Here is a 56,986-nt window from a genome sequence, read left to right as displayed (position 1 = left end):
CCGATCGCATCTCCCGGGAGATCTGATTGATCTCATGGACGATCTCGGCCGCGATCATGACCGCGTTGACGCCGCTATCGGGTTGGGAGGAATGCGCCGGCTTGCCGGTGACATAGGTCCAGCCGATAGTGCCGCCCTTGTGGGCGGTGACGAGATCCATCTGCGTCGCTTCGCCGATGACGGCGAGGGACGGCGTGGCGTTTGCGCCGAGCCACTCGGCCATCGGGCCGACACCCGTGCAGCCGACTTCCTCGTCATAGGAGAAGGCAAGGTGGATCGGCCGTGTCAGGTTCATTCTGGCAAAGTGGGGGAGGGCCGCCAGACAGCAGGCGAGAAAGCCCTTCATGTCCGTCGCGCCGCGCCCGACGAGGCGATCGTCGATGCTGCGGAGCGTCCACGGGTCACCGGTCCAGCTCTGGCCGGTGACCGGCACCACGTCGGTATGGCCGCTGAGGACCAGGCCACCCGGCGCCTCGGGTCCGATGGTGACGAGAAGGTTCGCCTTCGCACCATCCGGATCGAGAAAGCGGCGGCAGGACGCGCCGTGCGTGCCAGCGAGCGCCTCGATGTGAGCGACGAGCTCGAGGTTCGAAACGTCGCTGACCGTCGGAAAGGCGATCAGTTCACCGAGATGCCGGGTGAAATCGGCGTCGAAGCTCATTTCGAGACCGTGAACCAGGCCAGCGGGTAGGAGAGATCGGCCTGCTGCACCACATCGACGCCGTCACGCACGCCCCACAGGATCTGCAGCTGGTGGATCGGGATGGAGGTGTTGCTCTTCTTCAGGATGGTCAAAGCCTCTTCCAGAAGCTTGGAGCGCTTCTGCTGATCTCTTTCGGCGCCGATCTCTGTCGTCAGCCGATCCAGTTCCGGATCCGAGTAGCCGCCGATATTGAAGGCGCCCCGTCCGCTTTTGGGATCGCGGGTGGTGGCGATGGTCGCCAGGAACTGATGCGCGTCGTAGGTGTAGGGCGAATAGCTCAGCATCGCGAAGGACGTGTCGTAGCCCGGAGGGTTGATCTGCTGAGCCCAGCGGGCCGTCGCCTGCGCCCGGGGCGTGACGCGGATGCCGATCTGCGAGAGGAACGAGCCGACCGCCAGGCACGTGGCCTCGTCGTTCATGAAACGGTCGTTGGTGCAGTCGAGCGTCACGTCGAAGCCGCTGTCGTAGCCGGCTTCTTTCATGAGCTCTTTGGCCTTGGCGAGATCGGGCTTGTTGGGGGCGTTGAGTTCGGGCGTCGAGCCCTCGACCTCGTTGGCGATCGGCAGCCCCACGGGGGTCGAATAGCCGCGCATGACCCTCTTCTGGATCGCCTTGGTATCGATCGCGAGTTTCATCGCCTCGCGAACCTTGGGGTTCTTGAACGGATTGCCCTCGACGCCGCCGCCATGGATCAGCGTGTCACGGGCGACATCGGGCTGAAGATAGACCGTGCGAAGGTCGGATGTCGCCTCGATGCGCAGGCCGTCGGCCTTTTCGATCCGGCTGGCGTCCTGCGGAGGGACACCGTCGATCATGTCGACCTCGCCCGTCAGCAGCGCCGAGACCCGGGTCGAGGGGTTGGCGATGACGTAGAACGTCGCCTTGTCGACGTTTCCGTCCATCTTGCCCCACCAATCCTTGTTGGCGGTGAAGACCGTCTTCACGCCGGGATCGCGCGCGGAGATGACATAGGGGCCCGTGCCGACGGCGTTGCGATTGGCATAGCTTTCCGTCGAATTGTCGGCCTGGCCCGGCTCGACCGCGCCATTTTCCTTGGCCCAGTCGCTATCCATCATGAACCAGTTGACGATCTGCTTCGGCAGGATCGGATCGATGGACTTGGTCTTGAGACGGACGGTGTAGTCGTCGACCTTCTCGATCGCTGTGACTTCGGACAGGTGCGACTTCATCCCGCCCTTCTTCGCCCGCTCGAAGGAGAAAACCACGTCGTCGGCGTTGAAGGCGTTGCCGTTCGAGTACTTGACGCCCTTTCGCAGCTTGAATTCCCAGGTCGTGTCGTCGACCTGCTTCCACTCCGTCGCCAGCACCGGCTGAATGGACAGGTCCTTTCCCCGGGTCACGAGCGGCTCGTAGACATTGCGCAGAACGGCAAAGACCAGGGTGTTGGAGATTGCGTGCGGGTCCAGCGTATAGGCGTCGAGCGGGCCGGCGAACTTGAACTCCGCCGCCTGCGCAGCTGGCGTCATGGCCAAGAGCGCGGCAAGGGCAGGGGCCATCAAAACGGAGGTGTGCCTGAGTTTCATTCCTGTCCCACTCCATGTCGCCGACGCGAATTTGCCAGCTCTGTTTGGATGCCTTCGATCGGGCCTGCCTCCGCCGCGCTTGTCTGCGCTGACGCCGGCTTCTGATCGTTTGATCAAATGAGAAGACCATCGACTTAGGCAAAGATCAAGACGGCTGCTGGATTTTCATCGCGTTGATCTGCATGAACTTTGTGCAGTCTGCGTGCCGAATTGGCGGAGCGGGTATGGGTGCCCGAGACGCGCGGGCAGGACCGGCGAATTGCACGCAGCAACCCGCCTGTTGGTCGTTTCCGAGCGGCCGCCGCACATCCGGTGCGGTGACTGCTTTTCACTGATGGTCGAATGGTCAGGACGAACGCAGGTCGGCGCGACCGAGAGCCAGCTCGTATTCGCCAAGCGGCAGGGGCGACGTCGCCCTGTCAGTCTTCGCCGGGGAAGTTTGCCTTCAGCCGAAGCGCTCAATCCGGAAGGATTGCCGTCGCCTCGATCTCGACCAGCGCCTCGGGTTCGACGAGGTCGGATACCTGGACGAGGGCCATCGCCGGATAGTGGCGCCCGAAGGTGCGGGAGTAGACGGTGCCGAGTTCGGAGAGCGAGGCCCGGTAGGTCGGGATGCTTTTGACGTACCAGGTCAGCCGGGCGATGTGTTCGGGGCGACCGCCAGCCTCGGCGACGACGGCGAGGACGTTCTTCAGGGTCTGCTCGACCTGCGGGATGAAGCCCTCGGCGAAAGTCTCGGTCTCGTCCCAGCCGATCAGTCCGCCGGTCAGAACAAGGCGGCCACGACCCATCATGCCGTTGGCATAGCCACGCGGCCGCTTCCACCCGGACGGCTGCAGGACGGTCAGTCCTCCCTCAACGGCTTTGGTGTCTCCGGGGGTGCCATCCATTGCGTCGGCAGGCTTGGTCACAGTCACGCGGTCTCTCCTTGGATTTCGTGTTCGAGCTCGGCCTGCTGGCGCAGGGCAAAGCGCTGCAGCTTCCCGGATTCGGTTTTCGGAAGGGCGTCCACGAAGACGATCGAACGGGGATATTTATAGGGCGCAAGCTCACGCTTCACATGATCCTGCAGGTCCTTGGCCAGCTCGTCAGACGCTTCGAAGCCGCCTGCAAGCACGACATAGGCCTTGACGATCCGCCCGCGCTCGGCGTCCGGCGCGCCGACGACGCCGGTCTCCAGGACGGCGGGATGGGCGAACAGGGCCGCCTCCACCTCCGGGCCGGCGATGTTGTAGCCGGAGGAGACGATCATGTCGTCATTGCGGGCCTGAAACCAGAAATAGCCGTCCTCGTCCTCGACATAGGTGTCGCCGGTGACGTTCCAGCCCTTCTCGACATAGGCGCTCTGGCGCTCGTCGGAGAGATAGCGGCAGCCGATCGGGCCGCGCACGGCGAGCCTGCCGGGCGTGCCGCGCGGCACTTCCCGGCCTTCGCCATCAATGACCTTCGCCTCGTAGCCGGGCACGGGCCTGCCGGTCGCGCCGGGGCGGATCTCGTCTTCGCTGGCGGCGATGAAGATATGCAGCATCTCGGTCGCGCCGATGCCGTCCATCAGCTTAATGCCGGTCGCCTCCAGCCAGGCGTCGAAGGTGGGTTTGGGCAGGGTCTCGCCAGCCGAGACGCACTTCTTCAGGGACGAAAGGTCGTAGTCCTCGGCCTTCGCCAGAATCGCGCGATAGGCCGTCGGGGCCGTGAAGGAGATCGTCGCGCCATAATCGCCGATCGCCTTGGCGAGATCCGGCGGGCCGGCCTTTTCGAGGAGCACGGCCGAGGCTCCGACCCTGAACGGGAACAGAACGAGCCCGCCAAGGCCGAAGGTGAAGGCGAGCGGCGGCGAGCCGATGAAGACGTCGTCGGCATCCGCCTTGAGCACGTCCCTGGCATAGCAGTCGCAGATGATCAGAAGATCGCGGTGATAGTGGATCGTCGCCTTGGGCAGGCCGGTCGTGCCGGAGGTGAAGCCGAGGAGACAGGGATCGTCCGCCCGTGTCGGGACGGCCGCGAACCGATCGGTCACGCCGTCCAGCAAGGCGCCGAGCTCGCCTCCGGCGGTGCCCGCCCAGGTCACGACCTGCGGCTTTTCGGCGGCGCCGGCCGCGGCCTTTTCCATCTCGGCGGCGAGCGTCGCGTCGCAGAGCGCCAGAGAGATCTTCGCCTTGTCGAGGATCTGCACCAGTTCGCGCGATCTCAGCAGCGGCATGGTGGCGACGACGATGCCGCCCGCCTTGATGACCGCCATGTAGAGCGCGACCTTCGTCGGGTTGTTGGCCGAGCGCAGCAGGACCCGGTTGCCCGAGACGAGGCCGAGCTTCCCGGTGAGGACGTTGGCCATCCGATCGATCATCCGGGCGAGATCGGCATAGGTCCATCGGACGCCGCCGGGGGCGAGCAGGGCCGGCCTGTCGCCGCGGCCCTCGGCGACGTGCCGGTCGACCAGCTCGACCGTGGCGTTCAGATGCTCGGGATAGGCCAGCCGGTCGAGATTGACGAAGTCCGGCAGGAGATGCGCCGGCGGCAGATTGTCGAGAACGAAGGTGTCGACATGGGACGTGCCGGGCATGGGCGCGCTCCTTAAGCGGGCTGCGAGAGGAGTTGGCGGGCGATGATGAGCTTCTGGACTTCGCTCGCGCCCTCGTAGATGCGAAGGGCGCGGATCTCGCGGTAGAGGGTTTCGGGCACCGAACCCGAGCGCACGCCTTCGCCGCCATGCAGCTGAACGGCGGCATCGATGACCTTTTGCGCGCTTTCGGTGGCGACCAGCTTGGCCATGGCCGCCTCGCGGGTGATGCGCGGCGCGCCGGCATCCCGCGTCCAGGCGGCCCGATAGACGAGCAGGGCCGAAGTATCGATGGCCGTCGCCATGTCGGCGAGGGCGGTCTGGGTCAGCTGCATGTCGGCCAGCGGCGCGCCGAAGAGCTTGCGGCCGCGGGTCCGCTCCATCGAGACGTCGAGGGCCCGGCGGGCAAAGCCGAGCGCTGCCGCGCCGACCGTCGAGCGAAAGACGTCGAGGGTCGCCATGGCGATCTTGAAGCCGGCGCCGGCCTCGCCGATCCGATTGGCGGCCGGGATGCGGCAATCGTCGAACCGCAGGCGGGCCAGCGGATGAGGGGCGATGGTATCGAGACGTTCAGCGATGGTCAGACCGGGCGTATCGGCGGGCACGGAAAAGGCGCTGAGCCCGCGGGCGCCGGCGGCTTCGCCGGTCCGGGCGAAGACCACGTAGTGGCCGGCGATGCCGCCATTGGAAATCCAGGTCTTCTCCCCGTCGAGACGCACCATGTCGTTGCCGACGGGCGCGGCCGCGAGCGCGATTTCGGCGACGTCGGATCCGGCCTCGGGCTCGGTCAGGGCGAAGGCGGCGATCGTCGTTCCGGCCCGCACACCGGGCAGGACGGACGCTTTCAGCGCGTCGCTGCCCGAAAGCGTCAGGGCGCCGGTGCCCAGCCCCTGCATGGCGAAGGCGAAATCGGCAAGGCCATCATGGCGCGCGAAGGTCTCGCGCAGGATGCAGAGGCTGCGCACGTCGAAGCGGCCGTCTTCGGGCGCAGCGTGAGCGAGAAAGCCGGCCTCACCCATCGCGGCGACAAGGCGCTGGCAGCTGCCGTCGACATCGTGGTGATCGACGAGCGCCGGCAGATGTTCGGCCGCCCAGGCGTCGGCTTTGGCTGCGAGTTCGCGGTGCCGCGGCTCGAAGAAGGGCCAGGCGAGGAAGCTTGTATCCGCCACGGCCTCAGTTCCCCATGAAGACGGGTTTCTGCTTGGCGGCAAAGGCCTCGAAGGCGCGGCGGAAATCGCCGGTCTTCATGCACAGCGCCTGGGCGATGGCTTCGGCATCGATCGCCTCCTCGACGCCCATCGCCCACTCCATCTGCAGCATCTTCTTGGTGACGGAGTTGGCATAGGTCGGCCCTTCGGTCAGCGCCTTCGCCAATTCCGTCGCAGCGTCCAGCGCGCCGTCCCTGTCGGTCAGACGATTGAAGAAGCCCCAGCGCTCGCCCTCCTCGGCGCTCATGAAGCGGCCGGTATAGAGGAGTTCGGAAGCCCGGCCCTGGCCGATCAGTCGGGGCAGGATGGCGCAGGCGCCCATGTCGCAGCCGGCAAGGCCCACGCGGTTGAAGAGGAAGGCGACCTTCGCACCCGCAGCGCCTACCCGCATGTCGGATGCCATGGCGACGATCGCGCCGGCGCCGGCGCAAATGCCCTCGACCGCGGCGACGATCGGCTGCGGACAGGCGCGCATTTCCTTGACGAGATCGCCGGTCATGGTGGTGAAGGCGTGAAGCTCGGCTGCCTCCATCTTCGTCAGCGGCTCGATGATCTCGAAGACGTCGCCGCCGGAGGAAAAATTGCCGCCGGCCCCGGTGATGACGACAGCCGTCACCGCGTCTTCGAAGCGAAGCGCATGAAACGTGTCGCGCAGCTCGGCGTAGCTCTCGAAGGTCAGCGGGTTCTTCTTCTCGGGCCGGTTCAGGGTCACCGTGGCGATGCCGCCCTCTATCGACAGGCGGAAATGCTCCGGGGTGAAATCCTTCAGCGGGGCGGTGATGGCGTTCTGTCGCTTCATCGGTCCTGTCCTGGCTCGGCCGTCCGTTGTCCGCGCGCAATGGCGGTGTGGACGGAATGTTTCAGATCGCCCAGCTGCGACCAGAGCGCCTTCTGCTCTTGCGCCGGCAGCTCGGCGAGAAGCTCGGCGACCCAGTCGCTGTGGGCGGAGGCCATCCTGGCGAAGACGGAGCGGCCATGCTCGGTCAGGCGTACGATCGCGGCCCGGCGATCGCGCTCGGAGACCTGGCGCTCGATCAGGCCTTCCTGCACTAGCCGCTCGACGAGGCCGGTGACATTGCCGTTGGAGACCATCATGCGCCGGGACAATTCGCCGAGGAGGACCCCGTCGGGGGCGCGTTCGAGCTGGGCCATCAGATCGAAACGCGGCAGGGTGGTGTTGAAATTTTCACGCAGGCGTTTGCGGATCTCCGCCTCGATCAGCGTCGCGCAGGTGAGCAGGCGCAGCCACAGCCGCAGTTCGACACGGTGATGCTGGGGGCTTTCGTCGACCTTGGATTCGGCGTCGATATGCTCGCGTTGGGGCGCCCGAGCGGTGGTCATATCTCGCCTCCCGCAACCGATATCGCCTGGCCGGTGATGGCGCCGGCGCCGTTGCCGGCGAGCCAGACCACGCAGTCGGCGACTTCGTCCGGCCGGATCAGCCGTCCGAGCGGATTGACCTTGGTGAAATCCTTCAGGATCTCCTCGCGGCTTCGCCCGGTCTTCTCCTCGAGCTTGTCCAGCGATCCGTCCATCAGGTCCGTATCGGTATAGCCGGGGCAGACGGCATTCACCGTGATGCCCGCCGAAGCCAGTTCCAGGGCCAGCGCCCGGGTCAGGCCGACGGCGGCGTGCTTGGCGGCGGTGTAGGCACCGACATAGCCATAGCCCTTGAGGCCGGCCGTCGAGGCGACGGTGACGATCCGGCCGCCGCCTTTCGCCTTCATCGCCGGCACGACTGCGCGGATGGCGGTCAGAACCGGCTCGACATTCAGGGCCATCATCCGGCGCAGTTGATCGACACCGAGCCGCGACAGGGGCGCGGTCTCGACACCGCCGGCATTGTTGACGAGAACGTCGATCGGGCCGCGTGCTTCGGCCGCTTCGCCAAGCGCTTTCATAAGATCGGCTTCGTCGGTAATGTCTGCGACGACAAAGCCGGCCGCGCCGATCGCGCGCATGCCGCGCTCGGCGCTCTCGCGGCTGCGCCCGTGAACAGTGACCTTGTCACCGGCCGCAACGAACGCCGCGGCGATCGCCTGGCCGATGCCGCGCGAGGAGCCGGTGACGAGGACATGACGGGGAGACGAAGCTGAGGCCATCGGGATGTTTCCGGGTAATTTCTTTTAACCTTAAACTATCTTGTCGCTCTTCGGCAAGCAATGCCAGAGCTTAGGCACAGGGCCCGAGGATAACACAACTTTGCGTTCCGCGGTCCGGCGCCCTTGATGCGCGGAAACAGCCGGAACGGGTCTCGGCGACGCCCGGATGCGGAGTTCGTCCTGGCCACTGCGGACGCCGTCTGCTGGCGAGGGAAAAGGGGATGTCAGCGGGCGCGGGACATGCGCTTTTCGAGCATCGAGACCAGTCGGACGGCCGGCCACAGGATGATCAGATAAAGCAGCGCTGCCGCGATCAGGGGCGAGGGATTGGCGGTCAGGGCCTGTGCGTCGGTGGCCTGCTTGAGGAGGTCGGGCATCGCCACGACCGAGGCTAGCGAGGTGTCCTTGGCGATCGCGACGCAGTTCGAGGTGTGGGGCGGAATCGCGATCCGCAGCGCCTGGGGCAGGATGACCTTCCACAGGATCGCCGGAAAATGCAGGCCGAGGGAGCGGGCCGCCTCGGTCTGTCCGTCGGGGATCGCCTGGACGCCGGAGCGAAACACTTCCGCCGTGAAGGCCGACAGGACGAGCGACAGCGCAAAGACGGCCGAGACGAAGGACGACAGCCGAATGCCGAGGAATGGCAGGGCGTAATAGACGAGGACGAGCACGACCAGGATCGGCAGGGCCCGGAAAATATCGATGATGGCGACGGCCAGATAGTTGAGCGGCGCCGGCGCGTAGAGTCGGACGATGCAAAGGCCGATCCCGACGATCGAGCCGATGATCAGCGTCGTGACGGCGAGGTAGAGCGTGTTTTCGAGGCCCGCCAGGAGCATCGGAAAGACCCGCAGCATCACACCGGTATTGAAGAAGGTGTCGAGAAAATTCATCGCCGCTCGCGTTTCGATGGGGTTGTCGTGGCCAAGCTCGGCCGGGTGGGCCGCCGGCCATGGCGGCGACCCACGCGATCAGCGATATGGCCGGGAGACGATGACAGCGTCGCTCGGTTGCGGATCAGGATTGACGCCGCTGCCGTCCGATGACGGGCGTGTTCCGACCAAGGGAGCCTTACTGGGCGGTCGGGATCGGCAGCACGTCGACGGTCGACGTTCCCTTGTCGGGCGCGGCGCCGAGCCACTTCTCGTGCAGCTTCGCCATGGTGCCGTCGGTCTTGATGGCGCTGATGGCGTCATTGACCTTCTGAAGCAGCGGCGAGTTCTTCGGTAGCATGATGGCGAAACGATCGCCGGTCTGGATGCGCGCCGCGATCTGGAGCTGAGGCAGCTGCTTCATCGCAAACTGAAAGCTGCCGATGTCGCTGACGCCGCCGTCGACCCTGCCGTTCTGTACGTCGAGCAGAAGGTTCTGGAAGGTGTCGTAACCCTTGAAGTCGCCGAAGCCGTATTTCTCCTGATTGGCTTTGACCCAGGTCTCGCCGGTCGATGTGGAAAGCGCGCCGACGGTCTTGCCCTTCATGTCTTCCAGCGACTTCACGTCGGAGCCGACCTGGGTCACGAGAGCCAGGTCGCTGTCGTAATAGCCCTGGGTGAAGGACTGGTTCTGCAGGCGATCATTGGTGATCGAAATGGTCGAGATGGCCATGTCGATGCGGCCGGAGGCCGTCGCGGCAAAGAGCGCCTGGAAGCCGAGATCCTGAAAGTCGACGTCGTCGCCGAGCCGCTTGGCAATTTCCTTGACGAGGTCCACCTCGAAGCCCTCGAATTCGCCGGTCTCGGTCTTGACCTCCCAGGGCGGGTTGGCCGGATAGGCGCCGACCGTCAGCGTGTCGGCAGCTGCCAGCTGCGGTGCGCCGGTTGCGGCCGCTGCAAGGCCGAAGGCCAGGAGAAATGTCTTCAAGGAATGCATGTCGACCTCGTTGTCCGGACAGTTGGGATGACGGTGGAACCTCGGCCAGGATCTTGGCCGGTGATGATCAGAGGGCTTTCGTGGTTCTTTCGCAAGCCGTTTGAACGCGGGATATGTCCTTGCCGTCACCCCGGCGAACGACTTGCCGGGATGCGGTGTCTCTCATCGGGGAGCGGCGGTGGTGTCCGTCTCCCCGGTGAAGGAGGCGATGGTCTTCAGCGCGCCGTCCAGCATGGTGCCCTTTTCGTCTTTCAGCGCCGCTTCGCGCAGGCGGCGCAGCCAGTCGGCAGCGTCGGCGCGCCCGGCGAGCATCGGCAAGGCCGACAGCACCCGGTCGAATTTCGACAGGCCGCGGACATGGGTGTCGCTGTAGCCCTTGATCAACCGCCGGCAGGCCAGGATCTCGGTGGCCAGCGCCCTGTCCTTTGGCGCCGTGTCGAGGGCGAGCCGGTACCAGTCGTCGACATGGTTCATCTCGACCTGATGGCGCAGCAGCGAACGGCGCCAGCGCCGCATGCCGCCGAGCATCCAGAGCAATCCGAAGCCGGGGATCGAATCGGTGCGGATGTGCCGTCCCTTGCTGATCCGCTTGTCGAGCCATTCGACGAGCCGCGGCCGGGCTTCGATCCAGCGACCGAGGCCTGCGGGGAGCGATCCGCAGACCTCCTCGATGCGCGGGTGGAAATACTCGGTCACCTTGAGGACGGCGGCGTCATCGACACCGATCTCGCGGCGCACCCGGGCCGAACGGGCGGACCGTGTCTTCAGATCGGCGACGCGGATGACGTCGTCGTAGCAGAGGGCATTGGCGAGATACTTCGCCGCCGTCTGGCTGAAGGCGAAGTCCGACGCGCCGTCGTCTTTCGCGACAGCCTGATCGAGGCGGTCGAGATAGTCTTCGCCGTAAGCGAGATCCTGATAATCGACGACCTTTCTGAGGCCGAGCCGTGCCATTTCGCGCACGGGCTCCGGCAGGGTCGCGATGCGCGATTCCAGCGCTCGCCAGCGCGTGAGGAGGCGCTCGTCGCCGCGCGGCTCTTGCGTGAGGTCCGCCTTGGCGCCGTTGGATCGGGCGTCTTCGCTCTTGGGCGTGCCGCCCAATGGCAAAGGCGCTTCGACAGTGCGCCCGGGCTCGGCGGCGGGAGGCGAAGGCGGGGCGACGATGTCGCCACCGCGACCGCGCGCGGCCTCGTCATAGGCCGCGCCAAAGGCCTTGAGGCTGGCCGCCACGCCACGGCCGGACGCGGTGATCGTCGCCTCGAAACTTTCGCGCGAGAACGGCAGCACGCCGGAGCCGGCGAGTGCGCCGAACAGGCTGGACGAGATGACCGAACCGGACTCGACGGCCATCTTCTCCATGTCGAAGATGACGACGTCCTTGGCCGCCTTTTGCGCAGCTTCCAAGACCTCGGCGGAGGAGGCACGCCCGTCGCCCGGGACGATCTTCTCCGACACGGCGGCGATCCGGTGGGCCGAGGCGATCAGGGTGGTGCGATTGGGCGTGACGAAGCCGCGCAGGATCGCCCGTCCGGCCTCCATCAGCTCCGCCGCGATGAGGACGTCGACGTCGCCCTTCGACGGCGACAGCGAGAACACCGGCTGGCGGCCGCGATCGGGACACATCTCGACATAGTAGATCGTCGCGCCGGTGCGCTGGGCGACGCCTGCGACCGATGTCGACTGGGCCCGGTAGCCGTTGCGCTCGGCCACGTCGACGATCCAGTTGGTCAGGACGCCGCCGCCCTGACCGCCGACGGCGAGGGCGGCGACCGAGATGATCCGGTCGGCAAGTTCGGAGCCGGGGCGGTGATCGAGGGCGACGGTCATGCTGCTGCCTCGGAAAAGACCAGCTGGCGGCTCTCGCGGCGCCGTTGCAGCCAGGCGATGAGACGCTTGCTGGTGCGGGCCGAAAACTTCTCGGCACCGCTTGGATTGTGGACCCTGTCGGCCCGGTAGAAGGACGGGCAGAGAACGGCCGCATCGGCGACCTCACCGCAATTGCCGCAGCCGACGCAGGTGTGGTCGATCGCGGCGACCGGGTCGTCACGCAGCGGATCGTCCAGCGTCTTGACCGACAGCGACGGGCAGCCGGACAGGCGCATGCAGGCGTGATCGCCGGTGCAGATATCCTCATCGACGCCGAAGCGCGGCGTCACCACCCGCTCGCCGCCCTTGATTGCCTTGGCCGCGATCGGCTTTTCCCGGCGCTGGCGGTTGAGCATGCATTCCGACGAGGCGACGATGACCTTCGGCCCGCTCTCCTCGGTGGTCAGCGCTTCCTTCAGCGTCGCCTGCATCTTCGTCACGTCATAGGTGCGATCGAGATGGCGCACCCATTTGACGCCCATCCCCTTCACCGCCTCGGTGATCGGATGCTTGGTCGATTTCGACTTGTTGGTCGCCCGCGAGGAGAGGATGTCCTGTCCGCCGGTCGCGGCGGAATAGTAGTTGTCGACGATGACGATGACGCCGTCATTCTGGTTGAAGACGGCATTGCCGATGGAGGAGGTCAGGCCGTTGTGCCAGAAGCCGCCGTCGCCGACGAAGGAGATCGAGCGGCGCTTGGCGTCGGGCGAATTGAAGGCCGAGGCCGAGGCGGGTCCGAGACCGTAGCCCATGGTCGTTGCGCCCAGCTCGAAGGGCGGCATGATCGAGAAGAGATGGCAGCCGATGTCCGAGGCGATGTGGTGGGAGCCGAGCTCTTCCTCGACGAGTTTCGTCGCCGCGAAGATCGGGCGCTCGGGGCAGCCGGTACAAAAGCCGGGCGGGCGGCCCGGCACGACCTTGGCGAGCTCCGGCCCGATGTCTGTCTCCTCTGACGGGCGATTCGGCGCGCGCACCGGATCGGGCAGCATGGAAGGCGCATGATCGCGCAGGAAGTCGCCGATGCCGGCGAGCATGACGTCGCCGGTATATTCTCCGGCGACCGGCAGATAGCCCTTGCCGAGAAGCCGCGTCGTGCCGCCGTTCTTGTAAAGAAGGGCGCCGAAAGCCTGCTCGATGTAATTCGGCTGGCCCTCCTCGATGAGAAGCACCGAATCCTTGCCCTCGCAGAACTCCAGGAACTCGACGTCGATCAGCGGATAGACGGCGTTGAGGACGTAGAGCGGCACCTCGGTGTCGCCGTAGATGTCGGCAAGGCCGAGCCGCTGCAGCGCCCGGATGACGCCGTTATACATGCCGCCCTGAAGGACGAGGCCGATCTTGCCTGTCGACGAGCCGAAGATCTCGTTGATCTTGCGCTCGCGGATGAAGCCGACGGCGGCAGGCCAGCGCTTTTCGATCTTTTCCTTCTCGTGGTTGAAGGAGGCTGGCGGCAGGACGATGCGGCCGAGATCGCGGCGCGGGCTGTCGAGCGCATCGGCGACGGTCATCGCAGGACGCTTGTTGTCCTTGGCCACGAACTTGCCGTGGACATGGCAGGACTTGATGCGCACCTGCAGCATAACCGGCGTGTTCGATATTTCCGACAGCTCGAAGCCGTCCTCCACGGTCTTGACGATGGAGGGCAGATTCGGGCGCGGATCGAGAAGCCAGACCTGGCTTTTCATCGCGAAGGCGTGGCTGCGCTCCTGCATGATCGAGGAGCCTTCGCCATAGTCTTCGCCGACGATGATCAGCGCGCCGCCGGTGACGCCGCCGGAGGCGAGGTTGGCCAGCGCATCGGAGGCGACGTTGGTGCCGACGGTGGACTTGTAGGTGCATGCCCCGCGGATCGGATAATGCACCGAGGCGGCGAGCATCGCCGTCGCCGTCGCCTCGGAGGCGGAGGCCTCGAAATGCACGCCGAGCTCGCCGAGAATGTCCTGCGCGTCGGCGAGAACGTCCATCAGATGGCTGATCGGCGCGCCCTGATAGCCGCCGACATAGCCGACGCCGCACTGGAGCAGCGCCTTGGTGATGGCCAGGATGCCTTCGCCGGAGAATTCCGCGCCGTCGCCGAGCCGAAGCTTTTCGACTTCCTTGGCGAATGAACGTTCAGCCATGCCGCCACTCCTTCTTCATGCCGTTGCCTCGAACCGGGCCGGGCTACTCCTGGGGATCGCCGTCAAAAGTCGTGCTTGCGAATGTTGCGCAGCACCTTCTGCAGGACGGCGACGAAGGTTGCGTATTCCTCGGCATCGACGCCGGCGAACATTGTCTGGAAAGCCGAGCGCATCACCGGCCAGACCTCGTCGAACAGCGCCCGGCCCTTTTCGGTCAGATAGATGCGCCGGACCCGGTTGTCGCTCGCCTCGGTCTCGCGGCGCAAAAGGTCCTGCGCTTCCATGGCATCCAGCGTCCGGCTCATCGTCGACTGCTCGATCACCGCGTAGACGGCGATCTCGTTGATCGTCAGACCTTCGGCGACCGCGAGGATCGCCAGGGTCCGCATCTGCGCGGTCGAAAGGCCGTTGGCCTTCAGGTCGTCCCGGAGCGTGGCGTTGTAGCGCCCCATGATCCGGTTCATCAGATACGGCGCGAACTGCTGCAGGCCGAGTTCGCCGAGTGCGTAGGGCCGTTCGGCGAGCTCCGCCGTATCGTCGTCCATCATCAAGTCCGGTCTGCCGGCCAGTCGACCGTCACCGCTGGCCGCATCAGGACTTCTGCACCATCGCCAGGGCGCGGACCGGGCTGCCGGTGCCATGCTCGATCTTCAAGGGCGCGGCGATCAGAACCGCGCCCTTGGGCGGCAGCTTGTCGAGGTTGCAGAGGCTGGCAAGGCCGTATTTGTTGGCCTTGTGCAGGAGGTTGTGGGCCGGGAAGGGCGGCTCGAAGCCGCCGGCGGCGCCGGCATCGGTGCCGATGCACTCCGTGCCCCAGCCGAGCGCACCCTTGGACAGGATGTATTCGATGCAGTCGACGGACGGTCCCGGCGAATGCGGGCCGGTTTCGTCGGCGTTGAGGAACGTCTCTTCCGAGCCGTTGCGCTTGTGCCAGTCGGTGCGCATGACCACCCACTCGCCCGGCTTGATCTCGCCGTGCTCGGCTTCCCAGGCCTTGACGCCGTCTGCGGTGAGAAGGAAGTCGTTGTCGGCAGCAGTCTCGGCCGAACAGTCGATGACATTGACCGGGGCGACGAAGTTCTGCGCCGGGATCGTATCGGTGTAGCCGTCGGAATAGTCCTTGCCGGTGATCCAGTGATGCGGCGCATCGAAATGGGTGCCGGAATGTTCGCCGACCTTCAGCCAGTTCCATGCCCAGAACGGGCCGGCCTTGTCGTATTCGGAAATCTTGTGAATCTCGATCTTCGGCGTGTCGACGGCAAGTTCCGGCGGCAGCTTCAGGAGCGGCGTGTCAGGGCCGAGGGTCGCGGTAAGATCGACGATCTCGACTGCACCGCCGAGAAACATCTCGGCCAAGCCGCTCAAGCCTTGTGTCTGTGCCATTCTCGTCTCCTGATCCGATGTCATCTTGTCTTGTGATCGGGAGGTTATCGCCGCAAATATGCAGATGCAAGTATATCCTTTCCAAACAAAACGTTTGCCATCGAGATCGGCAGATTGCCCGTTATCGCGCCGGATCGTGCCGAAAGATCGGTCATTTCGTTGTATTTGTAGCATTGCAGGCCGGGTTCGCATTGCAGTGCGGCCAAATCCAAGCGCTCGTTTCTGCCGAGACCCATCGCCCGTGTGAACTGACGGCTGGAATCATATGAAAATGGATATAAAAGGAAGAGGCGCTTAACGGGCCGTCGCGCTGGGGCATCCCGCAATGCCGCGCCCTCCTGGACTGCAAGGGAAACGACATGGACAAGCGGCTCGCAGATCTCCTGCTCGAACGGCTCGGCGACGATCTCGTGGCGACGGGCGCGGATATTCCCGAGCGGGCGTGGCACGACTGGAGCGGTCTTGCCCCCGTCGAGCCGCTTGCCCTGGTGCGGCCGCGAACGACATCGGATGTTGCCGCGACGCTGGAGCTTTGCAGCCGTCATCATATAGGCGTCGTGCCGCAGGGCGGGCTGACCGGCCTTGCCGGCGGCGCGCAGCCGGTTGCCGGGGCCATCGCGCTGTCCCTCGAAAGAATGAACCGGATCGAGGAGATCGACCCGGCCATGGCGACGATGACCGTCGGCGCCGGCACGACGCTGCAGACGGCACAGGAGGCGGCCGAAGCAGCCGATCTGTTCCTCGCCGTCGATCTCGGGGCGCGGGGATCGTGCAGCGTCGGCGGCGTGCTCTCGACCAATGCCGGCGGCAACCGGGTGATCCGATACGGCATGGCCCGCGAGCACGTGCTCGGCCTCGAGGTGGTGCTGGCCGACGGCACCATCGTTTCCTCGCTGAACAAGATGCTGAAGAACAATGCCGGCTACGATTCCAAGCAGCTGTTCATCGGCTCGGAGGGCACCCTCGGCATCATCACCCGCGCCGTTCTCAAGCTTCAGTCGCGCCCGACATTCTCGACTAGCGCGCTGTGTGGTTGCCGGGATTTCGACGCGGTGCTGGAGCTGCTCCGCGCCGTTCGGGCGGGGCTCGGGCCATCGCTCTCCTCCTTCGAGGTGATGTGGCCGAGCTTTTACGACTTCATGTCCTCGAGCCTCACTCTGCCCCGGCCGCTTGCCGACAAACACGGCCTCTATGTTCTGATCGAATCCAGCGGCTTTGACGCCGAATACGAATCGAACCGGCTGGAAACCGTGCTCGGCGCGGTGCTGGAGACCGGTGCGGTCGAGGATGCGGTGCTCGCGGCCTCGCAAAAGGATGTCGCCGACTTGTGGGCGGTGCGCGAGAGCGTCTCCGAATATTCAAAGGTGCTCGGGCCGATCACCGCCTTCGACGTCGGCGTTTCCGCCCATCGAACCGGAGTTGTGGTCGAAGAGCTCGAGGCCGGTCTTGCCGCCCGCTGGCCCGATGTCGTCGCGCTCTCCTACGGCCATATCGGCGACAGCAATCTCCATCTCGTCGTCCATGTGCCGTCGGCTGGAAACGAACAGCCCGGCGAGGCGGTCTCGGCCTTCGTCTACGAGACCGTCCGCGCGGCCGGCGGCACGATTTCCGCCGAACATGGCATCGGCCTGATGAAGCGGAAATATCTGGCCTATACGCGCTCGCCCGAAGAGCTCGACCTGATGCGGCGGATGAAGCTGGCGCTCGATCCGGCCGGGGTGCTCAATCCGGGGAAGGTGCTGGGCTGACGGGCGCGCGCTGAGCGCAATGACAGTCATGAGGCGTCGGCAGATCCGGAGATGAATGCGAAGGGTGTGTTCATCCGAACGAGCATGGGGACGGACGCGGAAGAACGACAGCGACCCGCAACGCTTCGTCATCCCGGCCTGCGAGCCGGGACCCGTTCCTCGGTGTCGCAAACGTCATTTCGGGTCAGATTTTAGAATACGATGGACGGGATCGGTGATCGCAGCTTCGACGATTTGGAGTGGATCCCGGGTCAGGCCCGGGATGACGAAGCTTGGATGGTTCGACCCGTCCGTAGAGGTTGGGCACGGTACACGGCAGTTTCGTCGAACGTCGCATATCGGAGGCCTGGCACTCTAAGATCAGGCGTTCGCTTTCAGCGCGTTCGTCATGCTCGGGCCCCGTACCGAGCATCCAGTGCGCCAATCAAACTTCTGTTTTGTCGAGGATTTCTGGATCCTCGGGACGGGGCCCGAGAATGACGAAGCGTCGGATGGTGCGCCTTCTCGAATAAGTCGTGGCCGGCGCTCGCGCGTCGTGTCGTGCACTGGAAGGTTGGGGTGGCGGTTCGAGCCAAATGGGGGCGGCGGCGCGAGTAGACTGCTGTACCCGGCGATTTCCCTTTATCCCGCACTCCACCTCATCGTCCCGCGAGGTCCTTCGCCAAAATGTAGCCCGAGCCCGCGCCGAGGCCACCGCCGGGCCAGGTCGAGGCGCCGATGAGATAGAGGTCCTTGACCGGCGTTCGGTAGCGCGCCCAGCCGGGCATCGGCCGGAACAGGAAATTCTGTGACAGATGATGGCTGCCGCCGATGCCGTCGCCGCCAACGAGGTTGGGGTTGCGGCGTTCGAGATCGGCCGGCGTCTCGACATATCGGCCGAGGATCTTCGCCTTCGTGCCCGGCGCATAGTCCTCGATCAGGTCGATCACCCTGTCGGCATAGGCTTCGCCGGCCTCGGACCAGTCCGTCGCCTGGATCGTTCCGGCCGCATCGCCTTTGATCGTGCCCGGCACCATGCGCACCTGCACCCACAGCGTATGCTGTCCCTCGGGCGCGCGGGACGGATCGACCGCCGTCTGCTGGCCGACGACGAGCAATGGCTGGCGGGGCAGGAGCCCTGCCATCGCCTCGGCATAGGCGCGCGCCATGCCGTCGAGATCGGGCGCAAGATGGACGTAGAGGAAGCGCTTCAGCTCGTCGCCGGCTTTCCAGTCCGGCAGGCCGGAGAGGGCGAGATGCACCATCATCGTGCCGGGACCGTGCCTGAACTTGCGCGCCCCGGCATCGAAGGTGCTTTGTCCGCTGCCCTGCGAGCCCGACAGGAGCCGGTCGACCAGTGCGCCGGGCGTCACGCCGGCGATGACCGCGCGCCTTGCCGTAATCTGCCTGCCATCGGCCAACGTGATGCCGTCGGACTTGCCGGAGCGGTTGCGGATCTCCGTCACCTCCGCTCCGGTGGTAACCGAGCCGCCGAGTTCCTCGATCCGCGCGACCATCGCCTTGATGATCGTATCGGCGCCACCCTTGCCGATGACCATGCCCATGGTCTGGTCGACCATGCCTTCCAGATAGGGAAACAGCGCGCCGCCGGCGACGTCCGGGGCGAAATCGAGATGCATGCCCCAGGCGCCGAGGGCGGCGCGGATCAACGGCGTTTCGAAATTGCGCTCGAGAAATTCGCGCGGGGAGGAGGCGAGGAACCGCGCCATCTCCAGCGTTCCGGCCGTGCCCTTGGCCCGCCAGGCCCTCCAGCCGAGCGACGCCAGATGACGCCAGCCCATGGGCGCCGAGAGGAGGGCGAAGAGATGCGGTGCGTCGGCGCCGAAGCCCGCGACCATCTCGCGCCAGCGTTCCGCGTCCGCGGGCGACAGGCTGGAGGCCCGCGCAACGGTCTTTTCGATGTCCTTCGACACGCCGAACCAACTGCCATCGGGCGCCGGCGAGGCGAAGCAGTCTTCGGCCGGAACGAAGGCGAGGCCGTGCTTGCCGAGGGCCTCGCCGTGTTCGCGAAAAAACCCGGAGCCGGCGAAAAGGCCGAGATTGGTGGCGTAAAGATCGTGGCGAAAGCCGGGAAGCGTCGCTTCCTCGGTGCGGGCGGCGCCGCCGGCCGTGTCGTTCTTCTCGAACACGCCGACCGACCAGCCCCTGGAGGCCAGATGGACCGCTGCCGCCAGCGCGTTGTGCCCCGCGCCGACGAAGACGGCATCGAATTCTTCGGCCATGAACGCCTCCTCAATCTCGTGACGAGCGGCACGATCTGCGATCGTTGCCGGATAGGGTGCCGGTCCCGGACGGCCGCTCTTGCAAGGACGAATTTATTTTAAGCTTATACATTTGCAAATGCATTGATTGGCCATAATCTCGGCCGCTGCAGGCTGCCGTGCCGCGCGAACATCCCGTTTCGGCGGGCGCTCGCACCTGTTCAGACTTGTGGGGAGCAACGCCATGGCTGCTGATTACGTCGTCGTCGGATCGGGTATCAACGGGCTGACCTGCGCGGCGCTTCTCGCCAAGAAAGGCCATTCGGTCGTCGTTCTGGAGCGCGAGAAGGTGGCCGGCGGCTGCATGCGCACGGACGAGATCACCGTGCCGGGCTATCATCACGACGTGATGGCGGCGACCTTCGTGCTCTTCGTGACATCGCCGGCCTTTGTGGAACTTGGCGCCGATCTCGCGCGCCATGGTCTTGATTTCGCCAACACTCAGCATCCGACCGCCGTCCTCATGCCGGACGGGCGCAGCCTCGTCCTGACGACGGATCGCGCCGCCAATATCGCGCAGCTCGAGGAACTGGCACCGGGCGAGGGCGCACGTTATCGGCGCGAGATCGAGACGGTCGAGCGCGACGCCGGCCTCCTCTTCGGCCTCCTTGGCGGTACGCTGTGGAGCCTCAAGACGTCGAAGCTCCTGTTCGCCGAGGCCCGTCGGCGGGGGGTGAGGGGGCTTGCGGCGCGTCTCGGCGAGGCGTTGCGTCCGGGGCGGGCCTGGCTGGAGGCAAGTTTTCAGTCCGATCTGACACGGGCGCTCCTAGCGCCCTGGGTGCTCCATGCGGGGCTTGGGCCCGAAAGTGCCTTTTCAGGCGAGATGGCGCGGATCATCGCCTTTGCGCTGGAGGCGGCCGGCGCGCCCATCGTCAAAGGCGGCGCCGCCAATGCCGTCAAAGCCTTCGAGGGGCTGATCGGCGAACATGGCGGCGAAGTGCGAACCGGCGCCGACGTGGCCGAGGTGCTCGTCGTCAAAGGACGCGCCACCGGCGTGAAGCTTGGCGACGGCTCCGTGATCGAGGCAAAGAAGGGGGTCATCTGCTCGGTGACGCCGACCCAGCTCTACCAGCGGCTTCTGCCGGAAAGCGCCGTCGATACGGCGACACGCGAGAGCGCCGCGGCCTATCGCTATGGCAAGGGCAACATGCAGATCCACTACGCCCTGAAAAGTCCGCCGCGCTGGAAGACGGCCGGGCTGGACAAGGTCGCGCTCATCCATCTGACGCCCGGCCTCGACGGGGTGTCGCGGGCGGTGAACGAATGCGAGCGCGGCCTCTTGCCGGCGGTGCCGACGATCTGCGTCGGTCAGCCCCACGGGCTCGATCCGAGCCGCTGCCCGCAAGGTTCGGCAATCTTGTGGCTGCAGCTGCCGGAGACGCCGCGTTTCGTCAAGGGCGATGCGGCCGGAGCGATCGCGCCGCCCGCCGACGGACGCTGGACCGAGGCACTGCGCGAAGCCTATGCCGACCGGGTGGAGGCGATCCTTGCCGAACAGATCGACGACTTTGAAGAAAATCTCGTCGCACGCCGGGTCTTCTCGCCGGCCGATCTCGAGGCCATGAACAAGAACCTCGTCGGCGGCGACCCATATGGCGGGGCCGCGACCATCGACCAGTTCTTCATCTGGCGGCCGTTTTCCTCGTCGAAGAACCATGGCACGGCGATCAAGGGTCTTCATCAGATCGGGGCGTCGACCCATCCCGGCCCCGGCCTTGGCGGCGGCTCCGGCTACGGGCTGGCGCAATCGCTCAAGTAAGGCGGGCGCTCAGACCGGATCCGTCTTTATTGCGGTGACGAAGCGGCCATCGGCGAACAGCAGCGTCGCGTCCGCCTCGTCGCTCATGTGAACGTCGCGGACGAGGCCGATGGCCGCACGGTGGCTGCCATAATCGACGAAACTGGCGACGCGGCATTCGAAGGTGGCCCGGGCGGCGGCGAGCAAGGGCACCCCGTCGTCGCTGCGATACCATTCGCCATAGATGAAGCGGTCGCGGCCGGACAGGCCCTTCTGGCCGCCGAAGGCCCTGGCGATATCCTCCTGATGCTCGGACAGGATGTTGACGCTGAAGGGCGCGCCGGCGACCAGCCCCTGAGCCAGAACCGAGGTCATGTTGATGCAGGCGATCAGCGAGGGCGGCGCGGCCGAAAGCGAGCATACGGCGGTCGCGGTCACGCCCGACAGCGTTCCGCCGGCGCTTTGCTGGGCAACCACCGTCACCGAGCCGGCGAGGCATCGCATCCCCTGCCGGAAGCGGGCGGGGCCGGCCGCGGGCGGCTCGGCAGAGACGGGCTTCTCGCTCATCGCTCTTGCCTATGACCGCATGCCGGCCTGGCGCAACAGCGGCAGCACCCGGTCGCAGAAGAACGGCAGCTCGTAGGTGTAGTTGACGAAGGAAAGGGCGATGCCGGCATAGCCGATCTCGGAGATCCGGATCATCTCCTCGGCGATCTTTTCCGGCGTCCCGACCAGCGGATAGGAGCCGGCGCCGCCGGCAAAGCGCTGGCGGTAGCGATCATAGGCATCCGTATCGTGGGAGGAGGAGAACTCCTTCTTGCCGGCCATGTGGGTTTCGACCGCTGCATGATCGGCTTCGGTGAGGGCATAGCGTTCGTAATAGGCGTCGGCTTCGGCCTGGGTCTCGCGACACACGACGTGGCAGACGGTATAAAGGCCGACTTCGCGGTTGGCCTTTGCCGCCCGCTCGCGCACGTCGGCGACATGCTTTTCCGCCCCGTCGAGTTCGGAAAAGGTGGTGAAGATGTATTCGCAATGCCTGGCTGCGAAATCCCGGCCGGGGCCACCGAAGGCGGCGTTCATCGTGACGGGACGCGGCACCTGGACGCTGGACGGGCGGCTGACCACCTGCTTCAGCTGATAATATTCTCCGTCGAAGTCGAAGGGATCGCTGGAGCCATAGGCCTTTTCGAGGATCTCCAGCCACTCGCCGGCCTGGTCGTAGCCCTTTTCGCCGAGCTTGACGCCGAACATGGCAAATTCCGACGGGTTCCAGCCGCAGACGATGTTGAGGCCGGCGCGTCCCTTGGAAATGTGGTCGACGGTGGCGAGCGCCTTGGCCGCATAGAGCGGATGCATCACCGGGACATGGACAGTCATGAACAGGGCGATGCGCTCGGTGACGGCGGCGAGCGCGGCCGCCCAGGTGAAGGTCTCGAACGACCATTCGCGGGCATGGGTCTGGCCGCCGAAACCCTTCCAGCGGGCGATCGGCAGCATGAATTCGAGGCCGGCCCGGTCGGCGATCTGGGCGGCATTCATGTTGTCGTCCCATGTCGCGCGCCAGCGCTCGGGAACCGTGGTGATGGCGAGCCCGCCATCGGCATTGGTGGAGAAAACGCCGAGTTTCAGACGGTTGGCGCCCTTCAGCGGATGTCGTTTGATCATCGTCGATCTCCAGTGTTGAGACCGCCCGGCCAGAAGGCGGGTCGTGTCCATCGGAAAATAGTTTAAATATAAAACAGCTTGCCGCAAAGCCCGCGATGCGGGAAACTCGCGGAGAATTTGACCGCAATCGAAGGTGAGACGATGTCACAGACAAGCTTCCGCGAGAGGGGGCGCTCGGGCCAGCCGCTGAACGGCACCTTCGCCGCCATTCCCCATCCCGTCGCCGTCGAGGTGATCGCGCGAGCGGGGCTCGACTTCCTGTGCATCGACTGGGAGCATTCGCAGATTTCGCGCGGCGAGATCGAGAATCTCGTCCGCGCGGCCGAGGCCGGCGGTGCGGTCGCCATGGTCCGGGTGCCCGGCAACAACGCTGAGGCGATCGCGGCGGTGCTCGATTCCGGCGCCGAGGGCGTCCTCGTGCCCCGCGTCTCCAGTGCCGAAGAAGCCGAGGCGGCGGTGCGCGCGACGCGCTATCCGCCCGATGGCGAGCGCGGGGCGGGCCCCGGCCGGGCGTCCCGCTATGGCTACGACATCGCCGACTATGTCGCCACGGCGAACGCGAAGATCCTTCTGTGCGTGCAGGTCGAGACCGTTCGCGCGGTCGAGAACATCGAGGCGATCGCCGCCGTCGAGGGCGTCGACCTCGTCTTCATCGGACCGGGCGATCTGGCGGTCTCGATGGGGGCCTTCGGGCCCGGTGGCACCGAGCGGCTGGAAGCGGCGATCGAGACGGTCATTGCGGCCTGCCGGTCGGCCGGCAAGGCGGTCGGCCTGTTCCGCCCCTCCGCCGCCGACGTGCCACGCTGGCGCGACGCGGGCGTCAGCCTGTTTGTTGTCGCCTCCGACACGATGCTTCTGGGCGCCTCGGCCGCGTCGATGGCAAAGGCGATCTCGCCCACCTCGTCGGACTGACAGGTTCGACAGCGTCGCCGCCGTCAGGCTGTCCGTCGTTCTTGAAACCCCCGCTGCGACAGGAGCCCCCATGCGCGCGATTGAATATGAGCGCTACGGCGATCCAACGGTTCTGACCCTGAACGATCGACCGTCGCGGCCGCTGGAGCCCGGCGAGATCCGCGTCGACCTGCGCTACGCCAGCGTCACGCCGCTCGATTGCAAGCTGCGCGCCGGTCTCTTGAAGGCGCATTTCTCCGTCGACTTTCCCAAGGTGCCGGGGCGCGACGGCGCCGGGGTGATCAGTGAGATCGCCGACGGTATCTCTGAGTTTTCCGTCGGCGACCGGGTCTGCGTCATGGCCGGCCACGGCACACAAGGGAGCTACGCCGAGGAGCGGATCTCACGGGCGGCCGACCTCGTCGCGATCCCGGACGGTCTTTCCGACGCGGCCGCCGCCAGCCTCGTCAATGCCGGCCTCAGCGCCCATATCTCGGTCTTCGAGACGGCGCGGATCAAGCCCGGCATGAAGGTCCTCGTTCATGCCGGATCAGGCGCAGTCGGCGGCCTGATCGTCCAGCTGTGCCGCCACCTCGGCGCAAAGGTCACCGCCACATGCCGCGCGGCCAACAGGGATTATGTCCGCTCACTCGGCGCGGCTCACGCGGTCGCCTATGACGAAGAGGATTTCGGCACGCTCCGGGATCAGGACGTCGTCTTCGACCTCATCGGCGGCGCCACACACGCGCGATCCTATCCGGTCCTGAAAAAGGGTGGCCATCTCGTCTGGCTGGTGGCAGCGCCCATCGTCGACCGCAACGCCGAGTTCGGCGTCACCGTCACACGGGCCATGATCACCGATGCGAAGGGGCCGGTCGAAGCGATCCTGGCGATGGCGGCGAGCGGCGAGGTTCAGCCTCAGATCGCCGACATTTTGCCGCTGGAAGATGCGGCGCGGGCGCACCGGATGATGGAGGCCGGGGCGGTCACGCGCGGGCGATTGTTGCTGGCAAGGACGTGAAACAGAATACAATGATTCTGTTTCAAAATTCGAGCATCATTGACTTGCGGGAGTGATTTGTGTCACAAAACTCAAGCTAACAAAGGTTAGCGTCACAACCCGGTCCCAAAGGCCGGGTTTTTCATGATCAGATGAAACCCGGCCCTTATGCTCCCAGATTTCTGGGTGCTGGTCGGCCTCTCGATCAACGTGCTGACTTTTGCGGTCAATTTCCTGAGTTTCTGGTACTCTACGCCTCGTCGGGCGGCGCGAAAGCGTATCCGTGTCGTTGAGCGCGAGCGTGAACTACGTCTGGGAAATTGGATCGTCTGGAAAGCGCGTGATCGAGAGACCACCCGCTCCTAGCGCCTCCCTGCGCCCGCCCTCATTTTGGATGATGCGAGCGATGGATGACGCACGTCTATAGGTCCGAGTGAAACAGATTTGACAATTCTGTTTCACAACGCAACGCAGCTCCATGAAAAACACTCACCCCGCCGGCACGACCTCTTCTGTCGCCACCGGATAATGGAAATTTCCGCCTTCGCAGGGCGGGAATTGCGTGTAGTCGGCGCGCATTTCGTGGCGGACGGGCGAATGCAGCGCGGCTTCCAGGGCGGCCGCGCTGTCGAACAGGATGCGGTTGCGCTGGAGATGCAGGACGCGGCGCCAGGGCATGGCGTCGATCCAGTCGATCCGGGTCAGGATCTCCAACTCCCGCACCCCCGGAAAGCGCCTCATGATCGGCGGGTGATGGGCGATGTAGTGGCTGAGCCAGGCGTTGGTGTCGGCGGCGGGGCCGGGATAGTGCACCACATAGCTGCAGGCCGAGGCCGACAGCGGCGCCGGCTCGGGGACGGTGTATGTGCGCAGCGCCATCGCCTGCTGGGTGGCGTCGGTGCCGGCGAGGCTCGGCAGGGCGCCGGGTTTGCCGAGGGGGCTGAGAGCGCCGGAGGACGCGATCGCGGCCTCCAGATCCGCGAGCTCGGCGAAATCCAGCTGGAAGCCGAAGAGCGGCGAGGCGCCGTCGTCGTGATAAAGGTCGCTCGCGACCTCCGGCGTGTAGAGCCGACCGCGTTTCAGGCCCTTTACGGTTGCGACGGCCTTGCGGACGGTGGCGAGATCCTCCGCCGAGATCCGGGTGCCAGGCTCTTCCGAGGTGAAGAAGACGAGATAGGAAAAACGCATCGCGTCCTCACAACATGTTGGGCAGGAAGAGCGCGAGGCTCGGGAAGATGACGATCAGAAGGATCAGCAGCAGCGTGCAGATCATGTAGGGCGCGACGGCCATCGCCACGGTCTTGAGGCTGGTGCCCGGCGGCGCGACGCCGATCATGACGAAGAGCAACAGGCCGAAGGGCGGCGTCGTGAAGCCGACCTCGTAGGCAAGCAGCAGGATCAGTGCGAACCAGACCAGATCGAAGCCGAAATGGTTGGCGATCGGCAGGAAGATCGGCAGGGTGATCAGCATCATCGAGACCTGATCCATGAACATGCCGAGGACGAGGATCACCAGCACCATGATCAGGATGAAGGTGTAAGGGCCGGGGTCGAAGCCGGTGACGTAGGAGATGAAGCCGTTGCTGGCGCCGGAAAAGGCGAAGACCTGCGAGAAGGTGGTCGAGGCCGAGATGATCAGGAAGGTCATGCCGGTGACCTTCATCGCATCGTCCAGCGCCGCCCAGACGGATTTGATGGAGAAGCGTCCGTAGGCGACGAGAAGCGCGAAGACGCCGACGCAGCCGAGCGCCGCCGATTCCGTCGGTGTGGCGATGCCGAGCAGGATCGTGCCGACGACGAGGAAGATGATCACGCCCATCGGCACGATGTTGACGGAGATCGCCTTCACCTTGGCGAGGAAGGAGATGTCCTCGACGGGATAGAGCGGCGCGCAGTCCGGGTCGATGCGGGTCTGGACGAAGATCAGCAGGGCGAAGAGGACGGTCAGCACCAGGCCGGGTATCATGCCGGCGATCAGCAGCGCTCCGACATTGATGTTGGCCAGCGAGCCGAGAAGGACGCCGAGGGACGAGGGCGGGATGATCACCGCGAGACTGCCGGCGCCGAGAATGGGCCCATAGGCCATCTTCGGCTTGTAGCCGCGCTTCAGCATCTCCGGGACCATCAGCGATCCCATCATGCCGGTATTGGCAAGGCTCGATCCCGACAGCGCCGAGAACACCGCGCCTGCGGCGAGCACGACATAGGACAGGCGGGCGCGCAGATTGCCGATGCAAAGGTCCAGCGCGTGCATGACGCCGTCGCCGAGACCGGAGCGGAAGAACAGGCTGCCCATGATCAGAAACAAGGGCAGCGGCGCCAGCGAATAGCTGGCGATGGCGTCGGAGAAGTTGGAGATCATCTGGGTGACGCCGGCGGAGCCGCCGAAGAACAGGAACAGCCCGATGATGTTGACCAGGAAGAAGGCGAAGGCGACGGGCAGGCCGACACCCATGAAAAACAGGATCAGCCCGACCATCAGGGCAAAGGGAAACAGCCAGTCCATGGTCTAGAGCCCTTCGCGTTCGAGCGGATCGACATTGTAGAGGCTGTCGGAACCGACGAGGTAACGCACCCATTCGAGGGCCGAGAGGAAGAAGCCGACGGCGATGGGCAGGAAGATCAGCCATTTCGGCATGTCGAAGGTCTTGGTCTCGTAGGCTCCCGTGCGCAGCGCATCGAGAAAGGCGCCGAAGGCGTACCAGGTGAGGTAGAGGCTGAGGCCGACGCAGATCAGATAGACGAGCTTTTCCAGAATGGTGCGGCCGGCTGCGGGAAGGGCGCGGCGCAGGAACTCGACGAAGACGTGGCCCTTGATCCGCACCAGCCAGGGCATCGGCAGGAAGGCCGCGTAGAGCAGACCGTATTCCGTCGCCGAGACGCCCCAGCCGATCGGCCGGTAGTTCAGATTGCGCAGGATCACATCGAGGACGACCTCGATGACGATGGCGGCGAGGATCAGCTTGACGAGGGAGGCGAGCGCAAGGCTCGCCCAGCCGACGATCTTGAAGAATATGTCCATGGTGGACGGGGCTCCATGAGGGTTGCCGGCGCCTTTTCGGCAGCGCCGGCGCAGTGTTGGCCGAAGCCTGAAGAGCGGGACACGATCATGTCTGATCGAAACCCCGCTCTATCTTTTGTGTCAGCGCGTGATCTTGCCGAAACCGGTTCCAACTCTTGCCGATCAGGCTCTTGAGAGTTTCCGGCGAACACGAGTTCACCGGAAATGCTCTAGTTCTGGAACAGCTTCTTCAGTTCCGGGACATAGGTCGGATCGCGCTGTTCCATCCGGTCCCAGCTGGCCTTTGCGGCCTTGGCGAGAAACTCCTCGCGGCCCTTGCCCTCGAGCTCGAACACCTTCTGACCTTTGGCGATCATCGCTTCGGCTTCCTTGGTGTTCTGGGCCTGGACCGTTTCTAGGCTCTCTTCCTCATACTTGATCGAGACGTCGGTCAGGATCTTCTGGGCTTCCGGCGACAGCGAGTCCCACTTGTCCTTGTTCATCGAAATCAGGACATCAGTCTGGAAGAAGGTCGGATCAACGCGGTACTTGGTGAACTTGTCCCAACCGAAGGACGCATAGCCGAAGACCGGATAGGCGTTGGCGTTGATGACGCCGCGCTCCAGCGCGGTGTAGACCTCACCGGGCGGCAGCACGATGACGGTCATGCCCAGCGTTTCGAAGAACTGCCGGTAAAGCGGCGAGGCGCGGATCTTCAGGTCAGACCAGTCCATGCCGCCATCGGGCGTGCGCTTGGGCTCGTCGACGGTGAAGATGTTGAAGCCGGTGCCGGCATCGACATGGGCGAGGAGGTGGGCGTTGGCCTTTTCGCCGAAGATCTTCTGCATGAGATCCCAGCCGCCGTTCTTGCGGATTTCCGCCGGCTTCTTGGTCGAGGCCGAGAAGGCCTCGCCCTCGGGCACGATCTCCAGATATTGCCCGGCCGGGGTGTTGATCATGTCGATCAAGCCGTTCTTCTGGGCCTGCCCCTGCTGGCCGGAGGGAATGACCTCGGGGCCACCGCGGACCTTGATCTGGACGACGCCCTTGCCGGCGGCGTTGACCTCGTCGACATATTTCAGAAAGCTCTTGGCATAGGAGTTCTGCGCCGGGGTGAAATGAACGGCGTTGAGCGTCACCTCCTCGGCGAGGGAAGACCCTGCCGACATGAGGACGAGGCCGAGAGCGGCTGCAAGTTTCAGGGCTCTTTGCAAATCGTGATCCTTTCGCTTTGTTAGGGTTGGGGCGAGGCGTTGCCTGCCGCCCGCACCGGGGCGCCGGGAGGCAGGGTCGGCGATCGGGAAGAGGGCGAGGCTTCAGCCGTCTCGCGGTCGAGCCAGCCCGGATCGGGGACCGGCAAGGGAATGGCGTCGAGGAGTTGGCGCGTATAGGCATTGGCCGGCCGCTCGAAGATCGCCCCGCACGGGCCTTCCTCGACGATCCGCCCGGCGCGCATGACGACGACGCGGTCGCACAGACTGCGGATCACCGACAGGTCGTGGCTGATGAAGGCGAGGGCGAGTTGGCGCTCGCGGGCGAGCGTCTTCAGGAGCGCCAGAACCTGCGCCTGGGTGGAGACGTCGAGGCCGGAGACGATCTCGTCGGCGAGGACGAAATCCGGCCGGGTGGCGATCGCCCGGGCAATGCCGACACGCTGGCGCTGGCCGCCCGAGAGCTCGTGGGGGAAGCGGTCGAGCAGCGCGGAATCGACGCCGACCTGCGCCGCGATGCTCTCCAGCGCCGCCTCGCGGGTCTTCGGCGTGACCTCGGGATCGAGGGCGAGGCCGGCGCCGATGATCGCACGGATGCGGCGGCGCGGATTGAGCGAGGACTGGGGATCCTGGAAGATCATTTGCATGCGCTGGCGCAGGGGCCTGAGCTCCGCCTCGGGGCAATGGGTGACGTCGATGCCCCCGAAGGTGAGGCGACCCTCGCTCGGCTCGTGGAGCCGCAACAGGACGCGCCCGAGGGAAGACTTGCCCGAGCCGGATTCGCCGACGATGCCGACGATCTCGCCGCGACGCACCGTCAGAGACATCGGATTGAGGATGCGGATGCTCGGGCGTTTGCCGAGGCTCTTGCGGGCGTTCATGTCGGCAAGATCGAGGGCGATGTCGCGGGCCTCGATCAGGATGGGGGCGCTGTGGTCAGACATGGCCGGACGGCCCGAAACCGTAACGTGAGAGCTGGGCCTTGAGATCGGCAACGATGCCGGCCGGGATCGGCTGCATGCCGGTGCCGGCCCGGTCATGGCGGGGCGTCGCATCGATCAGCGCCCGCGTGTAGCCATGGGAGGGCGAGGCAAGGATTGCGGCGGTCTCGCCCTGTTCGACGACCATGCCGCCATAAAGCACAGTCAGGCGGTCGCAGACCTGCGCGACGACGCCGAGATCGTGGGTGACGAAGACCACACCGGTCCCATGGATCTTCTGCATGTTCCGGATCATCCGCAGCACTTCCTTCTGCACCGTCACGTCGAGGGCGGTGGTCGGTTCGTCGGCGATGATCAGTTTCGGATCGAGGGAGAAGGCCGCGGCGATGAGGATGCGCTGGCGCATGCCGCCGGAGATCTCGTGCGGGTAGAGCGCGAGCACGCGTTCGGGATCGGCTATCTGGACGTCGCGCAGGAGTTCGATGGCCTTTTGCTTCAGCGCGGCGCCCTTCAGGCCGCGCCTCAGCCGCAGGCCGTCGGTCAGCTGGCTTCCGACCTGTCGCGACGGGTTCAGCGCCGTCATCGGATCCTGCGGGATCAGGGCGATCTCGGTGCCGAGCAGCTTGCGCAAACGCGCCGCCGGCATGGTGGTGAGATCTTCTCCGGCGAAGCGGATCGTGCCGCCGCACAGCTCGATCGCATCGGGCAGGATATCGAGAATCGCCTTGCCGATGGTCGACTTGCCGGCGCCGCTTTCGCCGACGAGGCCATGGACCTCGCCGGCCGCGACCGTGAGGCTGACCGATCGCAGCAGGGGGCTGTGCGGCGGGCGACGCAGCCGGGCCGAGAGGCCGGAAATCTCGAGCAAAGGGGCGCTCATCGCAGCAGCACCGGATCGACCAGCCGCCGCAGCCCGTCGCCGAGCTGGTTGAAGGCGAGGACGGTGGCGAAGAGGAGGACGAGCGGGAAGACCAGCACCCACCAGGCCTGATAGATGATCTGCCGTCCCTCGGCGATCAGCCCGCCCCAGGTCGGCATGTCCGAGGAGACCGAGAGGCCGACGAAGGACAGAACCGCCTCGACGATGACCGCAATGCCCATTTCGAGGCTGAGAAGGACGACGACGACGGGCAGGAGATTGGGCAGGATTTCGACGAAGAGGATACGCCAGCGGCTGGTGCCCAGAACGACGGCGGCATCGACATAATCCATGCGCGCCTGTTGCAGCGTTTCGGAACGCACTACCCGGCAGAACCGCGTCCAGTCGATGACGACGATGGCGAGGATGACCGAAGTCAGCCCGGTGCCGATGACGGCGACGAGGAGGATCGACAGGAGGACCGGCGGGAAAGCCATCCAGATGTCGATCAGCCGGGAGACGGCGGCGTCTATCCAGCCGCCGAAGAAGCCGGCGAGAAGCCCGAGCACCGTGCCGATCAGGCCGGCGGCGAAGGCGGCGACGAGGGCGACCGTCAAAGCGACGCGCCCGCCATAGATCATCCGCGACAGGAGGTCCCGGCCAAGGCTGTCGGTGCCGAGAAGATAGCCGGGTTCGGCGCCGTCCACCCACGCCGGCGGCAGGGTGTTGAGCATCAGATCCTGCTCGAGCGGGTTGTGGGGCGCAATCAGCGGCGCGAAAATGGCGGCAAGCGCCAGAAGAACGAGAAAACCGCCGGCAATCACGACGCGAGGCTCCGCGAGAAGCGCTGACCAGATGGACGCTCCGCGGCGGGGCGCAGCGCCGGCGATCGGCGCGCTGCTCACGCTTGCTTCGGGAAGGGCGCGCTCAACCATGCCGGAGCCTCGGGTTGAGCATTGCGAAACTTGCCTCGACGGCGAGATTGATGAGGATGAAGATCAGGCCGAAGACGAGGATCAAACCCTGGATCAGCGGCAGGTCACGGTTGATCACCGCGTCGATGGCGAGGTTGCCGATGCCGGGATAGGAGAAGATCCGCTCGACGATGACGGTGCCGCCGAACATGAAGGTGAACTGGACGCCGGTCAGCGCCAGGGTCGGGACCAGGGCGTTGCGGAGCGTCTCCTGCAGGGTGATGCGCAGCTTCGAGCGGCCGCGGATCTTCGCCAGAAGTGCGTAGTCCTGCTGGCCCTCGGCTTCCAGCGCGCCTTTCAACACCCGCATGATGACGGCGGCGAGCGGGAGGGCGAGCGCGAAGGCCGGCATGATCATGTGGGCGAGAACGTCGCCGACGACGGCAGGGCGCAGGCGCAAGAGCCCTTCGAACAGGACGAAGTTGGTGGCGAAATCCGTCGAGATGCGCGGATCGATCCGGCCGGAAATCGGCAGGATCTGCCAGGCGACGCCGAACAGGACGACGAAGGTCAGGGCCCAGACGAAATCCGGCACGGCGAGCAGGATGCCGTTGCCGTTCTCGATGGCCGCGCCGACGAGCTTGCGTCGTGACAGTGTGGAGAGGACCGCAGTGCCGATGCCGAGGACGAGCGCAATGACGAGGGCGAGGAGGGTCAGTTCGGTCGTCGCCGGCAGCCGGCCGGCGATCAGGTGCATCACGTCCTGGCGCATCGAGATCGAGGTGCCGAAATCGCCGGTGACGGCATGGCCGAGCCAGATGACGAACTGCACGGGAATGCTTCGATCCAGGCCATAGGAGGCGCGAAGGCGCATGATGTCCTCCGGGCTGGCGCCCGGGGAGATCATCATGGCGATCGGATCGCCGGGCACGACGCGCAGGAGCACGAAGGAGACGACGGCGACGCCGAACAGCGTCACCATCGCGAGAAGCAGCGAGCGCCAGGGAAGGACAGCTAGAAACGGCACGCGCATGCGCCCGGCTCCTTTCGGGTCGCCTCGTCTTGTCTCAGGCCTTGTCCGGCGCGATCAGGGTCGGCTGCAGCGCTTCGGACTGGTTGGCCGTGACCGTCAGGCCCTTCCGGAACACGATCGGCTGGGCGTATTGCAGGATCGGCAGGACATAGCCCTCTTCGGCGATGTATCGGTCGACGGCCTTCCAGCCTTCGATGCGTTTTTCCTCGTCCTTCTCGCCCCAGAGCGGCGCGATCCTGGCATCAAGGTCGTCGGTGTTCCAGACCGAGTGCGGCGAGGGGCCGAACATGGCAAACCCCGTCGACGTCGCCGGGTCGCCGATGGCGTTGCCCCAGTTGTAGAAAGCGAAGGGGGCGAGCTGGTCGGCGGCGCGCAGCTCGTAATGCTTGGCGATCTCGTAGACCTCGATGGTCGCCTCGATCCCCACCTTGCGCCACATGCCGACGATCGCCTGGATCATCTCGTAGTCCTTCGGCATGTAGCCGCGGGTCGTCTGGATCGTCACCTTGACGGGGTTGTCGGTGGAAAAGCCGCTGTCGGCGAGCAGCTTCCTGGCAAGCTCGGGATCATGAGGCACCTTGATCGACGGATCGTAGGCGGCATAGCCCGGCGCTTCCAATGTATCGATCGGCGTTCCGTAACCACGCAGAAGCCTCGTGATGATCGCCTGCTTGTCGACGGCATGGCAGGCAGCCAGCCGGACGTTCTTGTCGAGCAGCGGCTCGACATTGTTGATGAAGATCATGCCGATGTCGGACACCGGCTCGCAGGTGCCGGAGAACCGGCCGCCCTTGGTCAGGCGGTCATATTCCTCATAGGGGATCTGCAGCGTCACGTCGGAGCCGCCGCTTTCGATTTCGGCGACACGACTGGACGCGTCCGGCACGAATTTGAAGATCACCGTCTCGAAGGCAGGCTTGCCGCCCCAATAGTCCTTGTGGGCCTTCAGCCGCAAAAATCCGTTCGACTGGAATTCATCGACCATATAGGGGCCGGTGCCGATCGGCTTCTGCTCGAAGCCCTCGGCTCCGACCTTCTCATAATAGGCCTTCGGCATGACATAGCCGGTGAGGAAGGCCATCCATTTGAACAGGGTCGGGTCGAAGGATTTGACGTCGGCCTCGATACGCTGGCCGTCGATGGTGAAATTGCCGATGGTCGACCAGACGAACTGGATGGGATTGCCGCTCTTTTCGTCGCCGGCCCGCTCCAGCGACCAGACGACGTCTTCCGGCGTGAGCTTCGAGTCATCGTGCCAGGTGACACCTTCGCGGACGGTCATCCAGACCTTGGTTTTGTCGTCGTTCCAGCCCCATTCGGTCAAAAGGCCGGGCTCGAAAGACAGGTCCGGCTTCTGGCCCACATACTGATCGAAGATCGAACGGTAGATCGCCTGAATCGTCGGATTGACCGCCGATGGCCCGACGGTCGGGTCGAAGGCGGGCAGGTTGACGTTGTAGGCGATGGTCACCGTGTCGGTGTCGGCGGCCATGGCGGCGCCGCCGCGCAGGAACCCGGCGAGCACCGCTCCGGCGCCCGCAAGCTTGAGAAAGTCCCGTCTCGTCGTGCCGATGTTCATGCCGATCGCGTCCCGCAAGAGAGTGGTCATTGGGCGAGGAATCGCCCCTCGGATCGTGGCCTGGCAGTGAGATGTGGGTCACCAGACTGCTTTAGGCTTAAAATTCTTCTTTGCATTAAACGCGCAAGTCGGACGGTTTGCCAAGGGGGAGCTTGAAGCATTTTTCACCATGCCGATTTATTATGCAGTGCGGCGTAAATTGCGGCAATGCAGCATCGCGATGGGAGGCAAGGCCGTCGCTCCGCGTACCGCCCGCCGAGACGCCGAAGCCTTGAATGCCGCCGCCTTGCCCGAAGGTCCTGGCGAGAGCTTAGACGGCCCGGCCTTTGGCCACGAGCGCCCGGAAATCGGCTTTCGCCCGATCCGGCGCGAGAGCGAAACTCGGGCCGCGGCTCGGTTCGATGCCGCCGAGCTGGTGCAGTTGGACCCACATCTCGGCGCTCTTCAGGCCGACGGCGGCACAGTTGACCACCGGGGCGTGCCCGACCTTGAAGCCGAACTCGCCACCGCACAGAAGGCCGGGCAGCACACCCGCCGGGACGATGACGTCGGCGCCGGCTTCGACCAACGGCATGGCGCAGGCGGTGAAGTCGCCGAGCATGCGACGCCTGGCCGCCTCGTCGCCGGCAAAGGCGTCGGAAAAGTCTTCCGGCCGGCAGGACAGCGCGGCGACATGGGCAACGCGGTCGCCAAGCCCGTAGCGATCGGCCTGTTCGAGGTGCCAGACCTCGAAGGCCGGATCGAGGGTGACGAGGCCGAGCCGCCGTCCCAGTTGCGCCGCCGCGAACAACGTTGCCTCACCGACGCCGATCACCGGAATTCGAACCGCCGAGCGAAGCTCATAGAGGCCGGGATCCTGAAAATGTCCCATCACATAGGCGTCGAAACCGTCCGCCTCGGCGCCGATTCCGTTGTCGACGGCCATGACGGCGCAGCGCATCTCCGCAAGCCGGCCGAAATCGCGATCGGGCGGCGAAATGCCGGCGACGTGGACGCTGGTGCCAGGTGCCGCGATGTCGTTCAGATAGGCGGACAGCCGCTCCATGTAGGGGCGGCTCGCGGTCTCGTCGATGAAGCTCTGCCAGAAGATCTTCATTGCTCGAGAAGCCCCTTGATGAGGAACATCTCCGCCTCGTGGGACGTCGATATTTGCATCCAGGCGGCCTCGCTCTGACCTGCGTGGCGCCAGGACAGGAGCGTCACGACGCAGTGCGAGGCGTTCATTTTCAAGGCGGAGCCGGGGATGACCCGCGCCATGTTGCGGAACTCCATGGCCTCGGGGCTGGGGCCCACATTGTAATCGACGAGCAAGCGGGCACGGTCCACATCGAGGCGCACGAAGGTCTCCTTGCCTGAAAACAGCGAGGTTCCGACGAAGACGCCGGGTTCGATCTCCCGGCGCTCGTAACTGCCCAGCGTCCATCGACCCTGCTTCAGGCCATCGGCCATGATCTCGAAGGCGATCTCTGCGGGGCGCTCGACCGCGATGCTGCTCGAATGGCAATGGGGATCCTGCATGGGCGCTCCCTTCGGCGAGACGGCAGGCCGCGCCTCGCAGCTTCCGGCCGTCGCATCGATCGACCTCCCCCGAAAGCTTTAAGCTTAAAATTGACCGGACCGGGCTGCCTGTCAACGCCCCTTCTGCAACGGTGGTCACAGCTAGACGGATCGGGGAGAGTGGAGCGTAAGGGCTTGCCGTCTTGCGGGGCTCGCAATGGTCCCGCTTCGAATTCTGAGCCACCGGGCTTGAAAATTTTAAGATTAAAGCATTCACTTGCGGCCGAGGTTTCGACCGGTCATCGCAAGGCCTTGGCAGTTGCTCGACAGGGGCATGGCTCGGCGGCGGTGGCCGCGCTTTCATTCAGGATAGGGCCGCAGATGTGCCACTTGTCGCTACGCCCGGGCCAGACCATCGCAACGCCGTTCGCCGCCATCTGCCGCAGCGAGGGAGCGCGCCCTTCATGAGCCAGCTTTCCGGCGTCACCGACGACCAGACAGTCTTCGGAAGGTTCCAGCGCACCGCGGAACGCTATGCCGATCGACCGTTTCTGACGGTCCTGCCCGAAACCGCCGCCGTCTACGGCATCGCCGCCGGAACGACGACCTATGGCAAGGCCCTCGACGCCGTCCTGGCGCAGGTGGAGGCCTATCGCGCGGGCGGCTATGGGGCCGGCCACAGGGTAGGGCTGCTGCTTCACAATCGGCCCGATTTCATCTTTCACTGGTTCGCGCTTAACGCCCTTGGCGTTTCCGTCGTGCCGATCAATCCGGATCTGCGGGCCGTCGAGCTCGAATATCTGATCGCCCATTCGAAGCTGGTGCTGGCCGTCGCGACCGCGGACCGTGTCCGCGACCTCGTCGAGGCCGCAGAGGCAAGCGGCGCCGTGATCGGCGTGATCACGCCAGGCGAGCCGGTTCCAGCTGCTGCGACGCCGCGAACTCTTGGCCAGGCAGGGCTTTCGCGCGACGACGAATGCGCCTTGCTCTACACGTCGGGCACCACCGGGAAGCCGAAGGGCTGCGTCCTTACCAACGACTATTTCCTCACCGCCGGCGAATGGTATGCGACCGTCGGCGGCCTCGCCGCCCTTCGCGCCGATCCGCCCGAGCGGATGCTGACGCCGCTGCCGCTGTTCCACATGAACGCCATGGCCTATTCGCTCATCGGCGTGATCACGGTCGGCGGCTCCATCGCGATTCTCGACCGGTTTCATCCGAAAAGATGGTGGGCGAGCGTGCGGACATTCGGCGCGACGGTGGTGCACTATCTCGGCGTGATGCCGGCGATGCTGATGGCCGCTCCCGCCGATCCCTCCGACACTGCGCATGAGGTCCGCTTCGGCTTTGGCGCGGGTGTCGACCGCAGCCTGCATGGGCCGTTCGAGGAGCGCTTCGGCTTTCCGCTGCTGGAAGCCTGGGCGATGACGGAAACCGGGGCTGGCGCCGTGGTCATCGCCAGCGAGGAGCCGCGCCGGATCGGCACCAACTGCTTTGGTCGCCCCCGACCCGAGGTCGAGATCGCCATCCGGACCGAGACGGGCGGCGAAGCCATGACCGACGAGCCGGGCGAAATGCTGGTGCGGCGCGCGGGCCCCGACCCGAAGCGCGGCTTTTTCCGCGAATATCTCGGAGATCCCGACGCCACCAAGGCTGCCTGGGAAGGCGGCTGGTTCCACACCGGCGACGTCGTGCGGCGCGATGCCGACGGCCAGCTGCATTTCGTCGACAGGCGCAAGAATGTCATCCGCAGATCCGGCGAAAACATCTCCGCCGTCGAGGTCGAGAGCGTGCTGGCGCGGCATCCTGGGGTGGGCTCGGTCGCCGTCGCGCCGACGCTGGATGCGGTGCGCGGCGAGGAGGTGGTCGCCCTGATCGTGCCGCGCGAGGGTGCTTGCGCTGGGCCTGAGCTGGCCCGAGAGATCGTGCGATACTGCCTGTCGCAGCTTGCCTATTACAAGGCGCCCGGCCATGTCGCCTTCGTCGATGCAATCCCGCTGACCTCGACGGAAAAGATCCAGCGCGGGGCGCTGAAGACGACGGTCGAGACCCTGATTGCCAAAGGCATCGCCATCGATACCCGCAGCCTGAAGAAACGGACGGCGTGACGTGACCCAACGAGGCAATCCGCGCAGGCCCTACAGGGACGTCGCCGTCGCCGTTCCCGTCAGCATTCCCTATGTGCGCTACTCCCAGGACACGGCGCATTGGTGGATTGCCCGGGCGTTGAAGACCCTGACCGAGAGGGCGGGCATCACCCCCGCCGATCTCGACGGCCTCTCCGTCTCGAGCTTCTCGCTCGGCCCCGACACCGCCGTCGGCCTGACCCAGCATCTGGGGCTGACGCCGCGCTGGCTCGATGCCATTCCCATGGGCGGCGCCAGCGCCGTCGTTGCCCTGCGCCGGGCAGCGCGGGCGGTGGAGGCAGGGGATGCGTCGATCGTCGCCTGTGTCGGCGCCGATGCCAATCAGGTCGATTCGTTCCGCAAGCTCTTGTCGTCGTTTTCGCGCTTTTCCCAGGATGCCAGCTATCCCTATGGCTATGGCGGACCGAACGGCTCCTTCGCGCTCCTCACCGATCACTACATGCGAAGCTATGGCGTGACCCGCCAGGATTTTGGCCGGATCTGCGTCGCCCAGCGCGACAATGCGCTGACCTATCCGCAGGCGATCATGCGGAAGCCTTTGACGCTCGAGGCCTATATGGCGGCGCGGCCGATCGCCGATCCGATCCATCTCTTCGACTGCGTCATGCCCTGCGCCGGCGCCGAGGCCTTTCTGGTCACTACGGCCGACATCGCCGAAGATCTCGGTCTGGAACAAGCGAGGCTGCTGTCGACCATCGAGCGCCACAACGCCTTTCCGGACGACGCTATCCAGATGCGCGGCGGCTGGGCGATGGATGTGGACGAGCTCTACGCCATGGCCGGCCTTCGCCCGGACGACATCGACGTGGTCGAGACCTATGACGACTATCCGGTGATCGTGATGATGCAGTTCGAGGATCTCGGCTTCTGCAAAAAGGGCGAGGGGGCGGAGTTCGTCCGCTCGCACGATCTGACCAATTGCGGCAGTTTTCCGCACAATACCAGCGGCGGGCAGCTTTCGGCCGGGCAGGCGGGGGCCGCAGGCGGCTATCTTGGCCTCGTCGAGGGATTGCGGCAGGTGACCGGGCAGTCGCTTTCGAAGCCGGTGGAGGGCGCGAGAACTGCGCTGGTCTCGGGCTTCGGCATGATCAACTACGATCGCGGCCTCTGCTCCGGCGCGGCCATCCTGCAAGGGGCGGCGACATGAGCGTTCCGATCGAAAGGCCACCCCGCAAGGATCCACAGGCCGCGACGCGGCCGGCGGAGCTGCCGCCGCTCAATCGCAGCCGGTCAGCGCTCGGAATGACGGCCTGGGCGGCGCGCGGCATCTTTGCGCTGCAGGTCTGCGACGCGTGCGGCCGGGTGGCCTATCCGCCGCGCGATGCCTGCTCGGGCTGCCTGTCGACGAGCCTGCGTTTCCAGCCCGTGGAGGGCGGCGCGACGGTGATCGCCGAAACGACCATCCGAACCAGCACCGACCTTTATTTCCGCGAGCGCATGCCCTGGCGCGTCGGCATGGTGAGGCTCGACAGCGGTGCTTCGATCGTGACCCATCTGCATGGCGATGTTGCGGTGCCGGGCCCGGTTCGCATGGTGGCCAAGCTCGACAAGGGCGGCAATGCCGTCGTCATAGCGCTTCCGGCCGAGGATAGTGACAACATGGCCGATGACCTTCAATTTCGCGAACTGACCGCGAGCCCGAAATTTCGCCGGGTCCTCGTCACAGACGGGCGCAGCGCCGTCGGTCAGGCGGTGGCGGCAAGGCTTGCAGGCGCCGGTGCGGTGAGCGTCTTCGTCGGCATAGCCGAGCCGTGGAAGCCCTTTGCCGGTCAGAGCGAACTCGCGGCCATGGCCAATGTCGAGACGATGGAGCTCGACCTGACCGACACGGCCTCGGTGACCGAGCTTGCCGGCGAGATCGGCGGCAAGACGGACATCATCGTCAACACCGCCGACCATGTCCGGCCCGGCGGGCTCGTCGGCCAGGACGCGCTGGCGACGGCCCATCAGGCCTTCGAGGTCAACGTCTTCGGCCTGCAGCGCCTTGCCATGGCCTTCGGGCCGGGGATGCGGGCGCGCGGCGGCGACGGCACGAACTCGGCGGCCGCCTTCGTCGACATCCTGCCGATCCACGCTTTTGCCAATCTGCCGGAGTTCGGCTTTCATTCGGCCAGCTGTGCGGCTCGCCATTCGCTCCTGCAATGCCTGCGCGCCGAACTGCGCCCCGGCGGCGTGCGTGTGATGAGCGTCTTCACCGGTCCGGTCGATGACGACTGGCGCCAGCATGTGCCGCCGCCCAAGGTGGCGCCGTCGCAGATCGCGTCCGCCGTTCTCACAGCGCTGAACGAAGGCATCGAGGAAAGCTTTGTCGGCGATGTCGCGCAGGATGTGATGGCCCGGTTTCTCGCCGATCCCAAGGTTCTGGAACGGGAGCTCAGCCAGTGACGCAGCCGCCGCAGCCGACCGGCGCCGATCTTCTTCAGGGCCTCGCCGCCGGCCTCGCATCCGGGACGGTCGAGATCGTCGATCTGACCCACGCCCTGTCGCCGGACTTTCCGGTGATGGTCCTGCCGCCGGAGTTCGGCCAGTGCCAGCCTTTCCGCATGGAGGAAGTCTCGCGCTATGACGGGCGCGGGCCCGGCTGGTACTGGAACACCATCACCATGTCGGAGCATGCCGGCACCCATTTCGACGCTCCGGCGCACTGGATTTCCGGCCGTAACCTGCCGCAGGGAACCGTCGACGCGGTGCCGCTCGACAAGCTTGTGGGGCCGGCCATCGTGCTCGACTTTTCGGCCGAAAGTGCCGCCGACGAGGATTTTCTCCTGACGCGGGATGGCCTCGAGGCGTGGGAGGCGGCGAATGGCGCGATCGAAGAGGGCGCCTGGGTGCTGTTTCGCACCGACTGGTCGAAGCATCTCGGCAGCGCCAGATATCTGAACCTGAAGGAAGACGGCGCCCATTCGCCGGGGCCTGCCGCCGACGCGATGGAATTTCTGGTCAAGGAGCGCGGCATCTGCGGCTTCGGCACCGAGACGATCGGAACGGATGCCGGGCAGGGCGGACATCTGAGCCCGCCCTATCCGGCCCATTTCATCCTGCACGGCCACGGCCGCTACGGCCTGCAGTGTCTGACGGGCCTCGACCGGCTGCCGGCGCGCGGCGCGGTTCTGTTCGCGGCGCCCTTGAAGATCCGCAACGGCTCGGGCAGCCCGCTGCGGGTCTTTGCGATGGTTCCGGGGAAACCTGCGGGACTCTGAGGCGTGTGAAGAGCGCCACGAGCGGAGCGCCCCATCCGGATTGCCATCGTTATAGTTTAAGCCTAAACTAATATGACCACAGCCGAGAGGAGAGAGCGATGCGCATCACGGTGATCGGCGGCGGGCCCGGCGGGCTCTATTTCGCGCTCCTGACCAAGAAGCGGCGGCCGGACTGGGACGTCGAGATCTTCGAGCAAAACCAGGCCGACGATACCTTCGGCTTCGGCGTGGTCTTTTCCGACGAAACGCTGCACGAATTCCTGTCGCGGGACCCCAAGTCCTTCGATCGCATCCGCGACGACTTCGCCTATTGGGACGACGTCGCCGTCCACAAGCATGGCGCCGAGATGCGCTGCGCCGGCAACGGCTTTGCCGGCATCTCGCGGATGAAGCTCCTTGCCATCCTGCAGCAGCGCTGCCGGGAAGAGGGCGTCGCGATGCAGTTCGGCGTCTCGATCCCGCCCGAGGAGCTGCAGACCCGCTTTGCGGATTCGGACGTGATCGTCGCCGCGGACGGTGTCAATTCGCGCATCCGCGAGCAGTTCAAGGACAGCTTCCAGCCCGAGGTCGCAATCAAGTCGAATCGTTTCTGCTGGATGGGCTCGACCCGGCCGATGGACGAGTTCAACTACTTCTTCCGCGAGACCGAGCACGGCATCATCTGCGCCCATACCTATCAATATGAGAAGGGCCGCTCGACCTGGATCTTCGAGATGGACGACGCCTGCTGGCGCGGCCACGGCTTCGACCGGATGGACGAGGAGCAGTCGAAGACCGCGCTCGAAAGCCTCTATGCCGAGGAGCTTCAGGGCCATTCGCTGCTCCTCAACCGGTCGAACTGGCGCCAGTTTCCGCGCATCTTCTGCGAGAACTGGTCGCACGACAACATCGTCCTCCTCGGCGATGCCAAGGCCTCGGCGCATTACTCCATCGGCTCGGGCACGAAGCTCGCCATGGAATGCGCCATAGCCCTGTCCGATGCCGTCGTCGATCATGGCGAGACCAGCGTCCCCGACGCCTTCAAGGCCTATGAGGACGCGCGCCGCACGCCCTGCCAGATCATCCAGCACAATGCCGACGTTTCGCTCGCCTGGTTCGAGCACATGAACCGCTCCTGGGACATGGAGCCCGAGCAGTTCGCCATGGTCGTCATGTGCCGGGCGAAATCCATCACCTACGATAATCTCCTCGTGCGCGACCCGGCCTTTGTCGAAAAGGTCGACGACGCCTTTTACAAACGGCTTCTGGCCGAGACCGGCGAGGACTACGCGAAATCGCGGCCGACGCCGATGTTCACGCGCTTCAAGCTGCGGGAGATGACGGTCGAAAACCGGGTCGTGATGTCGCCGATGGCGCAATATTCGGCCGACGAGAACGGCAACCTCACCGACTGGCACTTCGTCCATTATACATCCCACGCCCTTGGCGGGCCGGGCATGGTGTTCGTCGAGATGACCTGCCCGTCGGCAGATGCGCGCATCACGCCGGGATGCCCGGGGCTTTGGACCGACGAGCAGGAAGCGCAGTTCAAGCGGATCGTCGATTTCGTCCATCAGCATTCGAAGACGAAAATGGTGATGCAGCTCGGCCATGCCGGCCGCAAGGGATCGACCCAGCTCGGCTGGCAAAAGATGGACAGGCCGCTCGAAGACGAGGCGAAGAACTGGCCACTCTATTCGGCCTCGGCGCTGCCCTATTTTGGCGGCGTCAGCCAGGCGCCGAAGGCGATGGACCGGGCCGACATGGACCGGATCAAGGCCGATTTCGTCCAGGCGACCGAGCGGGCCGAGCGCGCCGGCTTCGACATGGTCGAGCTGCACTGCGCCCACGGCTATCTGCTGGCATCGTTCCTCTCGCCGCTGACGAATCTGCGTACGGATGAGTATGGCGGTTCGGTCGAGAACCGGCTGCGTTATCCGCTCGAGGTCTTTCAGGCGATGCGCGAGGTCTGGCCGAAGCACAAGCCGATGTCGGTGCGCATCTCCGCCACCGACTGGGCGGAGGGTGGACTGTCCGAGGAGGATGCGGTCGCGATCTCGCAAGCCTTCGGCGAGGCCGGCTGCGATCTCATCGACGTTTCTGCAGGCCAGACCATCCCCGAGCAGAAGCCGGTCTATGGCCGGATGTTCCAGGTGAAGTTCGCCGAGGCCATCCGCAACGGACCGAAGATGGCGGTTATGGCCGTCGGCGCGATCACCGAACCGGGCCAGGTCAACACGATCCTGCATACCCGGCGCGCCGATCTCGTCGCGCTCGGCCGGCCGCATCTCTGGAACCCGTATTTCACCCGCGAGGCGGCTGCCTGGTACGACACCCGCAACCAGCATTGGCCCAAGCAATATCTCGCCGGCCGCGATCAGGCCCACCGGGAACTGCCGAAGAAACGGGATCAGGAGACCGAACTGCGCCGCAAGGCGCGGCCGCGGCCGCATGATCCGTCCGACGCGGTGGACGCCGGCGGCGACCAGCAGGCGGCAGCGGAGTGATGGCTGACGAAGCGTCGGTCTTCACCGCCCGCTACGCGTTGCGCTTCGGCCAGTGCGACCCGGCCGGGATCGCCTTCTTTCCCCGTCTGGTCGAGATGCTGGCCTGGACCGTCGAGGACTGGTTCGCCGAAGCGCTCGGGCAATCCTTTCGCCGGATCCATGTCGAGGAAGACCGGGCGACGCCTGTCGTCTCGCTGTCGGTCGATTTCGTCAGCCCGGCCCGGCTCGGCGACGTTCTGGTTCACGAACTGCGCGTGCTCGAGATCGGGCGAAGTGCGGTGAAGCTCGACATTTGCGTTGCCAAGGAAGACGGCACGATGGTGCTGCGATCGACCCAGACGGTCGTTCACTGTGCCCTTTCGGGCGAGGCGCCGCAATCGCAAGCACTGCCCGAAGGGCTGCGTCGGAAGATGGAAGGCTATCTGGTCAGGGACGCGCAGGTCGCCTGACCGTGCCCCAAGGGGCTTCTCCCAAACGCTTCCGGCGCCTTTGACGGCGCCGATCTTTTCACGAACAGGACACCTCATGGACAAGCGCGTTCTGAGCGATCTCATGACCGAGCAGGCAAACCGCTTCGGCGAGCGTGAATTCGTGGTGATCGGCGAGACGCGGCTGAGTTTTGCCGGCGCCGTGGAGGCTGCCTCGCGCCGGGCCTCGGCGCTGGCGGGCATCGGCATCGGCCGCGGCGACCGTGTCGCGCTGATGGTCTCCAATCGAGTCGAATTCCTCGAAGTCTTCTTTGCCTGTGCCTGGCTCGGGGCGATCGCCGTGCCGATCAACGGCGCGTCACGTGGCCTGCAGCTGCAGCACATTCTCGGCAATTGCGGCGCGAAGCTGCTGGTGATCGAAGACAGCCTCGCAGACTGCCTCGGCACGATCGACCTTCAGGCATCGGCGCTGGCGAAGATCTGGGTCGTCGGCGATGTAGCGGCGGTTCCTCATGGGGGCGCGATCGCCATGCCCGAAGCCGGTGGCCTGAGAGAGGCGGCGGCTTCGACCGCCGGTGATCTCGCCGCCATCATCTACACCTCCGGCACCACCGGTCCGTCCAAGGGCGTGTGCTGTCCCCATGGCCAGCTCTACTGGTGGGGCGCCAACACCGCCGACATCCTCGGCGTGACGCAGAGCGACCGGCTCTACACGTCGCTGCCGCTGTTCCATGTCAATGCGCTCAATACCGTCTATCAGGCCCTGATCACCGGCGCGACGGTGATCGTCGGACAGCGCTTTTCAGCGTCCGGCTTCCTGCCGGCGATGATCGAGCATCGGGCGACCGTCACCTATCTCCTCGGGGCCATGGTGCCGATCCTGCTGTCGCGGCCCGCCTCGGATCTCGACCGGGCCCACTTTCTGCGGATCGCCCTCGGCCCCGGCGCGCCGGCCCGCTTTCATGGGCCATTCCATGAGCGGTTCGGCTTTCGCCTGGTCGAGGGCTACGGCTCGACCGAGACCAATTTCGTCATCGCCGGACAGCCCGGCGAGGGCGTGACCGGCGCCATGGGGACGCTGCGGCCGGGCTTCGAGGCGAAGGTGGTGGATGAGAACGACGAGGCGCTCCCGGCCGGCGAGGCGGGCGAACTCATCCTGCGCGCCGACGAGCCCTTCGCCTTTTCGAGCGGCTATTTCGGCATGCCGGACAAGACCGTCGAAGCCTGGCGAAATTTCTGGTTTCACACCGGCGACCGGGTGGTCCGCAACGCCGACGGCAGCTTCCGCTTCATCGACCGGATGAAGGATGCGATCCGCCGGCGCGGCGAGAACATCTCCTCCTTCGAGGTCGAGCAGGCGCTGCTCGCCCATCCGGCGATCGCGACCGTCGCGGTCTTTGCGGTGCGTGCGGAAATGGCGGAGGACGAGGTCATGGCGGCGATCGTCCCGGCGACCGGCAGCGTGATCGATCCGGCCGAGCTGATCGCCTTCTGCCGGTCGAGGCTGAGCTATTTCGCCATTCCGCGCTTCATCGACATCGTCGACAGCCTGCCCGTCACAGAGAACGGCAAGGTGCGCAAACATGCGCTCAGCGAGCGCGGCGTCAGCGCGGCGACCTTTGACCGGGAAGCCCACGGTATTGCCGTGCGCTAGGCATGGCGGCTGGAAAGACGGACGCTACAACGGGAATGAAACAGCGAGTGACACGGATGGAATACGGCAACGGCACAGTCTCGCTCCGGATCGACGGCGATGTCGCGACGGTCGTCATCGACAACCCCCCGGTCAATGCCGGAAGCCACGACGTTCGCCATGGGCTTCTGGCGGCCTTTGCCGCGATCGAGGGATTGGCTGGTCTCGTCGGCGTCGTCCTTTGCGGCGCCAACGGCACCTTCGTTGCCGGCTCGGACCTGAAGGAATTCGGTGCGCCGCTCGGCGATCCGACGCTTCCGGCCGTGATTGCCGCGATCGAGGCGCTGCCGGTTCCGGTGGTCGCGGCTCTCGACGGGGCGGCGCTCGGCGGCGGCTTTGAGCTGTCTTTGGCCTGCGACGGACGGGTGGCGGCACCGGGCGCGATCCTCGGTCTCCCCGAGGTCGGCCTCGGCATCGTTCCGGGAGCGGGGGGCACCCAGAGACTGCCCCGCCTTGCCGGCGTGCCGGAGGCGTTGAAGCTGATCTGCGGCGCGCGGCGGATCAAGGCCGTCGAAGCCCTGAAGCTTGGTCTCGTCGACAAGGTCGCGGACGGCGATCTGCGCCAGGAAGCAGCCGATTTCGCAAGAAGCCTCGGCGCAAAACGCCGGGTCAAGGATCTGCAGGTTCCGGCAGTCGACGCGGCGGAGCGCGAGGCGGCGAGGCGCGAGGCGCTGAAGGTCGGCAAGAACCGCCCGGCAGCGATCGAGGCGGCGCGGCTCGTCGAGCTTTCCGCCAGCCGGCCCTTTGCCGAGGGTCTGGCCGAAGAGCGCCGGGTGTTTCAGGAAATTCGCCTGAGCCCCGAGGCGGTGGCGCTCCGCCATGTCTTCTTCGCCGAAAGGGAGGCGGGGCGCGTCAACGGCTTGTCGGCCAGGCCCAGGCGGATCGACAAGGTGGCCGTCATCGGCGCCGGCACGATGGGGGCCGGTATCGCCTATGCGCTGCTGCGCGCGGGCTTTGCTGTGACCCTCGTCGAACGGGGCGCGGAAGCCCTTGCGGCCGGTGTCCGCCGTGTCGAGGATCTGATCGCCGGCGACGCCGCCAAGGGGCGGCTGAGCGAGGCGGCTGCCACCGACGCGTCGGGCCGACTGTCGCCCAGCACGGAGCTTTCCGCCTGTGCGAGGATGGATCTCGTCATCGAGGCGATCTTCGAGGACATGGCGATCAAGTCGCAGCTTCTCGGCGATCTGGACGCGATCATAGGCCCGGAAACGATCCTTGCCTCCAACACCTCCTATCTCGACCTCGACGCTCTGGCGGCGGCGAGCGGGCGGCCGGACCGCGTTCTCGGCCTCCACTTCTTCAGCCCCGCCCACATCATGAAGCTCCTCGAAGTCGTGCGTGGCGCGAGGACGTCCCACGAGACGCTGGCGACGGGCCTCTGGCTCGGTCGCAAGCTCGGCAAGACGGCGATCGTCGCTGGCGTCGGCGAGGGCTTCGTCGGCAACCGGCTTTATGCCGCCTATCGCGGCTTTGCCGAGATGCTGGTCGAGGACGGGGCGCTGCCCTGGCAGGTGGATGCGGCGCTGGAAGAGTTCGGCATGGCGATGGGGCCCTTCGCGGTGTCCGATCTCTCCGGCCTCGACATCGCCTTTGCCCGGCGCAAGCGACTGGCCGCAACGCGCGATCCGGCCGAGCGTTACGTCAAGCTGCCGGATATGCTCTGCGAAGCCGGCCGGCTCGGCCGCAAGACCGGCGCTGGCTGGTATATCTATGAGAATGGCAAACGGCAGCCGGATCCGCAGGTCGAGCAGATGCTTCTCGCCGAGGCCGAAGCCGCCGGGAGCGAGCGCCGTCCCGTCGCGGATGCGGCCTGCCGAGACCTTGCGCTGGCGGCCCTCGTCAACGAGGCGGCGCTGGTGCTGGAGGAGGGGATCGCCCAGCGGCCGGGAGATATCGACGTCGCCTTCGTCAATGGCTACGGCTTTCCGCGCTGGCGCGGCGGCCCGCTCTGGTGGGCAGCTCACGAGGGCCGGGAAGCGGTGCTTGCGGCACTGCCCGAGGTAAGCAAGGTCGTCGGGCCGACCTTCAGGCGGGGGAAGGTCGAGGCGATGCTGGATACGCTCGGCGGCTGAAGCGGGCGTGCCTGGCGGGTCGGAGTTGCCCGAAGTTTCGGTTCGAAATGAGATCCCGCGCGCTGAAACCGAGATCGAAGCTCTTTGCGGTACCGGTTGGCGAATCGGGCCGGCATCCGGAGTTGGCGGGACCTCAAGCGCTCGGGAACACACGGCCGTCGAAGAGCTTGCGTGCCGTGCGCAGGGTGCCGGCGCCGGTCACCAGGCCCGCCGCGTCCTGCTCGATGAGCACTTCGGCGGCGCCGGTCGGGTGTTCGATGAGGAAGCGGCCGCCGGCATGCGGGCCGATCATCTCGCCGGCCGGCGTTCCCTCCAGCGTGCAGGCGGTGGCGACGGAGACGGCGGCGAAGACGCCGATCGTCGCGTGGCAGCGATGGGGAATGAAGCTGCGGGTCGAGATCGTGCCGCCGGCCGTGGCGGGCGAGACCAGCGTCATCTTGGGCACGGACTTCTCGCTGACGTCGCCGAGATTCATCATCGGCCCGGCCTTGAGCCGGATCGCCTCGAGCCGCGCCTTCAATTTTGCGTCGGCTTCCAGCGCCTCGCGGCTCTCGGTGCCTTCGATGCCGAGGTCCTTCGCCCGCATGACGACGATCGGCATGCCGTTGTCGATCAGCGTCGCCTCGACGCCGTCGATGACGTCGACCGCATTGCCGGTGGGCAGAAGCGCGCCGCACATCGAGCCGGCAATGTTGGTAAACATCAGCGGCACGGCGGCGTGATGGCCCGGCACACCGTCGATCGCGGCTTTGCCGGTATAGGAGACGCGGCCGTCCGGCGTCTGGATGCGCGCGGTGGCGATCTCGCCGGTGTTGAGCATATGGATGCGGACGGGCGTTTCCGCGCCGGCGACGGCGACGAGACCGCGCTCAATCGCCGCCGGGCCGACGCCGGCGAGGATGTTGCCGCAGGCCTGCGCATCCGACACGAGTGCCTGATCGACGAAGACCTGCAGGAACAGATAGTCGACGTCGGCATCGTCACGGCTCGATGGCGAGAGGATCGCCACCTTCGACGTCAAAGGATCGGCGCCGCCGATACCGTCGATCTGGCGCGGGTCGGGCGAGCCCATGATGCGAAGGAGAAGCTCGTTGCGGGCGGCGGGCTCGGCGGGGAGGTCGGTTGCGAGGAAATAGGCCCCCTTCGAGGTGCCGCCGCGCATCCACAGGCAGGGAATGCCGTCGCGGACGGGATCGGAATCAGCCGTCGCCGGGCCGGGCGCCTCAGACATATTTCAGGCCCTTCTCGGCCAGCCGCCCGCGCATGGAATAGATGTCGAGGCCGAGTTCGCCGGCGGCGAGGCGCTGGCGCTTGGCCTCCTCGTTGGCGGTGCGGGCCTTCGCCTTCTCGGCGACCGAGGCGGCATCGGCGCGCCTGACGACGCAGACGCCGTCGTCGTCGGCGACGATCACGTCGCCGGCCTCGATCAGCTGGCCGCCGCAGATGATCGGCACGTTCACCGAGCCCAGCGTCTCCTTGATGGTGCCCTGCGAGGAAATCGCCTTCGACCAGACCGGAAAGTTCATTTCCTTCAGATCGGCGACGTCGCGGACGCCGGCCTCGATGATCAGGCCGCGGCAACCGCGCGCCTGCGCGCTCGTCGCGAGAAGATCGCCGAAATAGCCGTCGTCGCAGGGGCTGGTCGGAGCCAGCACGAGGATGTCGCCGTCTTTGAGTTGCTCGATCGCAACATGCAGCATCCAGTTGTCGCCCGGCGGCGAGGAGATGGTGACGGCCGAGCCGGCGATCCGCACGCCCGTCTGGATGGGGCGAAGCGCGCTGCCGAGATAGCCGACCCGTCCCTGCGCCTCGTGGACCGTCGAGGTGCCGGCTTCGGCGAGGCCCGCGATTACCGCGGGATCGGCGCGCTCGATGGTCTGGACCACGTAGCCCGGCGTGTGAGGCGCGATGGAATGGATGTCGAAGGCCATGACGTCGCTTTCCTTCAGGATTTGACCGGCGGGGTGCCGTGGGTGTGGAAGGTCTCGATGGTCTTCAGGCCCCAGGCCTGGCCCTTCCTGCGATCGCTTTCGGTCCACATGACCGGCTGCCAGTCCGGGGCGAGGATCAGCCGGGCGCCGGCATTGGCGAGTTCGACGCGGTTGCCGGCAGGCTCCCAGACATAGAGGAAGAAGGTGCCCTGGATCGCGTGCTTGTGCGGCCCGGTCTCGATGTGGACGCCGTTCTGGAGGAACACGTCGGCGGCGCGCAGGATGTCCTCGCGCTGGTCGGTGGCATAGGTGACGTGATGGAAGCGGCCGTGGCCCTTGCCGTGTTCCTCGGTGCAGGCGAGGTCGTAGCTCTTGTTGTTGACGGTGAACCAGCAGCCGCCGATCCGGCCGTTGTCGAGCTGGATGTATTCCGTCACGCGGCTGCCGAGGCAGGTTTCCATGAACCGGCGAAACTCGCCGACATCCTCGGCAAGCAGGTTCAGATGGTCGATCCGGCGCGGCGCGGCGCCGGTGAAGGCGGAGGCGGTATTCTTCAGCGCAGCCTTCTCGGCGTCCTTCTGCGCTGCATACCATACCGTATCATAGTAGATCTCGAAGACGTGGCCGAACGGGTCGTCGAAGCGGAAGGCGCGGCCATGGCTCTCGTCGCCCTCGATCCAGCCGTGAATCCGGTAGCCCGACGCCTCGATCGCGGCGACCCGGCGCTCCAGCGCTTCCGGCGAGGCGGCGCGATAGGCGACATGGCCGATGCCGGTGCTGTCGGAGCGCGTCAGTTTCAGGGTCGCATGTTCGTAGTCGTCCCAGGCGCGCAGATAGGCCGAGGTCTCGTCCTGGCCGGAAAGCTTCAGCCCGTAGACCCGCGTGAAGAAATCGAGGCTCTCGTCGAACCTGTCGGTCAGCATTTCGACATGGCCGAGATGGGCGATGTCGAAGCTTTGGGTCGCGGGCATGGTCATGCGGTCTCACCTCCCAGAAGATTTCGGCCTTTGCGGCTCAAAGTTCGTCCACCGTCCGGGGGAAGACTGACTCGAAGCCTTCGGCATAGCGGCAGTCGCGGCCGCCGGACTGGCCACCGGAATTGCGCTTGAAGTGGTTGGCCCGGTTGATGGCGACGCGGGTATAATATTCCCACAGATGCTCCTGGCCCTGCATGGCTTCGATCGCCGCGCGCTTCTTCTCCCAGACCGGCGTGATGTCGAGGAAGGTGTCGGGCTTCCAGCCCATCTGCTCGGTCTGGTGCGGCTCGAAGAGATAGAGCTGCGGCGCGCCGAGAACCTTTTCGCCCGGATTGTGGCCCCAGGCCTGGGCGATCATCCGGCATTCGAGCACCGCCTGCGTCGTGTTCATGTGGTCGGTGTTGTAGGGGTCGTAGCGCGAATGGGAGAGCATGAAGGCCGGCTGGACCTTCCGGATCACGTCGACGATCTTCATCTTGTTGTCGCGGGAGAATTCCAGCGGATAGTCGCCGAGGTCGAGGCAGACGAGGTCGTGGACGCCCAGCGCGCTCGCGGCCTCCTCGGCCTCCTTGCGGCGCTCGTCCTTGACCCTTTGCAGGGTCATGCCGTCCTGTTTCCAGAGCTTGGCGCTCTCGCCGCGCTCGCCGAAGGAGAGACAGAGAACCGTGACCGCATAGCCCTTTTCGGCATGGAGCGCGATCGCGCCGCCGCAGCGCCAGACGAAATCGGCGGCATGGGCGGAGATGACGAGGGCGGTTTTCTGGGCGGACATGGCCGTCTCCTGCGTTGTTCTGGCGGCGACCTTTCACGGCAGCGCGCTTCGCGGCAATTCGGAAGCGCGCGTCTCGACATAAGTTCATGCTATGACGCCTCCCTTCGCGCCGCCCTTCGTGCGACAATCGCGGCAAGAGAAACACGGAGGATGAGGCAGTGAGCGAACGGATTGCGGTTATCGGCTTCGGCGAGGCAGGCCGGACGATCAGCGCCGGTTGGCCGGTCGCCCGCGACACCCTTTCGGCCTTCGACGTCAAGTCGGCGGCGAGCGAAACCCGGGAGGCGATGGCGGCGCGTTTCGATGAGGCTGGCATCGCCGGCTTTTCGTCAGGAGCCGAGGCGCTGGCCGAGGCCGGGGCGGTGTTCTGCCTCGTGACCGCCGACCAGGCGGTCGTCGCGGCCCGGCAGAATTCGCCGTTTCTCGAAGAGGGCGCATTCTGGTTCGACGGCAACAGCTGCAGCCCGGACAGCAAGAGCGAGGCGGCGGCGATCGTCGAGGTTGCCGGCGGGCGCTATGTCGACATGGCGATCATGGCGCCGGTGCATCCCAAGGGGCATCGCGTCCCGGTGCTTCTCGCGGGGCCGCACGCCGAAGCCGGGCTCGCGGTTCTTCAAGGGCTCGACATGAATGCCGCCGTCGCCGGGCCGAAGGTCGGGCAGGCCTCGGCCATCAAGATGTTGCGGTCGGTGATGATCAAGGGCTTCGAGGCGCTGACGGCCGAGTGCATCCTGGCGGCCCGCAGGGCAGGGGTCGAGGCGAAGGTCCTCGCCTCACTGCAGGCGTCCGATCCCGGTTTCGACTGGCAGGCCCGGTCGAGCTACAATCTCGAACGGATGGCGGCGCATGGAAACCGCCGGGCGGCGGAGATGGAAGAGGTCGAGAAGACCGTTGCCGCGCTCGGCCTGCCGCCGCGCATGAGCGCCGCAATCGCCGCCTGGCAGCGCCAAATCGGCGGGCTCGGCGTTGCCTTTGAAGATGCGGGACCCGCCAATGGAGACCACGGGCTGGCGGCCCGCGCCGATGCGCTTCTGAACCGGTTGTGACGTCCCGCAACCTGCGTCACCTGCGGCTGTGCCTCGCGGTCGCCGACACCGGCAAGCTGACGCTTGCGTCCGAAGTCGCCCATGTCTCCCAGCCTGCGGTGACGCAGGCGATCGGCAAGCTCGAGCGGGACTTCGGCGGCAAGCTCTTCGACCGGACGCGGCAGGGCTTCTTCGTGACACCAAGGGGCGGCGCGCTCGTTGGCCGGCTGCGCCGGGCCTTCGATCGTCTCGATCCGGCGCTCGCCGACATCTCGCCGCGGCTCAAACTGACGGCGACCATGGCACAGCTCCAGGCGCTGACCGCCGTCGTCGAGACCGAGAACGTGACGCTGGCCGCGCGCCGGCTGGACCTCGCGCAGCCGACCGTCCACCGGGCGATCACGATGCTGGAGCGCGAGGCCGGGCGCCGGCTCTTCGAGCGGATGTCCTTCGGCATGGTCGCTTCGCGCCAGACGGTGGCGCTGGCGCGTGCCGTCCTTTTGGCATTCCGCGAATTCGATCAGGCCGAAGCCGATCTGGCGGAGTTCGACGGGCGCGACGCCGGGCGCATCGTCATCGGCGCGCTGCCGCTCGCCCGCTCGGTTCTCCTGCCGCAGGCGCTCGTCGAGTTCCGTGCGATCCGTCCGGGACAAAGGGTTCTCGTCGTCGACGGCCTTTATGACGAACTCCTGACCGGGCTTCGGCGCGGCGACATCGATGTCATCGTCGGGGCGCTGCGCCAGCCGGCGCCGATCGGCGACGTCGTCCAGGAACGGCTCTTCGACGACCAGCTGACGATCATCGCCGGCAATCACCATCCGCTCGTCGGGCAGACCGGAGTGCCCCGCGAGGCGCTTGCCGCTTATCCCTTCGTGGTGCCGCGCGAGGGAACGCCCGCAAGGCTTCAGTTCGACGCGTTTTTTCAAGGTGTCGATCTGCCGGGCGGCATCATCGAGGCAGGGTCGATCCTTTTGATGCGCGAGATCGTCGCCGAAAGTGAGCATCTCGGCTGCATCTCCGGACAACAGGCGCGTGCCGAAATTTCAAAGGGTCTGGTTGCAGAGATCGACGTCGACATTAACTGGCCGGGCCGCGCCATCGGTCTGACTTATCGAGAGAATTGGGCGCCGACACGCTCGCAGTCGATGCTTCTCGACCTCATTCGCAGCCGGGTCGATGACGGCGCATCATAGCATGATCTTATGGGCGCCCCTGTCGTTTGAATTGGGAAAGAGGGCTCATCGGCGTCTACTGAGAGGATCAGGCAGTCCGTGCGAGGGAGGGCTTCGTTTCCGGGCTGCGATGGGAGGAAGCATGCTGCGCGGACTGGAACGGTTGTCCAACGGCCTCGAAAAGGCGACGATCGCACTGACGGTGATCGGCGGCCTCTGCCTCCTCGGCGTGGTCGTCGTCGTGACGGCGGGCGTCGTGTCGCGTTACGTCTTCGGAGCGCCGGTGCTCGGGGTGAACGAGATCGTCGAACTCACCGCCGTCGCCCTCGTCATGTCGGCGCTCCCCTATTGCACGGCTCGCGGCGATCACGTCGCCGTCGATGTCTTCGATGGCATGCTCGGGGCGTGGGGCCGGCTTTTGGGCGACCTCCTGTCGCGCGGCATCGCGGTGACGATCCTCGCCATCCTCAGCTATCGCGCGGTGCTGAAGGCGCTCGACGCTCTCGAATGGGGCGATGCCACCAACATGCTGCAGATGCCGCTCTGGCCCTACTACGCGATCCTCGCGGTCGGCACGGCGTTGTGCGCGCTGGTCTTCGCGGTCCAGTTCCTCGTCCTGGCCGCGAAAGGTCCCCGTTCATGACGCCGGTCACCGTCGGTCTCATCGGCATCGCCTGCCTGTTCGTCCTTCTCATCATCCGCACGCCGGTCGCCTTCGCCATGCTGGCCGTCGGCTTCTTCGGCTACTGGGCTCTGGAAGGCTCGCGCAGCGCGGGCGGCGTGCTTCTGACCGAGAGCTATTCGGCGGTCGCGAGCTACAATCTCATCATCGTGCCGATGTTCGTCCTTCTCGGCAACATTTCGGCCGTGGCCGGTTTCAGCCGGGGCCTCTACGACGCGGCCTTCGCATGGGTCGGCCGGTTCAAGGGCGGGCTCGCCTCGGCTTCGGTGCTCGGATGCGCGGTGTTCGCCGCCGTCTCCGGATCCTCGGTCGCGACGGCCGTGACGCTCGGCCGCGTCGCACTGCCGGAGATGCGCCGCCTCGGCTATGCGCCGAGCCTTTCGACCGGCGCCATCGCCGCGGGCGGCACGCTCGGCTTTCTGATCCCGCCGTCGACCGGCTTCGTGCTCTATGCCATCCTGACCGAGGAATCGATCGGCCGGCTGTTCATCGCCGGCATCCTGCCGGGACTGCTTCTGACGGGCCTGTTCATCGCGGCGATCTGGATCGTCGCGACGCTCGATCCGAAGGCCGGTCCCCGCGGCGAGCCGATGGCTCTCGGCGAGCGCTTTCGGGTTCTCGGCGAGGCTGCGCCGCTTCTGGCGATCATCGTCATCTCGATCGGCGGCATCTATGCCGGCGTTTTCACGCCCGTCGAAGCGTCGGGGGTCGGTGCCGCGCTGGTCATCCTTCTGGCGCTCGCCCGCCGGCGGCTGACATTTTCCGGCCTCAAGGAGGCGGTGCTGAACACGCTCAGCACCTCGGCAATGCTCTACATGATCGTCATCGGCGCCAACGTCCTCAACCCGTTCTTCGCCATTACCCGCATTCCCGAAGCGCTCGGCGACGGCCTCGTCGCGCTCGGTCTCGGCGCCTATGGCACGCTCTTCGTCATCATCCTCGCCTATCTCGTTCTCGGAATGTTCATGGACGGGCTGTCGATGCTGGTCGTGACCATCCCCATCGTCTTTCCGGTGATCGTCGGCCTCGGCTTCGATCCGATCTGGTTCGGCGTCGTCGCGGTGATCGTAATCGAGATGGGGATGATAACGCCGCCGGTCGGGCTCAACGTCTTCGTGGTTCGCGGCGTCGCCGGCGACGTGCCGCTCACGACCGTGTTTCGCGGCGTGTTGCCGTTCCTCGTCGCGATGATCGTCGGCCTTTTGCTGATCATCGCGATCCCGGGGATCGCGCTCGTGCTGCCCAATTCGATGTTCGGCTGACGCGGCGACGCCTCGACGAGCCGCGCCAAGCATTCCATCAATGCATGTCAAACAGGAGGAAAAGACGTGTTGAAGACAGTACTCAGGGCAGCCGTTGCGGCGGCGGTTCTTACGGCGGCGCCGCTGGCGTCCGCCAAGGATCTCAAGCTCGCCGACTTCCAGCCGCCAAGCCACTTCGTCGTCGGCTCGGTCTACGAGCCGTTCAAGAAGTCCGTCGAGACGGCGACGAACGGCGAGGTCACCGTCACCTTCTACATGGGCGGCGAGCTCGGCCCGGGGCCGTCGGAACAGTATAATCGCACCGTCGAGGGCGTGACCGACATCGCCTTCGGGCTGCCGGGCTATACCGCTGCGAACTTTCCGAAGACGCTCCTGACCGAACTGCCCGGCGTGATCGACGCCGCGACGGGAACCGACCACATCCTCGCGCATATGGACATGCTGTCCGACGAGTATCGCCGCGTCGCGCTGCTTGGGTTGTGGAACAACGCACCGAACCTCCTCCTGTCGGCAAGCAAGCCGATCCGGACACTCGACGACATGAAGGGCATGAAGATCCGCGTGCCGTCGCGCAATGCCGGCCTCGTGGTGGCCGCCTGGGGCGCGACCCCCGTCTCGATGCCGGCGCCGGATATCTACAACGCGATGCAGACCGGCGTCATCGACGGCGCGATGATCGATGCGACGGCGCTGAAGGCGTTCAAGCTCGCCGAGGTCACCAAGTCCGTCACGCAGGGGATGAAGACCACGATCTCCAGCTTCTTCCTGATCATGAACCGGGACTCGCTCGCCGACCTTACCGACGAGCAGCAGAAGGCCGTGATGGAGGCCGGAAAACAGGCCGCACGCAACGGTCACGACGCCTGGGAATCGACGGCCAAGACGGTGCTCGCCGATTTCGGTTCCACGGACGGCAAGGAAGTCATCACGCTGCCCGCCGAAGAGGCCGCGAAGTTCGACGCCGCGTCGGCTCCGGTGGTCGAACGCGTCATTTCCGAGGCGGACAGCTCCGGCATCAAGGCGTCGGCCTTCGTCAAGGCGCTGAAGAGCAACTGATCGCCTGACATTTCCGGCTCATTGAAAGGCCCGGCCGCATTCCTGCGGTCGGGCCTTTTTTGTGACGGATGCCTGACAAGGGTCGTTGATTCAATAAGTTAGAGCGTCCTTTGTGCGTCCATTCGGTGTGCACGACAGTCTCGTTGAACGGCGCATATCGAGTGCCTGACACTCCAAGATCAGGCGTGCACTTTTATCGCGCTCGTCATGCTCGGGCCCCGTCCCGAGCATCCAGTGCGCCGATTAAGCTTCTTTTGTGTCAGACGTTTCTGGCAACTGTGTTCATTCGAACGCCTTTCTGTCTCTCTGCATGGCGTTGAGAACAGTGAGAAGCTTTCTGGCGACGGCGATGATGCCGACTTTCTTCGATCCCGATCTTTCGGCGACGGC

At 65.7% G+C, this 56,986-nt stretch carries 49 protein-coding genes (1 of these 49 cut by a window edge); 17 read left to right on the top strand and 32 right to left on the bottom strand.

Annotation, left to right across the window (positions count from 1 at the left end; all coding sequences use genetic code 11):
- From argE to J6595_RS03120, 14 genes are all read right to left on the bottom strand, one after another.
- Positions 1–661 carry the 5' portion of an acetylornithine deacetylase gene (gene argE, locus J6595_RS03185; protein WP_209593017.1) on the bottom strand. It extends 491 nt beyond the left edge of the window, so 661 of the gene's 1,152 nt are visible here — the first part of the coding sequence; its start codon is at positions 659–661; its stop codon lies off the left edge, out of view.
- Positions 658–2,247 (bottom strand): ABC transporter substrate-binding protein, encoded by a 1,590-nt coding sequence (locus J6595_RS03180; RefSeq protein ID WP_209593016.1) that lies wholly within the window; start codon positions 2,245–2,247, stop codon positions 658–660. The genes argE and J6595_RS03180 overlap by 4 nt, the downstream gene beginning before the upstream one ends.
- A 458-nt stretch (positions 2,248–2,705) precedes the next feature.
- Positions 2,706–3,137, bottom strand: a complete 432-nt coding sequence (locus tag J6595_RS03175; RefSeq protein ID WP_209593365.1) for a RidA family protein — start codon at positions 3,135–3,137, stop codon at positions 2,706–2,708.
- Between the two features lie 23 nt (positions 3,138–3,160).
- Positions 3,161–4,807: an AMP-binding protein gene (locus J6595_RS03170; protein ID WP_209593015.1), complete on the bottom strand. Its 1,647-nt coding sequence runs from the start codon at positions 4,805–4,807 to the stop codon at positions 3,161–3,163.
- An 11-nt stretch (positions 4,808–4,818) separates the two neighbouring features.
- The gene (locus J6595_RS03165) at positions 4,819–5,973 is read right to left on the bottom strand and encodes an acyl-CoA dehydrogenase family protein (protein ID WP_209593014.1); all 1,155 of its coding nucleotides are present in this window, start codon (positions 5,971–5,973) and stop codon (positions 4,819–4,821) included.
- 4 nt (positions 5,974–5,977) lie between these two features.
- On the bottom strand, positions 5,978–6,811 hold the full coding sequence (locus J6595_RS03160) for an enoyl-CoA hydratase family protein (protein WP_209593013.1): 834 nt from the start codon (positions 6,809–6,811) through the stop codon (positions 5,978–5,980).
- On the bottom strand, positions 6,808–7,353 hold the full coding sequence (locus J6595_RS03155; protein WP_209593012.1) for a MarR family winged helix-turn-helix transcriptional regulator: 546 nt from the start codon (positions 7,351–7,353) through the stop codon (positions 6,808–6,810). The genes J6595_RS03160 and J6595_RS03155 overlap by 4 nt, the downstream gene beginning before the upstream one ends.
- On the bottom strand, positions 7,350–8,114 hold the full coding sequence (locus tag J6595_RS03150) for an SDR family NAD(P)-dependent oxidoreductase (RefSeq protein ID WP_209593011.1): 765 nt from the start codon (positions 8,112–8,114) through the stop codon (positions 7,350–7,352). Before J6595_RS03150 ends, J6595_RS03155 begins: the two co-directional genes overlap by 4 nt.
- A gap of 224 nt (positions 8,115–8,338) precedes the next feature.
- Positions 8,339–9,007 carry an amino acid ABC transporter permease gene (locus J6595_RS03145; RefSeq protein WP_209593010.1) on the bottom strand — a complete coding sequence of 223 codons (669 nt, stop codon included), beginning with the start codon at positions 9,005–9,007 and terminating at the stop codon, positions 8,339–8,341.
- A gap of 178 nt (positions 9,008–9,185) precedes the next feature.
- The gene (locus tag J6595_RS03140) at positions 9,186–9,983 is read right to left on the bottom strand and encodes an ABC transporter substrate-binding protein (RefSeq protein ID WP_209593009.1); all 798 of its coding nucleotides are present in this window, start codon (positions 9,981–9,983) and stop codon (positions 9,186–9,188) included.
- 162 nt (positions 9,984–10,145) lie between these two features.
- On the bottom strand, positions 10,146–11,810 hold the full coding sequence (locus J6595_RS03135; protein WP_209593008.1) for an indolepyruvate oxidoreductase subunit beta family protein: 1,665 nt from the start codon (positions 11,808–11,810) through the stop codon (positions 10,146–10,148).
- Positions 11,807–13,969 (bottom strand): thiamine pyrophosphate-dependent enzyme, encoded by a 2,163-nt coding sequence (locus tag J6595_RS03130; protein ID WP_209593007.1) that lies wholly within the window; start codon positions 13,967–13,969, stop codon positions 11,807–11,809. Before J6595_RS03130 ends, J6595_RS03135 begins: the two co-directional genes overlap by 4 nt.
- Before the next feature lie 62 nt (positions 13,970–14,031).
- A complete protein-coding gene (locus J6595_RS03125) occupies positions 14,032–14,514 on the bottom strand; it encodes a MarR family winged helix-turn-helix transcriptional regulator (RefSeq protein ID WP_209593006.1) in 483 nt (160 codons plus the stop codon).
- 46 nt (positions 14,515–14,560) lie between these two features.
- Positions 14,561–15,352 carry a cyclase family protein gene (locus tag J6595_RS03120; protein WP_209593005.1) on the bottom strand — a complete coding sequence of 264 codons (792 nt, stop codon included), beginning with the start codon at positions 15,350–15,352 and terminating at the stop codon, positions 14,561–14,563.
- A 359-nt stretch (positions 15,353–15,711) separates the two neighbouring features.
- Between J6595_RS03120 and J6595_RS03115 the strand changes: the two genes are divergently transcribed.
- A complete protein-coding gene (locus J6595_RS03115) occupies positions 15,712–17,100 on the top strand; it encodes an FAD-binding oxidoreductase (RefSeq protein ID WP_209593004.1) in 1,389 nt (462 codons plus the stop codon).
- Positions 17,101–17,738: 638 nt separating this feature from the next.
- On the opposite strand, the gene J6595_RS03110 is transcribed toward J6595_RS03115, so the two are convergent.
- Entirely contained in the window at positions 17,739–19,322 is a 1,584-nt protein-coding gene (locus J6595_RS03110; RefSeq protein WP_209593003.1) for a phytoene desaturase family protein, read from the bottom strand.
- Between the two features lie 223 nt (positions 19,323–19,545).
- Between J6595_RS03110 and J6595_RS03105 the strand changes: the two genes are divergently transcribed.
- Positions 19,546–21,120, top strand: a complete 1,575-nt coding sequence (locus J6595_RS03105) for a phytoene desaturase family protein (protein ID WP_209593002.1) — start codon at positions 19,546–19,548, stop codon at positions 21,118–21,120.
- A 9-nt stretch (positions 21,121–21,129) separates the two neighbouring features.
- Here J6595_RS03105 and J6595_RS03100 read toward each other — a convergent pair whose 3' ends face one another.
- Both J6595_RS03100 and J6595_RS03095 read right to left on the bottom strand, forming a co-directional pair.
- Entirely contained in the window at positions 21,130–21,666 is a 537-nt protein-coding gene (locus J6595_RS03100) for a flavin reductase family protein (RefSeq protein ID WP_209593001.1), read from the bottom strand.
- A gap of 9 nt (positions 21,667–21,675) precedes the next feature.
- Positions 21,676–22,767 carry an LLM class flavin-dependent oxidoreductase gene (locus tag J6595_RS03095; protein WP_209593000.1) on the bottom strand — a complete coding sequence of 364 codons (1,092 nt, stop codon included), beginning with the start codon at positions 22,765–22,767 and terminating at the stop codon, positions 21,676–21,678.
- 141 nt (positions 22,768–22,908) lie between these two features.
- Between J6595_RS03095 and J6595_RS03090 the strand changes: the two genes are divergently transcribed.
- Both J6595_RS03090 and J6595_RS03085 read left to right on the top strand, forming a co-directional pair.
- Positions 22,909–23,679 (top strand): HpcH/HpaI aldolase family protein, encoded by a 771-nt coding sequence (locus tag J6595_RS03090; RefSeq protein ID WP_209592999.1) that lies wholly within the window; start codon positions 22,909–22,911, stop codon positions 23,677–23,679.
- Between the two features lie 70 nt (positions 23,680–23,749).
- Positions 23,750–24,679, top strand: a complete 930-nt coding sequence (locus J6595_RS03085; RefSeq protein WP_209592998.1) for an NADP-dependent oxidoreductase — start codon at positions 23,750–23,752, stop codon at positions 24,677–24,679.
- A 468-nt stretch (positions 24,680–25,147) separates the two neighbouring features.
- On the opposite strand, the gene J6595_RS03080 is transcribed toward J6595_RS03085, so the two are convergent.
- The 11 genes from J6595_RS03080 to J6595_RS03030 form a co-directional block, all read right to left on the bottom strand.
- Positions 25,148–25,846, bottom strand: a complete 699-nt coding sequence (locus J6595_RS03080; protein ID WP_209592997.1) for an EthD family reductase — start codon at positions 25,844–25,846, stop codon at positions 25,148–25,150.
- A gap of 7 nt (positions 25,847–25,853) precedes the next feature.
- Entirely contained in the window at positions 25,854–27,164 is a 1,311-nt protein-coding gene (locus J6595_RS03075) for a TRAP transporter large permease (RefSeq protein WP_209592996.1), read from the bottom strand.
- Positions 27,165–27,167: 3 nt separating this feature from the next.
- Entirely contained in the window at positions 27,168–27,680 is a 513-nt protein-coding gene (locus J6595_RS03070; protein ID WP_209592995.1) for a TRAP transporter small permease, read from the bottom strand.
- Positions 27,681–27,889: 209 nt separating this feature from the next.
- Positions 27,890–28,873, bottom strand: a complete 984-nt coding sequence (gene dctP, locus J6595_RS03065) for a TRAP transporter substrate-binding protein DctP (RefSeq protein WP_209592994.1) — start codon at positions 28,871–28,873, stop codon at positions 27,890–27,892.
- A 20-nt stretch (positions 28,874–28,893) separates the two neighbouring features.
- Positions 28,894–29,814: an ATP-binding cassette domain-containing protein gene (locus tag J6595_RS03060; protein ID WP_209592993.1), complete on the bottom strand. Its 921-nt coding sequence runs from the start codon at positions 29,812–29,814 to the stop codon at positions 28,894–28,896.
- A complete protein-coding gene (locus J6595_RS03055; protein ID WP_209592992.1) occupies positions 29,807–30,691 on the bottom strand; it encodes an ABC transporter ATP-binding protein in 885 nt (294 codons plus the stop codon). Before J6595_RS03055 ends, J6595_RS03060 begins: the two co-directional genes overlap by 8 nt.
- Positions 30,688–31,605, bottom strand: a complete 918-nt coding sequence (locus tag J6595_RS03050) for an ABC transporter permease (RefSeq protein WP_209592991.1) — start codon at positions 31,603–31,605, stop codon at positions 30,688–30,690. Before J6595_RS03050 ends, J6595_RS03055 begins: the two co-directional genes overlap by 4 nt.
- On the bottom strand, positions 31,598–32,617 hold the full coding sequence (locus J6595_RS03045; protein WP_209592990.1) for an ABC transporter permease: 1,020 nt from the start codon (positions 32,615–32,617) through the stop codon (positions 31,598–31,600). Before J6595_RS03045 ends, J6595_RS03050 begins: the two co-directional genes overlap by 8 nt.
- Positions 32,618–32,651: 34 nt before the next feature.
- On the bottom strand, positions 32,652–34,226 hold the full coding sequence (locus tag J6595_RS03040) for an ABC transporter substrate-binding protein (protein WP_245197589.1): 1,575 nt from the start codon (positions 34,224–34,226) through the stop codon (positions 32,652–32,654).
- A gap of 280 nt (positions 34,227–34,506) precedes the next feature.
- Complete coding sequence (locus tag J6595_RS03035; protein ID WP_209592989.1) at positions 34,507–35,292, bottom strand: aspartate/glutamate racemase family protein; 786 nt, start codon at positions 35,290–35,292, stop codon at positions 34,507–34,509.
- Entirely contained in the window at positions 35,289–35,714 is a 426-nt protein-coding gene (locus J6595_RS03030; protein WP_209592988.1) for a hypothetical protein, read from the bottom strand. The genes J6595_RS03035 and J6595_RS03030 overlap by 4 nt, the downstream gene beginning before the upstream one ends.
- Before the next feature lie 443 nt (positions 35,715–36,157).
- On the opposite strand from J6595_RS03030, the gene J6595_RS03025 reads away from it, so the two are divergent.
- The 8 genes from J6595_RS03025 to J6595_RS02990 all read left to right on the top strand — a co-directional run bounded on the left by J6595_RS03025 (position 36,158) and on the right by J6595_RS02990 (position 47,719).
- Positions 36,158–37,801: an AMP-binding protein gene (locus J6595_RS03025; protein WP_209592987.1), complete on the top strand. Its 1,644-nt coding sequence runs from the start codon at positions 36,158–36,160 to the stop codon at positions 37,799–37,801.
- Between the two features lies 1 nt (position 37,802).
- The gene (locus tag J6595_RS03020; protein ID WP_209592986.1) at positions 37,803–38,987 is read left to right on the top strand and encodes a thiolase family protein; all 1,185 of its coding nucleotides are present in this window, start codon (positions 37,803–37,805) and stop codon (positions 38,985–38,987) included.
- The gene (locus tag J6595_RS03015) at positions 38,984–40,225 is read left to right on the top strand and encodes an SDR family NAD(P)-dependent oxidoreductase (protein ID WP_209592985.1); all 1,242 of its coding nucleotides are present in this window, start codon (positions 38,984–38,986) and stop codon (positions 40,223–40,225) included. The genes J6595_RS03020 and J6595_RS03015 overlap by 4 nt, the downstream gene beginning before the upstream one ends.
- On the top strand, positions 40,222–41,040 hold the full coding sequence (locus J6595_RS03010; protein ID WP_209592984.1) for a cyclase family protein: 819 nt from the start codon (positions 40,222–40,224) through the stop codon (positions 41,038–41,040). The genes J6595_RS03015 and J6595_RS03010 overlap by 4 nt, the downstream gene beginning before the upstream one ends.
- A gap of 98 nt (positions 41,041–41,138) precedes the next feature.
- Complete coding sequence (locus J6595_RS03005) at positions 41,139–43,526, top strand: oxidoreductase (protein WP_209592983.1); 2,388 nt, start codon at positions 41,139–41,141, stop codon at positions 43,524–43,526.
- Positions 43,526–43,975: an acyl-CoA thioesterase gene (locus J6595_RS03000; protein ID WP_209592982.1), complete on the top strand. Its 450-nt coding sequence runs from the start codon at positions 43,526–43,528 to the stop codon at positions 43,973–43,975. The genes J6595_RS03005 and J6595_RS03000 overlap by 1 nt, the downstream gene beginning before the upstream one ends.
- Before the next feature lie 76 nt (positions 43,976–44,051).
- Positions 44,052–45,608: an ATP-dependent acyl-CoA ligase gene (locus J6595_RS02995; protein WP_209592981.1), complete on the top strand. Its 1,557-nt coding sequence runs from the start codon at positions 44,052–44,054 to the stop codon at positions 45,606–45,608.
- Positions 45,609–45,664: 56 nt separating this feature from the next.
- Positions 45,665–47,719, top strand: coding sequence for an FAD-dependent oxidoreductase (locus tag J6595_RS02990; protein ID WP_209593363.1), 2,055 nt, complete (start codon positions 45,665–45,667; stop codon positions 47,717–47,719).
- Between the two features lie 133 nt (positions 47,720–47,852).
- Here the strand turns inward: J6595_RS02990 and J6595_RS02985 are convergent, their stop codons facing one another.
- The 4 genes from J6595_RS02985 to J6595_RS02970 are packed head-to-tail and all read right to left on the bottom strand — an operon-like array spanning position 47,853 to position 51,399.
- On the bottom strand, positions 47,853–48,950 hold the full coding sequence (locus J6595_RS02985) for a 4-oxalomesaconate tautomerase (RefSeq protein WP_209592980.1): 1,098 nt from the start codon (positions 48,948–48,950) through the stop codon (positions 47,853–47,855).
- Positions 48,943–49,650 (bottom strand): 4-carboxy-4-hydroxy-2-oxoadipate aldolase/oxaloacetate decarboxylase, encoded by a 708-nt coding sequence (locus J6595_RS02980; RefSeq protein ID WP_245197588.1) that lies wholly within the window; start codon positions 49,648–49,650, stop codon positions 48,943–48,945. Before J6595_RS02980 ends, J6595_RS02985 begins: the two co-directional genes overlap by 8 nt.
- A gap of 14 nt (positions 49,651–49,664) precedes the next feature.
- Positions 49,665–50,627, bottom strand: a complete 963-nt coding sequence (locus J6595_RS02975) for a VOC family protein (protein ID WP_209592979.1) — start codon at positions 50,625–50,627, stop codon at positions 49,665–49,667.
- A gap of 37 nt (positions 50,628–50,664) precedes the next feature.
- Positions 50,665–51,399: a PIG-L deacetylase family protein gene (locus J6595_RS02970; RefSeq protein ID WP_209592978.1), complete on the bottom strand. Its 735-nt coding sequence runs from the start codon at positions 51,397–51,399 to the stop codon at positions 50,665–50,667.
- A gap of 158 nt (positions 51,400–51,557) precedes the next feature.
- Here J6595_RS02970 and J6595_RS22815 point away from each other — a divergent pair, with 158 nt between their 5' ends.
- The 5 genes from J6595_RS22815 (at position 51,558) to J6595_RS02945 (ending at position 56,596) form a co-directional block, all read left to right on the top strand.
- Positions 51,558–52,445 carry an NAD(P)-dependent oxidoreductase gene (locus J6595_RS22815; protein WP_209592977.1) on the top strand — a complete coding sequence of 296 codons (888 nt, stop codon included), beginning with the start codon at positions 51,558–51,560 and terminating at the stop codon, positions 52,443–52,445.
- Positions 52,442–53,617, top strand: coding sequence for a LysR family transcriptional regulator (locus J6595_RS02960; protein ID WP_209592976.1), 1,176 nt, complete (start codon positions 52,442–52,444; stop codon positions 53,615–53,617). The genes J6595_RS22815 and J6595_RS02960 overlap by 4 nt, the downstream gene beginning before the upstream one ends.
- A gap of 121 nt (positions 53,618–53,738) precedes the next feature.
- Positions 53,739–54,239 (top strand): TRAP transporter small permease, encoded by a 501-nt coding sequence (locus tag J6595_RS02955; RefSeq protein ID WP_209592975.1) that lies wholly within the window; start codon positions 53,739–53,741, stop codon positions 54,237–54,239.
- Complete coding sequence (locus J6595_RS02950) at positions 54,236–55,540, top strand: TRAP transporter large permease (RefSeq protein ID WP_209592974.1); 1,305 nt, start codon at positions 54,236–54,238, stop codon at positions 55,538–55,540. Before J6595_RS02955 ends, J6595_RS02950 begins: the two co-directional genes overlap by 4 nt.
- Positions 55,541–55,606: 66 nt before the next feature.
- The gene (locus J6595_RS02945; RefSeq protein WP_209592973.1) at positions 55,607–56,596 is read left to right on the top strand and encodes a TRAP transporter substrate-binding protein; all 990 of its coding nucleotides are present in this window, start codon (positions 55,607–55,609) and stop codon (positions 56,594–56,596) included.
- Positions 56,597–56,986: the final 390 nt, after the last annotated feature.

The organism is Jiella mangrovi (assembly GCF_017815135.1).
GTDB classification, from domain to species: Bacteria; Pseudomonadota; Alphaproteobacteria; order Rhizobiales; family Rhizobiaceae; genus Jiella; species Jiella mangrovi.
The sequence above is the reverse complement of the archived record's forward strand: the minus strand, read 5'-3'. Positions and strand labels throughout refer to the sequence as shown.

What these genes read in the sequence shown, in the direction of transcription:
- J6595_RS03180 (WP_209593016.1), bottom strand. Translation starts at nt 2,247, where the DNA reads ATGAAACTCAGGCACACCTCCGTTTTGATGGCCCCTGCCCTTGCCGCG.
- J6595_RS03175 (WP_209593365.1), bottom strand. Translation starts at nt 3,137, where the DNA reads ATGGATGGCACCCCCGGAGACACCAAAGCCGTTGAGGGAGGACTGACC.
- J6595_RS03170 (WP_209593015.1), bottom strand. Translation starts at nt 4,807, where the DNA reads ATGCCCGGCACGTCCCATGTCGACACCTTCGTTCTCGACAATCTGCCG.
- J6595_RS03160 (WP_209593013.1), bottom strand. Translation starts at nt 6,811, where the DNA reads ATGAAGCGACAGAACGCCATCACCGCCCCGCTGAAGGATTTCACCCCG.
- J6595_RS03155 (WP_209593012.1), bottom strand. Translation starts at nt 7,353, where the DNA reads ATGACCACCGCTCGGGCGCCCCAACGCGAGCATATCGACGCCGAATCC.
- J6595_RS03150 (WP_209593011.1), bottom strand. Translation starts at nt 8,114, where the DNA reads ATGGCCTCAGCTTCGTCTCCCCGTCATGTCCTCGTCACCGGCTCCTCG.
- J6595_RS03145 (WP_209593010.1), bottom strand. Translation starts at nt 9,007, where the DNA reads ATGAATTTTCTCGACACCTTCTTCAATACCGGTGTGATGCTGCGGGTC.
- J6595_RS03140 (WP_209593009.1), bottom strand. Translation starts at nt 9,983, where the DNA reads ATGCATTCCTTGAAGACATTTCTCCTGGCCTTCGGCCTTGCAGCGGCC.
- J6595_RS03135 (WP_209593008.1), bottom strand. Translation starts at nt 11,810, where the DNA reads ATGACCGTCGCCCTCGATCACCGCCCCGGCTCCGAACTTGCCGACCGG.
- J6595_RS03130 (WP_209593007.1), bottom strand. Translation starts at nt 13,969, where the DNA reads ATGGCTGAACGTTCATTCGCCAAGGAAGTCGAAAAGCTTCGGCTCGGC.
- J6595_RS03125 (WP_209593006.1), bottom strand. Translation starts at nt 14,514, where the DNA reads ATGGACGACGATACGGCGGAGCTCGCCGAACGGCCCTACGCACTCGGC.
- J6595_RS03120 (WP_209593005.1), bottom strand. Translation starts at nt 15,352, where the DNA reads ATGGCACAGACACAAGGCTTGAGCGGCTTGGCCGAGATGTTTCTCGGC.
- J6595_RS03115 (WP_209593004.1), top strand. Translation starts at nt 15,712, where the DNA reads ATGGACAAGCGGCTCGCAGATCTCCTGCTCGAACGGCTCGGCGACGAT.
- J6595_RS03110 (WP_209593003.1), bottom strand. Translation starts at nt 19,322, where the DNA reads ATGGCCGAAGAATTCGATGCCGTCTTCGTCGGCGCGGGGCACAACGCG.
- J6595_RS03105 (WP_209593002.1), top strand. Translation starts at nt 19,546, where the DNA reads ATGGCTGCTGATTACGTCGTCGTCGGATCGGGTATCAACGGGCTGACC.
- J6595_RS03100 (WP_209593001.1), bottom strand. Translation starts at nt 21,666, where the DNA reads ATGAGCGAGAAGCCCGTCTCTGCCGAGCCGCCCGCGGCCGGCCCCGCC.
- J6595_RS03095 (WP_209593000.1), bottom strand. Translation starts at nt 22,767, where the DNA reads ATGATCAAACGACATCCGCTGAAGGGCGCCAACCGTCTGAAACTCGGC.
- J6595_RS03090 (WP_209592999.1), top strand. Translation starts at nt 22,909, where the DNA reads ATGTCACAGACAAGCTTCCGCGAGAGGGGGCGCTCGGGCCAGCCGCTG.
- J6595_RS03085 (WP_209592998.1), top strand. Translation starts at nt 23,750, where the DNA reads ATGCGCGCGATTGAATATGAGCGCTACGGCGATCCAACGGTTCTGACC.
- J6595_RS03080 (WP_209592997.1), bottom strand. Translation starts at nt 25,846, where the DNA reads ATGCGTTTTTCCTATCTCGTCTTCTTCACCTCGGAAGAGCCTGGCACC.
- J6595_RS03075 (WP_209592996.1), bottom strand. Translation starts at nt 27,164, where the DNA reads ATGGACTGGCTGTTTCCCTTTGCCCTGATGGTCGGGCTGATCCTGTTT.
- J6595_RS03070 (WP_209592995.1), bottom strand. Translation starts at nt 27,680, where the DNA reads ATGGACATATTCTTCAAGATCGTCGGCTGGGCGAGCCTTGCGCTCGCC.
- J6595_RS03060 (WP_209592993.1), bottom strand. Translation starts at nt 29,814, where the DNA reads ATGTCTGACCACAGCGCCCCCATCCTGATCGAGGCCCGCGACATCGCC.
- J6595_RS03055 (WP_209592992.1), bottom strand. Translation starts at nt 30,691, where the DNA reads ATGAGCGCCCCTTTGCTCGAGATTTCCGGCCTCTCGGCCCGGCTGCGT.
- J6595_RS03050 (WP_209592991.1), bottom strand. Translation starts at nt 31,605, where the DNA reads ATGGTTGAGCGCGCCCTTCCCGAAGCAAGCGTGAGCAGCGCGCCGATC.
- J6595_RS03045 (WP_209592990.1), bottom strand. Translation starts at nt 32,617, where the DNA reads ATGCGCGTGCCGTTTCTAGCTGTCCTTCCCTGGCGCTCGCTGCTTCTC.
- J6595_RS03040 (WP_245197589.1), bottom strand. Translation starts at nt 34,226, where the DNA reads ATGACCACTCTCTTGCGGGACGCGATCGGCATGAACATCGGCACGACG.
- J6595_RS03035 (WP_209592989.1), bottom strand. Translation starts at nt 35,292, where the DNA reads ATGAAGATCTTCTGGCAGAGCTTCATCGACGAGACCGCGAGCCGCCCC.
- J6595_RS03030 (WP_209592988.1), bottom strand. Translation starts at nt 35,714, where the DNA reads ATGCAGGATCCCCATTGCCATTCGAGCAGCATCGCGGTCGAGCGCCCC.
- J6595_RS03025 (WP_209592987.1), top strand. Translation starts at nt 36,158, where the DNA reads ATGAGCCAGCTTTCCGGCGTCACCGACGACCAGACAGTCTTCGGAAGG.
- J6595_RS03015 (WP_209592985.1), top strand. Translation starts at nt 38,984, where the DNA reads ATGAGCGTTCCGATCGAAAGGCCACCCCGCAAGGATCCACAGGCCGCG.
- J6595_RS03005 (WP_209592983.1), top strand. Translation starts at nt 41,139, where the DNA reads ATGCGCATCACGGTGATCGGCGGCGGGCCCGGCGGGCTCTATTTCGCG.
- J6595_RS03000 (WP_209592982.1), top strand. Translation starts at nt 43,526, where the DNA reads ATGGCTGACGAAGCGTCGGTCTTCACCGCCCGCTACGCGTTGCGCTTC.
- J6595_RS02995 (WP_209592981.1), top strand. Translation starts at nt 44,052, where the DNA reads ATGGACAAGCGCGTTCTGAGCGATCTCATGACCGAGCAGGCAAACCGC.
- J6595_RS02990 (WP_209593363.1), top strand. Translation starts at nt 45,665, where the DNA reads ATGGAATACGGCAACGGCACAGTCTCGCTCCGGATCGACGGCGATGTC.
- J6595_RS02985 (WP_209592980.1), bottom strand. Translation starts at nt 48,950, where the DNA reads ATGTCTGAGGCGCCCGGCCCGGCGACGGCTGATTCCGATCCCGTCCGC.
- J6595_RS02980 (WP_245197588.1), bottom strand. Translation starts at nt 49,650, where the DNA reads ATGGCCTTCGACATCCATTCCATCGCGCCTCACACGCCGGGCTACGTG.
- J6595_RS02975 (WP_209592979.1), bottom strand. Translation starts at nt 50,627, where the DNA reads ATGACCATGCCCGCGACCCAAAGCTTCGACATCGCCCATCTCGGCCAT.
- J6595_RS02970 (WP_209592978.1), bottom strand. Translation starts at nt 51,399, where the DNA reads ATGTCCGCCCAGAAAACCGCCCTCGTCATCTCCGCCCATGCCGCCGAT.
- J6595_RS02955 (WP_209592975.1), top strand. Translation starts at nt 53,739, where the DNA reads ATGCTGCGCGGACTGGAACGGTTGTCCAACGGCCTCGAAAAGGCGACG.
- J6595_RS02950 (WP_209592974.1), top strand. Translation starts at nt 54,236, where the DNA reads ATGACGCCGGTCACCGTCGGTCTCATCGGCATCGCCTGCCTGTTCGTC.